Raw genomic sequence first — 57,671 nt, forward strand, 5'->3', positions numbered from 1 at the left:
CACACTGGCTTGCCGAACGGGGTGTCGTTTTTCTTGAGCAGCCCATGCCCAAGGAACAAATCGATGACAATGCCTGGCTTACGGAAAACAGCCCCATTCCTACAATAGGTGATGAGGCTGTCCAGCGATTGGAAGATGTCCGCAGCGCGTTTGGCGTATATACCGGCATCAACATCAAGCTTATGAAATGTACGGGCATGCGCGAAGCGCACCAAATGGCCGAGCTTGCACGGGCACTGCGCATGAAAGTGATGCTGGGCTGCATGACGGAAACATCGTGTGCCATTTCGGCGGCGGCACAGTTATCGCCTATCGTCGATTGGGCGGATCTTGACGGCGCCTTGCTGATTAGCAACGATGTATATCGCGGCATGGAAGTGATGGATGGTAAAGTAGTGTTACCTGCTGGCCCCGGCATTGGAATTTCTCCCCATACCGGTGTGGCAGACGAGTGAACGACGACGGGCAAGACAGGCGTCCGGCCATCGAAATAGAGTGGGGCCGCCTTTTTTTGGACAGCCCCTTACACTTAAGGCGTCACCGTCTGGGCTTCTGCCAAGGCTTTGGTCGTTAAGTAGTATTTTGCAATCATATTGGGTACTTCCCAATCGGGCATGGCTCCGGACTGTAAGAACGAAAGGTATTTTTCGGTTACTTGAGCAAAATGCTCTTCATGTGTGGTCACTAAGGATGGAGGCACAACAATCCGGTAACGCCCTTCGCTCTGTGGCTCAAACGCTATACCGTCATAAGTTTCAGCCAGCTGCCCAATCGCTTTGGCCAATGCGGCCTCAAATGACTTCGCATCCCGCTTACCTGTTGACTCCACATACAGCACAGGCTTATATTGCTCTTCTTCGCCCTGCCGAATCACCAGATTGGCATACGCTCCCCGCATGATGGAATAGTGTGTATCGCCCGTACCCTGAGGCGCTTCAAAGTTCCAGATGACCGATACCTTCGCATGTACACCTTTCAGGATGTAATCAATCTCGCCATTGGCGAAGATGGCTAAGTTGCCGTTATCGTCCACGGTTCCGGATAGGAACTCCGGTACCACATCCAGCCCCGTCGAACGGGAGAATTGTTCGGGAGTGACGCGCGTTGGCCATCGCCGAGCTCCGACAAGCTGGATATCCTTTCGGTAGTCGATGACTTGGTCAGGAAAGCTCTCCCACTGCACCAGATCCACTAAATGTGTGGTCACATCGACCAAACCTTCCCCCTGCTGCTTGGTATCATAAAACCATGCTGGCCGGATGAGCGGATTGCCGGAGACTTCCTTAAAAAAATGGTGTACGCTTTCCTTGGTAATAGCCGGATTGTCGGCACTACCCGGTACCAACCCACCAAAAAATTCCGGCAGCTGCGATAGTGCTTTTTGCAGCATGGTGTTAATCTCATACCGTTCGGTCATGATATCGTAGAGCAAGACACCCTTTTTCGATGCGTTGTCAAATGCGGCCTCCAACTTAGAAAAGCCAGCTTGATTGATAACCATGGGTTTATCGGCCAATACGTTCAGCCCGGCGTTGACAGACTGGCTGATATAGTCGATTTTATACTGGTTGTTCCCGGCCAGGACAACCACATTGCCTTTTCGTTCTGCCAACATTTTCTCAAGGAAATCATCTCCCTGATAAGCTTCTTCCTGCCAATATGTTGGATTATCGGTGCGGGTATTGTATTGGTTTACCAACGCCAGGTGGGCATCCAATTCCGGTCCTTCCGGCGCGTAAACGTGCACAAGGCTATCGACCTGTGGGTACATGGATTTCTGTACCAGCGCCGCGTGGAAATGACCAGGCGCCAATGTGATCAAACGGATATCTTTCTGTTGCATGTTGTCTTGACCCGTGTGGCATGCAACCAGGCAGCCGACAGCAAGGAAACTAATTAATTTTTGTGGTTTATTCATTTAACTTATAATATTTAATAATTAGCAGCATCATCCTGGTTAGCCGCAGCGAACGTTTCCCACAACTGCTCAGCCTCTTCCGGTGATAATACACCGTCAAAAACGACAAGCCGATATCGTAACGTATAGGTTTTTCCGTTGTGCAACACCCAATCCTTATTTTTGGTCGGTGAGAAATTAAAAAATTGATCGCCCCGGCCATCATTGGCATCGGCCGGCCACACCCGTACAGGCTCAGGGAAATTGTAATTTTCGGGATAGGATAAAAATAAAATTCCGCCCTGTTCTTCTCCGAGATTACCCGACACTATTGCCCAGCGTTCCGACGATCCGTCTGCGTCATCGCGGTTTTTCCCGCTGGACGTCAGTACGTCACTGTTGGCATTGGTCCACGCTTCCGTGGCCCTGAATACCAACCCACCATACCGGTACGTTTGCAGCATCACGTCTGCGGCTCCGACAGGCGCAAACGTGGAACGGATATCACATTGATACCGGTTTGCGTCCAATTGGGATATCGCGATGCGCCAGTGTTCCCTGATAATGGGAATTTCGCGGCCATCCTCGAAGACAACATGGTCGTGTACGGCTTCAAAGCCTGCTCCGTGCTCATTTTGAAAGATATCTGCAAATTTTACGAACCGTACAGTTCCCTGTTTGTCGCCAATGTTCCAGAGGTCGTACACCTTACCCTTATACGCTACACGCGTCCAAGGGTTCCAAATACCGTAATGGTGATAGTGATCAGCCGGCTGTATACAAGTAAGCACATGGCCCGAAAGAGTCTTTAAGGGATGAATATAGCCTGATCGGCCATAAACCCCGTCGACACCTGGCGGGGGCGGTTTTACGGTGTACCGGTAAGCAAGCAACGTGTCGCCTGCCGGATTTTTCAATACCAGTTCATCCGCTCCCTTATCGGCAGCGTAGGCCGGCTCCTTTGGCGATACTTGTCCAGAAGCGCCGGACAATGCACCGATGCACAGCAAGAACGTCGTTCGAAATGTCTTCAACACGGGCAAAATAGATTCATAATAACAACCAACACCGGAATGGCACGCATCTTTGCAATAAAGTTATCAAAATCCAATAGCAAAGCGAAGAACCAATCACCATTTACCTGCAAAATCAGCGGGCTTTCGGCGATTTAGGCATCAGTCAACCGTTATACTAAATTTAAGAGATAGCCGGTCACCGTATATAATTCTTAAACTCCACCTGAGGTGTAACCGAGAGATCGATCAGATACCCATTGATAATTGCATAAGCAGGCACACCGTCACGCGCAAGGAAGAAATTAGCTTCCCTGCCCAGATTGGGGCTGGCAGGAACGGGGCTGCGCTGATGGAAAACAACCAAAGGCAAGCCGTGCAAACGCTGTTCGGGCAACCGCGCTACTTGAACCGCATAATAACCTTGGCGCAAATAACCCATTGCCTGCTCCAACGACACCTCTTCTATGCTGCCGAATACGTTCGGATGGATTTTGCCGGCCATAAAATAATACCCATCTGCATCCAATTCAGCATATCCGTAACTTTCTCTTAAGTCGCCCACATCGGTAATCCGCGACTGCACGTAGTAGTCGCTTCCTTCCGTTTGTTCGTCCCGGTTGATCGACAGGTCTACTTTGTAGGAAATTGAATCGCGCGACGCACCCACGTTGCGCAAAAGGACGTCGGAAAGCTTCGAATCGCTAAACGGGATGGCTTCATATTCGTCAATATCATATTGATGGTAGCTTTCCTGCGCGATTTCGATTAACGCATTTAAGATAATGATGAAATTGAGCTTGCGAATAAACTGCTTTTCCGGATCGCCCTTGTACCCACCCGACTCAATCAATACGGTGCTCGCTCCCCAACTTTGGAAATTGTCGCCGAAGCCCCTGGGTGTATAGGTATCATCGTACTTGGCCACACCGCCCGGCACAAAGTCCTGCAAAACACGGTTTATTCCTGCAGCAATCTTCATGGCATCGCCCCGCACCTGATTAATATCCCGTTCGGCATTATAGGCGGGAGCCAATAGGGCGATGGTCACTGGAGTGGGCGTACCAGGCACATTGTAATATATATTCATATCGTGCAGGTTGAAACCATAGCGAGGCTGCACGGCCTTGGCTGCATTAATCAGTATCCGCCCTTCCACCGTGGCGCCGGCCCGCGCATCGCGGTTCAAATCGACATCCATGGCGTTGCGACGAGTAAATACATCGGCACCGTCGGGGTTAAGCATAGGGATAAAATAGAGACTTGTCGCTGTTTTCAGCAGGCTGCGGATACTGTCCATGCCGTCCCCTTCCGCCTCCAAAAAGTTGAACAAATCCATCAACGCCATGGTAGCGGTAGGTTCATTGCCATGCATCTGCGACCAAAGCATCACCTTCTTTGGACCTGCGCCGTATTTCACTTGATAAATGGGTTTTTTAAGCACCGAAACACCCAATTGGGTCACTTCAAAGACCTGTCCTCCCTTACGCTTAAGGATAAGCGGCTCGATGTCTGCATGTTTGAAACGACGATGCGTAATCGTTGGCTCTCGATAAGTTTCGAAGGCCTTGGCCAGCTTTGCCGTGTCGGGCGTGTACATATGCTGACGTTGCCCAACGCCTTGGCAGGCCGCGGATATCAATATGAAGGTAATCAGATAAGCGAAATGCTTCATACTATCGAAATATATTGTCCAATACGGTAATGCTTCCTTTGGCAGCATCTATACGCACCCGTGCACCAACCGGCAGGATAAGTTGCTCATCGATATGCCCGATAAGTGCCCCCTGGTAGGCTGGTATCCCCAATGCTAAAACGTAATCGTTCAATATTTGTTCTAAAGTCAGCGATTTGCTGGGATATCTTGCCTCACAATCCGTGCATTTGCCAAAGATGAACCCTTTGATCTTACCCAGCGCTCCCGACAGCGCCAACTGACTCAGCATACGGTCAATACGATATGGTTCTTCGCCGACATCTTCCAAAAACAGGATGCTGTCTTCAAAGTCCGGAAAATACGTTGAGCCAGCGAGTGTCGTCAGCACGGTGAGGTTTCCTCCCAGCAGCTTGCCTTCTGCTATTCCGGGCGTAATGGTCTGGATGGCACGCTGAAGACGCCCTTTTGCATGCACCTGCATTTCCAGCCGGGCATAGTCCGGTACTTTACCGTAAAAAAAGAGCTGTTCGAATTGCTCAATAACCATCGGCGTCCATACACTATTGGCTACGGCACCGTGGAAGGTAACCAATCCGGTCTGCGTGTGAATGGCCTGGTGGAACGCCGTAATATCGCTATAACCCAAAAATATTTTGGGATTACGGGCAATCAACCCATAGTCCAATTTGTCGAGCAATCTTGTCGAGCCCGAACCACCCCGTAGACACACAATGGCCTTCACGTCGGGATCAGCGAACATCCGGTGTATATCGGCAATCCGGTCCTCATCTTTGCCGGCAAGATGCCCATATTTTTGCCCTACGTGCTGTCCCCATTTGATGCGAAGTCCAAGTTTACTGATGTTCTTATCAGCGATGGCATACCCTTCGTCACTTAACAGCGGTGATGAGGGGGTAATGATACCAACGGTATCGCCCTTACGGATGCGGGGTGGGTAAATAGATGAGACACGGGCTGGCGCAGCACTTAAGTACAGGTTTGATCCGGACAGGGCGGCGATGCCCATACCCAATGTTTTGATGAATGTTCGTTTATTCATAGTACCGTTAGGGACATATTATCGGTTGAACAGCAAACGTTGTCCGTTGCTATTTTCCTGCAAGGCACCTCGATCGTACACCAAGTTGCCTGATACAAGCGTATGCGTGATAGTCGACTGGAAAGTATGCCCCTCAAAAGGCGACCAACCACATTTCGATAAGATGTTTTCCTTGTTGACGGTATGTGGCTCATGCAAATTCACCAAGACCAGATCTGCCCAGTAACCTTCACGGATGAAACCACGTCTATCAATCTGGAAGCAAGTCGCCGTATTGTGAGCCGTTTTTTGCACAAGTTGTTCCAACGTCAGCTTGCCTGCATGATACATGTCCAACAGTGCCTGCAAAGCATACTGGACGAGCGGGCCTCCAGATGGAGCCTGGGAATATGGTTGGGATTTTTCGGCCAGCGTATGGGGAGCATGGTCAGTAGCAATCACATCTATCCGGCCATCCAGCACAGCCTGAAGGATGCCGGCACGGTCTTGGGCCGTTTTCACTGCAGGATTCCACTTAATGAAGTTACCTTTCTCCGCGTAGTCCGCATCACTGAACCAAAGGTGATGTATACATGCCTCTGCGGTAATCCGCTTGGCCGGCAGCGGTATGTCCTTATCGAATAAATCGGTCTCTTGTGCCGTAGAAATGTGCAAGACATGCAAGCGCGTGCCGTGTTTCCTGGCAAGGGTCACAGCCCGGGATGAAGATATATAACAAGCCTCTGCCGAGCGGATAAGCGGATGCATATCAATGGTCAAGTCGTCGCCGTGCAACGCCTTATATCGGGCCAGGTTTTGCCTGATGGTGGCCTCATCTTCGCAATGCGTAGCAATAAGCATCGGCGAATTGGCAAATAAGCCTTCGAGGGTATGTTCGTCATCCACCAGCATATTGCCGGTGGACGAGCCCATAAAGACCTTGATGCCACAAACCTTCCGGGGGTCGGTACGCAGCACCTCATCAAGATTGTCATTCGCCGCCCCCATGTAAAACGAATAATTGGCGAGGGATTGCCGGGCCGCCATATCGTATTTGTCCTGCAGCAACTGCTGGGTAAGCGTGTTGGGTACGGTATTGGGCATTTCCATGAAGGATGTCGTGCCGCCTGCCACCGCTGCGCGGCTCTCATGCCAGATATCAGCCTTATGGGTAAGGCCCGGCTCCCGGAAATGGACTTGGTCATCTATCAGACCGGGCAGTAGGTGCAAGCCTTCGGCATTGATTTCAATAGCCGTAGGGTGTGCGATTCCGGGCGCAATCCGTTCAATTACGCCGTTAACAATTAATACGTCTGAAATGTAGACCCGCCCTTCATTGACGATTGTCGGTGCTTTGATGAGTATCGGTGATGTCTGTTTTGTCATGTAATCGCTGATTCGGTGCCTTTGCCCATGCGCAAAGCCTTGCCCATACAAATGAACGTAAAAAAGTGAAATAAACAAAAGGCTACCGCAACGTGTTCGCGGTAGCCTTTTGTTCAGTACGACCTACCGGATTAGATGGGCAAATTAGCCATGAACTGCACATTTGCAGCACCGAGGTTTATTCCAACCATAAACGAAGGCATAGTCTGAGCAAATACCCATCCGCTGTTTCGCCAGTAGACATACCCCCTACGGTATGGGTCATAATACGTACGGTAGGCTGGGAAGTAGACGTAATCGGACCGCCGGTGAAAACGCCGGTCGTAATACCAGCGATCGTGGTCACGGTAGCGTTTATTTTCCCGTTTTACGTATGCGCGATATGCTTTGTCACGTTCTTTATAGTATTCGCGGTACGACTTGGCGATTTCTTTATCGCGTTTGTAGGCGGCTTTCTGCCGTTTTTCATGGTACTTCGCGTGCTCCTTCCTTGCCTTTTCATGCGCCTTTCCTCTGCCTTGGGCAGTTGCTTCAGAAACGGACACAACACTGAACACTATCGCGGCAACGTAAATCATCAGCTGTTTCATGGCTTTTTCGTTTTATGTTAAACAATATACCAGTTTGCTTTGGTACAAGTTTGACTGCAGCAATTGTGCCAAGGTTTAACGAGACACGGTCATCGGCATAGAAAAAGGGCGCCCTTTATTCAAGGACGCCCTTATTAAGTTGGTGACGTTTTATTGAGGATTTTGGACGACCACACCGTTGGTATTATTGATTTCGTCTTGTGGAATGAGGAATTCCCACCGGATATCCCCAGCCGGCACATCAAATACACCGTTGGTATATGAGCCGTTGTGATTACCACCATTTCGATCCAAGGGACTATTGGTCCGCTTAAGATCATAGAAACGAAAACCTTCACCCCAAAGCTCCGCACGTCGCTGAAACATTATTTCGTCGACGAGCGCCTGACCGCGATTTATAGAAAGCGTGTATTCGGGATCTCTATTACTAGCCAGTTCAAACAAGACCTCAGCAGCATCTGCGTCTTGCCCATTCCTGGCCAATGCCTCGGCCTCCACCAAGATCATTTCGGCGCCACGCATATATGGCACATCGCCGATGCTCATCCCGGGATCAGCTACGCTGAATTTACGGCTGTAATACGGATAACGTGAGCCATTGGGGGGCGTAGGAAACTCTTCTACATTTTCACCCGTCGGGTCCCAAAGCTGTTTACGAATGTCGGTGTCCGCAATTTGATCATATAATACCGAAAAAATAAGCCTTGGATTCGTACGTATAGCAGTGGAATTATAGTTATTAGACATATACGCAAAAAATGAGTAGAAATAGTTTGTCTGATCCGATTGAATATGCGACGCCCACATCCATTCCTGGTTGTTATAATTGTTAAAACCACTTAGGTAATCGGTGTGGCTCATCAGTGTATATCCCTCGCGAGCTTCACGGGCCATCTGTGCTGCTATTGGCCAATTTTGCTGTGCCAAAGCAACACGAGCCTTGATACCCTTCGCCACATTTAGGTCAAAATGTGATTTATTCGCCCTCGAATATCCTTGCAACAATCCCATCGCCTCATCGAGATCTGTATTAATCTGTGCATACACCGCTTCTACTGTTGCACGTGGCGTTATTGCTGTAGTTGGCTCAAGAACCAAGGGCACGCCCAGACCACTGTTATCCCCACCGGCGACATAGCGTTTTCCGTACAATTGTACCATCTGGAAATAACTCCATGCCCGGTAGACCAACGATTGCCCTTTAATGGCCGCTTTATCAGCCTCTGGCCCTTCGGCGCCATCGATATTAGCCAAAATCATATTCACATTGCCAATCACTACATAATAAAACAAATAATTGTACTTAGTAATATCGCTAGTAGAAAGCCGATGCGCGATCCACCGGTAGTCGTCTCGAAACCAAGAGTTAGCACTGCTAGAAAACACGACGTCCTCTCCCAATACGTCCATATACATCATGTTACCACTTTGACCGCCTTGCGCCTGGCGCCCGAATATCTGTGAATATAAAATTCGGTGGACTCCATTCAAAGCCGCCCACGCGTTGTTTGTTGTGCTAAAGGCGTCACCCGTTGCCACTTGATTGGTAGGAGCAGTTTCCAAGAACTCCTTATCGCAAGCGCTCAAGGAACCCAGTACCAGCGTGGCAATAAATCCATATCTAATTATCTTCGTCATTGTTTTTCAATTTTAAACCCTAAACAAACTAGAAACTCAAGTTGATACCAGCCGAAAAAATTCGGCTAAACGTATAATCATTGCCTACTGAGCCATTAAAACTTCCAGATACATCCATTCCTTTCCTTGCTGAAAGTAAGGCCAGATTTTCTCCACTTAAAAACACACTTGCACGTCGCGCATGGATACGATCGAGCCAGCGGCTTGGTACGTTATAAGAAAGAATAACGGAATTCAGCTGTAAATAGGATGCACTTGTTAAGAAACGTGAACTTGCTCCTGTTTGGTTAGTAATATTGCCGTTGTCCAATCGGGGCACATCGGTAATGTCTCCAGGTTGCTGCCACCTATTGAGGATATCGGTATGCAGCGCGGTGCCATAAGTACCACCGTGCATTAGAGAAGCATATGCAAAGTCGTATACCTCGCCGCCTACCTGATAAGTGAATTGGATACCGAGTGAGAAGTTCTTGTATGCAAATGTATGAGTCATTGACCCATAGAAATCGGGAATCGACGAAGTTCCAGTATAGCGGAGATTAGCCTCACTGTATTGATTGGTGACGGTGTCTTGCCCGATGATTTGCGTATTGTCGCTTGTGATATTTGTTTTATAAAGCGCGTCCCCGGTTTCCGGATCCACACCGTAGAACTCACGCATGTAAAAATCATAGATCGAATGGCCTTCGCTGTACCCCTTATTGGTATTGCCACTGCCGGAAGATATTAACAACGGTTGATTATTAGGCATTTTCGTAATTTGGTTTTTGAACGACGTCCAATTGAGCGCTGCCGTATAATTAAAATTATCGGTCTTGACGATATGACCATTCAATTGAACTTCAACGCCCCGGTTGTACAAGCTTCCAATATTCATGTCGATTTCAAAGTTGTGACTGCCGCTTGTAGTTCCACCGTTGGCCAACTGCTGCGGTACCGGGAAAATCAACCCATCGGTCACCTTATTGAAGAATTCGACGGCACCATTCAAGCGCCCTTTTAGCACGCTGAACTCCAACCCTAGATCAAAATTCTTTGCCGTCTCCCACGTTAGGCTGTCATTCGGCAGGGATGCTTGCACGAAACCCGGTTCCCCTGCGTTATTCCTTCCGAGGGTATACAACGCCTGATAAGGGTAATAGCCCAACCCTGCATCATTGCCCACCGTACCATAGGAAGCACGCAGCTTTAAGTAGTCAACCCAGCTTACCTGAAAAAAACGTTCCTTTTCGATGTTCCAGGCTCCGCCAACAGACCAGAATGTCTCCCAGCGGAAATCAGGGTGGAACCTGGAATTTCCGTCTCTCCGCAAACTTGCGCTTACGACATACTTTTGGTCAAAATCATAAGCAACCCTACCCAAGAAACTTTCGATGGTGGCGCGATCCTCAACCGACGATACACCCAATACGTTTGCAAAATTAGGGAGCTCGGTTATCCCGTCGACAATAATACCCGAACGGCTGCCAGCCAACGTGTTATATTTATACGCGTAGACCTCATGCAGCGCGAGTGCGGTTAAATGGTGGTCACCAAATCGCTTATCGTATTCCAACCCATTATTGAACGTGTAACTCGTCCTTCTGTAAAAATTATGATACGAGCGTGCCGATGGTGCACCATCGCCCAATATTGGATTATCATATGTACGGCGATGCCGGTCGTCCAAATCAAAAGCAATATTTGAACGAAATTTCAACGTCGGGTGAAATAATACTTCCGCAAAGGCACGTGCATTAAGTGCGCCAAGAATCTCCAATTGATCATCATTTAAGTTTTCGAAGATCGTGTGTCTGCCGCTGCTGAATGGACGCCCGTCACCGAAGTCGTATTGCCGATTGCCATTTTCATCCAATAGGTATTCTCCTGTTACCGGATCATGCAAATGAACAGGATAGATCGGCGCGATAAACCGGGAAATGTAAAAAGGATTAATAAATGAACTTCCTCCAGCGTTTTCCGGTTTAGTCATCGTATATGTCCCGCTCAGGTTCAACCCTGTATTAAACCAAGAAACCGGTTGAGTAGCGACATTTAAACGACCATTGAACCGTTCTAGCTTCGATTTAATCAAATAGCCCTGTTCATTGGTGTAAGCCAATGAACCAAAGAAGTTACTTTTTTCATTACCACCATCATATGACAACATGTAGTTTTGCCTACTTTTTCCTCCGGTTGCAGCTTGCTCAGACCAATTAAGGTCGTCTGCATACAGCAGCCGCGCATTAGGGTTTAGATTGCCATTAAGGTCCACAACAGCGTCTGATGCAACATTAAACGGGTTATAGCCCAACAAGCTATGAACGCCGGAGTAATTGTTGCCGTTATACTCAGTTGTCAATCCTGAAGCGATGCTATTGGCCACATCCAGAGGAATTCCCGAGCCATAATGCAAGGTGTTCCGTTGTACTTCCCACATCATTGGATAGTATTGAAACGCATCCACGCGATCATATTCTGGCAAACCACGTTCTACGATGCCTGCTGTAGCTTTAAAAGATAACGAATTCCTTCCCGCCTTACCTTTTTTGGTCGTAATCATAATGACGCCGTTTGCTCCCCGTGAGCCATACAAGGCCGTTGTGGCTGCATCTTTTAACACGGATACCGACTCGATGTCATCTGGGTTGAGACTGGTTGTCGTTCCGTCATAAGGAACGCCATCGACCACGTACAGCGGGCTATTAGAAGCGGAGATGGATCCGAATCCTCTAATCCGTACCGTGGGTTCGGATCCAGGGGAGCCTCCTGCAATACTGGTCTGCACGCCGGGGGCAGCCCCAACCAGTGCATTTGTAACGTTTGTAATCGGTCTTTTCTCGATGGCTTCACTTCCAATCTGGGCAACAGAACCCGTATATGTAGCTCTTGTGGCCGTACCATAAGGGATGACCACTACCTCTTCAAGGATACTAACTTGATCAGACAACTCGATAGTGAGGCCTGCCCCAGCAGCTACCTCAACACGCGTATACCCTATCGAACTGATTTCCAACGTGGCACCATTTGGTACATTTGATAAGCTGAACATTCCGTCTTCATTGGTAATGGTTGCCAATTGGCCTCCTTTAACTTTAACGGATACTCCTGCAATTGGATTGCCGTCCTGATCGACCACCCGGCCAGAGGCGGTCTGCTGCCGAGAGGACACCCTCACGCTATTCTCAGATTTACGGCCCGCTGAAGGTTGCTTCCTTATGACGATGGATTCTTTCGTAATGGAATAAGAATAGGGCAAATTGCCCAATATTTTCGTTACAGCTTCTTCCAGTGGTGTGTTTTTTAAATCAACCGTGACCTTCGCTTCGGCTACTTCAGCTCCGCGCCAGAAGAAATGATAACCGGTTTGCTTCTCGACGGCCGTGAAAACAACGGAAAGCGGGACATTGGAAACAGACAGTGTAACAGTTTGCGCAAATGCGTTGGCAGAAACTTGTAAACTCACAACCAACAACAACACGATAAGTTTCACGACCAAGAATATTTTTTGTGTTGCACGCCAAGAATATGACCCGGCATCAACACATGGAGTAATTTTCATACTTTTGTAAAGTTTGGGTAAACGATTAGTAGTTGTTTGTAATCTTCCTTCATACCCCGATCTGATCGGAGTGTGACAAAGGCCCAGACATTTGCCGGGGAGCGATTGGAACCAATCCCCGGCTTTTGTCTTTACCTATTCCGTGCTTTTTTAGGGTATACCTTTTTTCATGCGTTGTGTTTTAAATTGATTATTTTATTAATTATGCGTATTATGGTTCGAAAACCAACAGCTTTCGCCCGTCCGTTGATGGTATGGGGTGTTCTACAATCCTGAAGCGCACATTTCCCAATTCAAGCACTTTCAACGCTTCGGCAAGCGTATACTGACGTGGAATTTTCCCAAAAAACACGTCATTTTTTATTCCCCGCGCATACTTTACTTCTACATTGTACCAACGGGAAAGCTGCCGGACTAACGTGTATAAATCAGTATTATCAAAGTAGAAAAAACCGTCTTTCCAGCCCGTGGCGGTCATTACATCCACCTGCTCGATATTTACACGGCTGCCTCGAAGAGTCGCCTGTTGATGCGGCTCCAATGTTGTCCGCTCTGCGGCGAACGATTCGCTCCCTTGCTTGACCACGATGTCTACACTGCCAGAGACCAGGGTGGTGCTTACGGAGGCTTCATCCGGATACGCATTGACGTTAAATTCCGTTCCCGTAACTTCCACATTATAATCGGGCGTTATTACAACAAAAGGTATCTTTTGGGAGGATTTCGTATGCTTACTAGTTACCGAGAAGTAGGCTTCTCCATCAAGTTCCACTTCCCTGACACCACCAGAAAAACGAGTGGGGTATCGGAGCGAGGAGGACGCGTTCATCCAAACAGTCGTCCCATCAGGTAATACGATGGTATACTGCCCCCCTGAAGGGGTGGTAATGGTATTGTAGACCACCTCTTGGGCAACGAGTTGCCCAGCCTGTTCTGCCTCATGCAGCTCCTGAATTTCGTACAAAATTTGTCCGTCTTCTGATTTCGTTATCCGCATACCATTTTCGACTGCCAAGTAACCACTGCTTGCACTATCCAAGTCAATCTCGGTACCATCACTAAGCATTAGTGTAGCTTTATTTCCCCCTGGCATTGCGTCAACGACTACCTGCTTATCATCGCCTACGGGGGTGAACATTTGCCAGGTATGATAGCCGCCAGCGACTGTTATCAGCAGTAACACGGCGACGGTTACTGTTTTCAACCTAATTTTACGCTCATGTGATGCCTCTGTTTGGTGGCCAAGCTCACGATTTATCCGTGCTAATGTCCTATGAAAACTCTTATCTTTCAATCGCTTCCGCGTTGCTTCATCCAACCCGGCACTATAGGTATCTGCACTTTCAAAAGATGCATACCAAGCTTCCAGCTCTTCAATTTCCTCAGGCAACGCTGTCCCGCTCCTGAATTTGGTAATAAGCTCAACGATACGATCTTGGCGTTCTTCCATTGTCTACTAGTTAATGTTATAGTCACATTAGTGGAGCCAAGGTGCTACTCCTATCAAAAAAAATATCCGGTATGAGCCGCCAAAGCACGCTAAATAATCGGGCATATGCGCACTTCACTATACCGAATATCAATATTTTTTGGAAAAAAGATGGGATTATAGGTTACAGAGTTGGATAAACAGCGTAGCGAAAAACATGTCGTGTCTGTAGCTGTACAGTTCAGACCGTAGGATGCGAAGCGCCTTTGTGAGATGCTTCTTTACGGTGCTCAAGGTGATACCCAAACGCGAGGCAATGTCCTGCTGGGTAAGGTACTCATATCGGCTTAGGCAAAATACTTCCCTACATTTCTCAGGCATAAGCATTGTGGCTGTTTCAATCCGCTCGCTCAATTCCTTGTTCTGGAGGTTTTCATATGGACTCTGGTAATCGGCATATACTTCATTTACAACCGTAGACATATATTTATGGTGAATCTGCTCTGCACGGTATAAATTAAATATTTTATATTTCAATGCGGTTTTCAAATAGGCCGCTAAAGAAGACTCCAGACGAATGGCTTTTCGCCGGACATAAAGATTAACAAAAACTTCCTGTACCACCTCTTCGGCGGCTTCTACAGATTTCAAACGTTGGAAGGCCATATCCAACAGGCATTCCCAATACCGGTTATAGAGCTCCGCGAAGGCATTTTGGTCATCCCGAAGTTGGATAAGCTCAAATAGGGATTCATCTGAATAGGTAGCCGAATCTGAATACATATGAAAAATCAAGATGAGGTATTTAACGTGTGTTTGTTCACTGCTAAATTACCGCATTTTTTGAAAAGACACCCTTTTTTTTACTTTTTTTTCAAAAAAAGCAGCAAGATATTAACAAATACCACAAAAAAACCTCAATTCTTCAACAATCGCTGTATCTCGTCCAGTTTCATCAGCGCCTCGACGGGCGTAAGGGTATTGACATCAAGATTATTGAGCATATCGCGGATTTTTACCAGGATGGGATCATCGATAGAAAACATTTGCAATTGGTAAGCCTGCTTTTGGATTTTTTTAATGCTATCCTTAATGCGCTCCCCTCCGGTACGCTCTTGTTCCAACCGTTTGAGGATCTCGTTGGCCCGTTGCAGCAGCTTGGGTGGCATCCCGGCCAATTTGGCCACATGAAGGCCAAAGCTATGCTCGCTTCCTCCCGGCACCAATTTGCGCAAGAAAATAACCTTATTGTTCACTTCCTTTACCGAAACATTATAGTTCTTAATCCGGGGGAAGGAAGCTGCCAGTTCGTTTAATTCATGATAATGGGTAGCAAACAGCGTCTTAGCCCTCACGGTAGGATGATTATGCAGAAACTCCGCGATTGCCCAGGCGATGGATATCCCGTCATAGGTGCTGGTGCCGCGTCCAATTTCATCGAGGAGGATAAGGCTTCGCTCGGACAGGTTGTTCATGATGCTGGCGGTTTCGTTCATCTCCACCATAAACGTTGATTCACCGGACGAAAGGTTGTCCGAGGCGCCCACACGGGTAAATATTTTATCGACCAGCCCGATGCGAGCTTCCGTCGCCGGCACGAAACAGCCTATCTGGGCCATGAGCACAATCAATCCCGTCTGGCGCAGCAATGCTGACTTACCGGCCATATTCGGCCCGGTGATGATGATGATCTGCTGGGTTTCCGTATCCAAAAAAACATCGTTGGTGATGTAATCTTCGCCAATGGGTAAATTCCGCTCAATAACCGGGTGACGCCCCCCTTTGATGTCGATGGCCGTTCCATCGTTTACCTCCGGCTTTACGTAATGATTTTTTTCAGAAATCACCGCAAAATTGACCAACACATCCAGTTGCGCCACCAAAAGTGCGTTGTGCTGGACAGGCTTGATATACTCGGCAACGGCGGCTATCAATTCGGCGTACAGCCGGGTTTCCAAGGCTTGGATTTTTTCTTCAGCGCCCAGTATCTGCTCTTCATACTCCTTGAGCTCCTCGGTAATGTAACGTTCGGCATTGACCAACGTCTGCTTACGTACCCACTCGCTCGGAACCTTATCTTTATGTGCATTGGTCACTTCAAGATAGTACCCAAACACGTTGTTAAAAGCAATCTTCAACGACGGGATGCCCGTCGCATCAGACTCCCGCTTCTGAATCTCCAGTAAATAATCCTTACCACCGTAAGCCACCTTACGCAATTTGTCCAGCTCTTCATCGACACCGGCTGCGATAACATTACCTTTGTTTACCGCCACCGGTGGCTCCGGATTGAGGTGTGTGGCAATGCGTTCACTGATGGGTATGCACGGATCCAGCTGCTCACCGATGATACGCAGTGCTTCCACATCTGTGCTGCCTGTCAATGTTTGCAGCTTTTCGATTGCCTGCAAGGCGCGTCTGAGCTGAACAACCTCACGTGGATTGGCTTTCTGAAGCCCGATTTTACTAATCAGCCGCTCCAAATCACCGATTTGCTTGATTTCGCGCACCAACTCTTCCCGAAGCTCCCGGTGGTGGTATAAGTAATCAACGACATCAAGCCGTTCGACAATGGCCACCCGCTCTTTTAGTGGCATGACCATCCAGCGCTTGAGCAACCGCGCACCCATCGGTGACGAAGTTTGATCCAACACGTCGACAAGTGTTATGGCATGCTCATTGGCCGATCCCACCAATTCCAGATTCCGGACGGTAAAGCGGTCGAGCCACATGTAACGGTCTTCCTCAATGCGTGAAATGCTGGAGATATGCTGGAGATTGCGATGCTCGGTTTCATTGAGGTAATGCAGCGCCACGCCCGCCGCCATGACAGCCGATGACAGCCTATCAATGCCAAAGCCCTTTAGCGATTTTACTTCAAAATGTTTAAGCAGGGTTTCCTGAGCATAATCGCCGCTGTACGGCCATTCATCAAGCGCATAGGTATAAAAATTACTTCCAAACGTCTCTACAAATGTTTTGTATTGGCGCTTGCCCATAATGACTTCTGTTGGCTTAAACCCTTGCAACAACTTATCGATATATGCAGCGTTGCCTTGGGCCACTAAAAACTCGCCCGTGGAAATATCGAGAAAAGCTATACCTATTGCATTTTTATCAAAAAAAACGGAGGCGAGGTAGTTGTTTGCTTTTTGCTGAAGAATGTTGTCATTGTACGACACACCCGGCGTCACCAGTTCGGTCACTCCCCGTTTTACGATGGTCTTGGTCGTCTTGGGATCCTCCAACTGATCGCATATGGCCACCCGTTGCCCGGCCCGGACCAACTTGGGCAGGTATGTTTCCAGCGAATGATGAGGGAAACCCGCCAAGGCCGTCTCCGCTTCACTGCCATTGCCCCGTTTGGTCAGCACAATACCCAGGATGCCTGCAGCTTTGACCGCATCTTCGCCGAACGTTTCATAAAAATCGCCCACACGAAACAGCAATAACGCGCCAGGATATTTCACCTTGATGCTGTTGTATTGCTGCATCAGTGGAGTCTCTTTCTTTGCTGCTTTTGCCAACGTAGGTTATTTTTTGCGTGGGCGTAAAAATAGGATTATTGCAGGGATTTGACAAGTTTCTATTTGTATATTCGCGTTACGAAACTATGGCAGCCAAACAAAAACGCCGCAAAAAAACGAAAAGGAAAACCCGGCTCATACCTGCTATCCGGAATGTATACCTCCGTTGGACATTGCGGGTAATCGTCTACTTCTTTGCCATTACCATCAGTTGGGTGCTGCTATTGCGCTTTATCAACCCGCCCATTACCTGGTTAATGGTACAGCGGGGCTTCGAACGAAAAAGTGACGGCAAGGACTGGAAAATCACGAAGCAATGGGTACGCTATGAAGATCTCTCCGACAACTTAAAGCGAGCCACGATTTCAGGTGAAGATGCGCGCTTCATGGAACACTGGGGCTTCGACCGCAAAGCCATTGCCGAGGCTTATCGACGCAATCAAGACGGTCGCACACTCCGCGGCGGGAGCACCATCAGCCAACAGACGGCCAAGAATGTGTTCCTCTGGCCCAGACGGTCCTGGATACGTAAAGGATTTGAAACGTATTTCACAATTTTGATAGAGTTGTTTTGGAGTAAAAAGCGCATCCTCGAAGTCTACCTCAATGTCATTGAAACGGGAGACGGCCTGTATGGCGCCGAAGCCGCTACGCAACATTATTACGGCAAATCAGCCCATAGCCTGACCAAACGACAGGCTGCACTCCTGGTAGCGGTATTGCCTAACCCAAGACGCTGGTCGCCCGCAAAGCCTACCGCATACATCAATAGAAAAGCGAACGCCATCGTCCGCTATATGAGTTACAGCCAGATACCCTGACACCGATCAACCACCTGTCACTAAAAAAACACCTTCGCATGCCAGCTTTCGCGCAACGGAACTTCCCATTTGTCTGCTAAGTCTGGATAGGAGGCCACAAGATTATTGAATACCGGCGTATCATCCGTCACCTCACCGGTGGCAATAAGACGCTCAAACTCGGCGCGCGGCACCACCTTGATACCATCCGGGTGACGGTATGCCACCCGCATGCGATCAAAGAGGCTGATTCCGATTTCCTGTTCGATTTCTTTAAGGAGGTGTACGGATTTGTCAATTGAACAGCCGGTTGGCGGCGCTACCGTGTCATCAACCATGATAATGACAAACCAATCATGCCGGATTTCGGCATGAGCGGCCAATGCTTTGCCGTGGGCCTTCCATTGTGAGGTGAATGCCTCCAGTTTCTCCAATATATAAGCTTTTTCGCGCTCCAATATTTGCCGATCGGCCTGATATATCCAAATACGTTCCATTGTTGGCAAAGATACGGAATTATGGCTATGGTTTTATGCAGGTATATGGAGACGGGTGCCCGGCAAATGTTAGATCTGAGCCTTCGTGATGTCTTCAATCGGAAACTTGCCCTGTTGCTGAAACGCGGACGTTCAATCATCCGTAATAGGGCGATATCATCAGGTAGACCACCACGCCGGTCACCGCTACATACAGCCAGAGGGGGAATGTAACCTTTGCCAATTTGCGGTGCTTCGCAAAATTACCGGAAAGGCCCCGGACATAGGTAACCAGCACAAAAGGAATGATAATGATGGATAATAAAATATGGGTAATCAAGATAAAAAAATACACATAGCGAATAGTGCCTTGCCCGCCATATGGCGTAGACTCAGCCGTCATGTGGTAAGCCACATACATGACCAAAAATGCCACCGAGCATCCAATGCAAATTTTCACCAAGGTTTCGTGCAATCTGCGGTTGCCCCGGCGGATGGCAGCGACGGCCCACACGAGCAGTACCGCTGTCACGCCATTAATTGTCGCATAAATGGGCGGCAGGAATGTGAGCGGCTTTACGTCATAGCCCAAATCACGCAAATTGACACCAAACAGGATGGCTACAACCACCGGGATAGCCACTGATAAAACAACTATCCATTTATTATATCTTTTTTCAAGCGCCTGTTCCATAACTACAAAATCGTAAATCTAAAAGCGTAACCTAAATCACTTAAACGGACTTTTTTCGCGAATCTCTTCTACCAGCAACAGTTTGATCTCGTCTATCAACCGATCCACTTCCTTTTTCTGAGTCGCATCATAGTAGCCCCGAATACGCCGTTCGGAATCAACCAGAACCAACGACGCACTGTGGATGAAATGGACAGACTTGGTCGTGTCCTGCACGGCATCCACCAGAAACCCCTGTTGTGCAATATCGAAGACATTATCATCCCCGGATGTAAGGAAATGCCATTTCTTTGTCTCCGGTCGGTATGCCGCTGCGTACTCCCGCAACACTTCGGGTGTGTCGTACAGCGTATCCACGGTGATGGTATAGAAATTGACCAACTCGTTATTGATAAACCGCTCGGCGACCCGATTCATCTCGTTGTTCATCTGTTCGCAAAACGACGTACAACGGCTGTAAAAAAAGTTGACGACTGCCAATGTAGAATCGTTGGCCAATACGTGAATAGGTTCGCCCTGCTGGTTCACCAACGAAAACGGCTTAATATGGTGAAATAGCGTGTCAGGGACTTTCTTTCCCATCCGGTTGCTAAACGTACCTGTCAGCACCTTTTCGCCATAAATCGGCAGTGTCTTATACCGATTCTCACCTTTCCTCTCCAGCAAATAATATAAAAATCCCGGCAGTATCAAAATAGCTGCCAGGATTATGATTTTCTTCAAGCCACCGCTCCCTTGCTTGACGATACCCATTAATTATTCGGCCAAAAGGGGAACGGATTGAAATGCCCTTTCATATAAGTTCCTTCTGTAAGCATCAATGCGATGAAATAGATAATAAATAGGAACACGATGGTGACGGACATGATAAATCCAAATGTCTCAAACTTGAGGTGCATGAAATAAGCGACGATATAATATGCTTTGAACAGCGTAAGGACGATATAAACGATGTTTACACCAAGACCTTTGGAAATAACGCCACCATGCACCAACACGAGGGCTATAAAAAATTCCAACGCCGTAAGGGCCAGCAGGTAGAAAAATACACGCCAAATCTTACCCTTGGACATACCTTCGTGGTGTTGTCCATCTTCGTGTCCTACCGTATGATCGTGATGTTGAGAAGCCATAGCGTAATATTGCGTTAATTATTGATTATACCAAATAAAAGAATGTAAATACAAACACCCATACCAAATCTACAAAGTGCCAGTAAAGCCCCACTTTTTCGACCATGAGGTAAGAACCACGGCGTTCAAACGTATTGGCCAAGACCATGCCGAGAACGATGATATTCAATAGTATCCCTACAGAGACGTGAAATCCGTGAAATCCTGTTATGGTAAAGAACAGGTTCGCAAACTGAAGCGCCGACACTTCCGAAATTTCACGGGAAAAATACGGCTCGAGTGTCACCTCGGGAGATACCCCTTCCTGAAAAGGAATGCTTCCCCACCAGAAGCCCTGGTGGTGCAAGTGCGTCCATTCCAGCGCCTGGCATCCGATAAACATAAGACCACCGATAATCGTCGCGATCATCCAATTGACCACTTCCTTTTTCGAGTTGCGGTGCCCGGCCTCCACGGCAAGCACCATTGTCACCGAACTCATGATGAGAATAAACGTCATGATCCCCACAAACACCAACGGATAGCCGTGGTCTGCGATGAACGGTATAGACTGAAATACCTTATCCGGATCCGGCCAAGTAAGATGGGCAAAACGCTGTGTCCCATAATAAATCAGGAACGCGGAAAACGTAAAAGCATCCGAAGTAAGGAAAAACCACATCATGATCTTGCCATACTCCACATTGAAAGGCGACCTACCCCCGTTCCAGCGTCCGGTTTTTACCTTATCCAATTCCGTTACAGTTGTACTCATTGTTCAGTGTTATTGATTCAAAAGTAAAAAAACATAAATATAAATCCATAAAAAGCCCAGAAAATGCCAGAATAGTGCGGCCAGATCCATTCGGAAGACATTATTCACTTGGGGAATATTATTGATACGCCCCGCTAAAGCTCTTATCAAAACCAGAATACCGGCCACAATATGTGCCAGGTGCATACCGGTGAACACGTAAATAAACGATTGTGATGCATTGCTATTGACAAACACGACGCCCCTGGCGCTTAAGACCCCCCATGCATACACTTGGATAATAAAAAAACCAATACCCAATAAAATGGTGGCTACCAGCAACATTTTCTGCCTACTAAATAATGTCTTTTTCGCCGCATTGTAAGCCAACTGCATCGTGACACTGCTCAACACGATTAAAGCCGTGCTATAGATGAATGCGTCAGGCAATAAGGTCTTGATCCCCCGGTCCATTCCGCCGGCAGTGTAAACGATAAATCCGCTTGAAAGCGCGGCAAACATCATAAACATCCCTATCATCCCCAGCCACAGGTTGAATTTCTTCGCCTTCTGCTGAGTCAGCTCTTCCTTATCTTGCGTGTATTTAGCCATAGCTATCATAGGGCATTAAAATCAAACAGTAATATCAGCTGGATGAGTGGCAAATAAAAAAAAGAGGTAAACATTACCCGACGTGCCGAAGCCAGATCCCGCTTCAAAAAAAGCTTCAGCCCGTACCAGCTAAACAGCAATGCACCAAGGGCCGAGGCAATCGAAACCACAACGCCGCCAAACCCGAAATAATACGGCAACAAACTTACAGGCAACATGAGGAGCGTTGAAACCAACACCATCAATGCAGACAGCCTGTCACGCTTTGTCGTGGGCAACAACCGGAAGCCTGCCCGCTTGTAATCTTCATCAAGCACCCAGGCAATACCCCAAAAATGAGGAAACTGCCATACAAACTGGATGATAAACAACACCAGCGGTATGACGACGATAGCGGCGACATTATGTTGGCTATAGGCCGCCAAATCATTCTGGCTAAAGGCTGCATAATAGCCGATAAGCGGCGGCAATGCGCCAGGAAACGCACCAACAAACACCGCTATCGGCGATTTTCGCTTCAGCGGTGTATAAATAAATGCGTAAAGGACTATAGAAAAGACCGACAAAAGCCCGGCAATAAAGTTTAGCGAAACCAACGTGTACGTACCGGCAATGCCCATGAGCAAGCTTAATACAAGGGCCTGCCCTGTTGTCATGCGGCCGGACGGGATAGGCCGATCAGCCGTCCGCTTCATCAGTTTATCCAAATCACGCTCAATAATCTCATTGAACCCGTTGGCGGAGCCTGTGACCAAAAAGCCCCCCAGCGTAAGAATCAGCCAATTAACCCAATTAATGTCTCCCTGCTGCTTGCTGCCGATTAGAAAAGCAATGGAAGCCGAGAAGACAACGGTCATCGTCAAGCGGATTTTGACCAATTGCTTGAAGTCCGCCGCAAATTGCGCGACTTCAGCAAATTCCCCCTTGCCACGCTTCTGCATGGCTACCCCGCCACTAGCCATCCGCTTGGCCTGTATATCACGCTCAGATATCTTCATCAACTAATTTTTCAATATATCAAAAATCACTTCCATGCCACTTTACCAAGCAACAGCATCAAATAATACTGGTTGCCGAATAACAAGCTCGCCAACACGAGATGAGCTGTTTGCGCAAAAGGCGGAATATCAACATATGCCAGTAACGCCGCTGTCACAAACTGCAACACCATCAATAGCAAAAGCAAGTTTGTAAACTTACTTTGGTAGCTACTTGGAGCAAAACGCGAGCGCACGACAAAAAACAAAAGTACGATCACTATTGCGGATACCACCGCCAAGCTCCGATGTACGTCGAGCACCTGCCCGACCTGCTCCAGCCATTCGCTCCGGTCTGGCATACTACTTGAAGCCGAAATCAAGTCTATCTCTTCCCTTACACCGGTACCGACCGCTACCTGGACGATAATCAGGAAAAGCGAAAATGCCGCCAAAACCTTTATCCCACCGGACGTATGATTGATGAGCAAATCCTTATCCCGCAGCGACCGGGCCTTGAAATACGTATAAATACTAATTCCGACAATGACCAAAGCGAGCAGCATATGCACCGTAATAATCCAGGGCATCAGGTTGGTAGACACAACGATCGAGCCCAACCAAGCCTGGTAGCCAACGGCTATTACATTAATCACACTCCAAATGAAAATGGACTTTTTCGTTTTAAAGAACGTAAATGAAAAAATGGCGCAAAGTAAAAGCAAAAATCCAGTAATCGCTCCAACCAACCGGTTGATATACTCTGTCCACGTTTTCGCGGCATTGAATGGTTCATGCTGCAAGATGCTCTCATCGTTGCGTATGCGTTCGGCCAGCTCCTTGTTGCCAAACCGCTCCAGCATCTTCGCAAACCGTTCGTTTTTCTTTTGCCTCCCCGCAATATACTTTTCCTCATATCCTTCGGGCAATTGCGAGGCGGCTGTAGGCGGTACCAACCGGTCAAAACACTTCGGCCAATCGGGACATCCCATTCCGGAGCCTGTGCTCCTTACCACACCACCCGCGAGAATCAACACAAACAACGATATAATCGTGATCTTGTTGACCCATAAGAATCTTTTTTCAGCAGGTGGAAGCATGTTTTATCACTCGGTCTCCTTCTCCGGCTGCGGATTATTGGCCAACTCCCACTCGCGCTGAATACGCTCAGCCTCCGCATTTCCTTCAAAGTCATGTGGCAAATTCGAACTCATCGTCTCTGAAAAAGGAACCGTCTGCGGAATAAAATCTTCATGGTGCCCTGGTTTGCTATAATCATATGGCCAACGGTAAACCGTAGGAATTTCTCCTGGCCAGTTGCCATGGATATGCTCCACAGGAGTCGTCCACTCCAGCGTATTTGAGCCCCATGGATTCTGGGTAGCACGCTTGCCAAACCAAATAGACGAAAAGAAGTTCCAGATAAACGCAATTTGTCCTAATGCGGCGATGATAGCCGCCCAGGTAACAAATACGTTTACGGAAATCCATTTTTCCATAAACGGAAACTCCGTGAATGCGTAATACCGACGCGGAACACCGTCTATACCCATAAAGTGCATAGGGAAGAACACCAAATACGCACCGATGAACGTAAGCCAAAAATGCAAATATCCTAATTTCTCATTCATCATACGGCCGAAGAGCTTTGGAAACCAGTGATAAACCCCACACAACATACCAAAGATGGACGCTGACCCCATTACCAAGTGGAAGTGGGCCACCACGAAGTACGTGTCATGTAAGTTGATGTCCAACGCAGAGTTACCCAAATAAATACCGGTAAGACCACCCGAAATGAAGAATGATACCATGCCGATAGCAAAAAGCATCGCCGGTGTAAACCGGATGTTGCCCCGCCAAAGCGTAGCCAGGTAATTAAATACTTTCACGGCAGAAGGCACGGCAATGATCAACGTCGTAATCATAAACACTCCGCCCAAAAACGGGTTCATCCCCGTGACGAACATATGGTGTCCCCAAACGATGAACGACAGGATAGTAATACCGATCAACGAGTAGACCATCGCATGATAGCCAAAGATGGGTTTACGTGAGTTCGTAGAAATAACTTCGGATGTCAGACCAAGAGCCGGCATCAATACAATGTAAACCTCCGGGTGTCCCAGGAACCAAAACAAGTGCTGGAACAGGATGGGGCTACCGCCTTCGTTGGGCAAAATTTGGCCTTGGACGACCAAGTCCGATAAATAGAAACTTGTACCAAAGCTCCGATCGAAGATAAGTAACACCACAGCAGACACCAATACCGGGAACGACAACAGCCCGACAATCGCGGTCAGGAATAACGCCCATATAGTGAGTGGCATCTTCCAAAGGTCCATCCCCTTCGTGCGCATGTTCAATACCGTACTGATATAATTCGTGCCACCGAGTACCTGGGACACAATGAAAAGCGTCATGCTGATCAGCCATAAAGTCATCCCCGTAGCCGAACCACTAATCGCTTTAGGCACAGCGGAAAGCGGCGGGTAGATGGTCCATCCTGCACTTGCCGGGCCGCTCTCTACGAAGAATGACGCGATCATCACAATACAAGCCACAAAGAAGAACCAATACGAAAGCATGTTCATAAACGGCGACGCCATATCCCTTGCTCCCAACTGATAAGGTATCAACAGGTTGGCAAACGTACCGCTAAGCCCAGCTGTAAGCACGAAAAAGACCATGATGGTTCCGTGTATGGTCACCAACGCCAGGAAAAATTCAGGGTGAATACGCCCACCGGCGGCCCACTTACTGCCAAGGAAAACCTCCAAAATCGGGAATTCCTTATCCGGCCAGGCCAATTGAATCCTGAACAAAATCGACAACAGCATGGCTACCACAGCCATAATAATACCGGTAATCAAAAATTGCTTAGCAATCATTTTGTGGTCTTGGCTAAATACATATTTAGTCCAAAACGTTTCATGGTGATGCCCATGATCACCGTGATGGTCCACGCTATGAGTGCCTGCGTTTGCTATAGTTGACATATCTGTGTATTAATACGTTTTTTTTTCAATATTAGTTGGCGTTAGCCAACAGCTTCTTCGCTTCTACTTCTTCTTCTGATGCCTGTGACACCTGAAACTCTTTCCTCAAATCTTCCGTGAAAAAATAGGGTTGCTCGTTGAGCCAAGCTTGGTACTCCTCCTCGGTGACTACCCGTACCCGCTTCTGCATGTTATAGTGCCCGCCACCACATATCTTGGCACACAACATAACAAAGTCGTAATTGTAATCGCCCAATTTGTCGCGCATCTCCTCCGTTGTCACGGTCGGTGTAAACTGGAAGTAAGTCTTCATCCCCGGCACAGCATTCATTTGAACGCGGAAGTCCGGAATATAAAAGCTGTGCAGAATATCCTTTGAAGTGATCTGTACGCGGACAGGCCTGTTTACGGGTAGCACAATTTCAGCGCCCAACTGGTCATCCCAACTGCTCTTATCTGTAAAGTCAATACCAAGGCTATTCAATGGCGTAGTCAGCCGATAATTACGCTCGCCAATTTGTCCGTCCCGTCCCGGATAACGTACCGTCCAGGCGAACTGCTCACCAATGACTTCAATGTGAAGTGCGTTCTTTTGTTCCTCCTCGGGAACATTGGTAATACTCCGCCAGGTAAAGAAGCCAAACAATACCAGCACAGTCAACACCACGGCCGGCACAATGGTCCAGACTTTCTCAATCGTGTTGTTATGCGGGTAAAAATAAGCTTTCCTTGAGGGCGTTGCACGGTATTTGAAAGCGAAACCAAACAAACCGATATGCGTGAGCACCAAAACGATGGTTGTAATGACCGTCGTAATCATAAACATCGCGTCTATCCGCTCGCCATGCTCTGTGGCAGCATCCCGCAGGGATTGCGCACCATGATTTGCGTAAGACCAATAAACGCCATAAAGACCCACCACCAAACACACCAAAAACAAATTTGCATGTACATTATACATATAATAGGTGGTATCCCGGCCATTCATACGGCGGGTCAACTCATATATCTGCAGAATCTTACCCACTACCGCCACCAGCACGCAAACCAAGAAGACAACCAGCAGGTAATAAAAGAAATTGGTGTATACCTGCGGGTCGAGGCTCACTTTGCCGGCCTCCTCGGTTGTTGCCGTCGGGGTAGCTCCTTTTACAGCAGCTGCGGAGTCCATGGCAGCCGTATCTGAAGTCAACGAGGTGTCAGCCGATACGGTAGCGTTCGGGTCAGCGATTGCTCCAGTTGTATCGGTAGCATGAATGGAAGTATCTTCCACCTGTTGACGTGCGGATACCGTAGCCGACAATGACACGCCTATCGCGAGCGCCAGCAAAAAAACTATCTTAAAATTACTATTCTTTAAAAAGCCCATCTCTATTTATAACGATTGTCCGTGTTCTTATATTTTAACGTCGGCCTGCTCCATTCAGCCTTCAAATCTCGTATATCAAATCTGGTGATGCAAACTTTCTTCCAAAAAAGGATGCTTGGCTGGCGCTAATGCATGCCGGCTCAACTTGTTTAAGACCAAGAAAGAAAATAGCCCCACAAATCCCAATGCTGTTCCGATCTCTATCCATCCGAAACCACGGTGTACTTCCACCGTACCGGGCATAATCATGATGTAGTAATCCAGCCAGTGGCCCAGCAGCAGCACGATGCAAACGATCATCAGTATATTCATTTTCCGCTTGGCATCCCTATCCATCAATGCCAAGATCGGCACTACAAAATTGATAAACAGATTGACCCAAAACCATAGCTTGTACTCCGGCTCCCAACGCTTGTAGAAGTACACGGTTTCTTCAGGAATGTTGGCATACCAAATCAGCATAAACTGTGCAAACCAAACATAAGTCCAGAAAATGGAGAACCCAAAAATCAGCTTACCCAAATCATGCAGATGGTTTTCATTTACCCAAGCCAAGTAACCCGATTTTTTAAGTAAAATCAAGATCAGGGTAATCACGCACAACCCGCTAACCCACATGGCGGCAAAATTATACCAACCAAACATCGTCGAAAACCAGTGTGCTTCCAGTGACATGACTGTATCAAATGACCAGATAGGTGTTGTAAAGCCAAAAATCACTAAAAACAACGCCGAAAGTTTGAAACTCTTTTTATAGGAATTAAGGCCGCCCTGCAAATCTTCGTTATACGAATATTTGGCCAGCAACCAAGAGCAGATGCTGTAGGATCCCATGAACACGACCTGGCGTAGTAAAAAGCCAGGAGCGTTCAAAAATGCGGACTTCCCGGCCACCAATGCATCATAATTGGGGCTTTCGGGGTCTGTAAGTCCTTCTGCATACCAGTGATGGTACAAATTGTGCGAAAATAACCCTGTAGCGGTGATTATCAACAGAATAACGGATGCAATAGGTAACACGCTGGCCATCGCTTGCGGAATCCGAATCAAGCCTGAAGACCATCCGGCCTGCGTAACAAACTGCAAAGCCAAAAAGAATCCCCCGGCAGCACATACACACGTAAAATAATACCCCATCAGCAGCAAATTGGCGTATGTACGTTCCACGATGATGTGTTCACTGGAGAGCAAGCCAATGGCTACTGCCACTATGCCTACCGCAAGCGCGACCAAACTCAGTCCCCTCGCCTTCGCCGTAAACGTAAATTGCTCGCTAAAGTTATAATCGTGATGATGACTATGAGTTCCCATTTAATATAGCTGATATAATATTATTTTTTCTGTAATTCTCTGACGTACATAACTACCTTCCAACGCTCTTCGGGGGACAGTTGGGAAGCGTGCGATCCCATCATGTTCAGTCCGTACGTGATTGTATGATAGATTTTACCGTCGGTCAATTCTGCCATCAACCCGCCTCTTGAGGAGTTGATTCCATCAGATTTCGCGTATGATGGCGGCGGAGGATAGTTTTCCAACTGCCGGGATTCGGACTTGGACTCCAGTCTCCTGTCCTTCGTAATCGGCCCATCGCCACGTCCTTCGGGTCCATGGCAAACCGCGCAATATACCTGATACAATGCTTCTCCCTGAGCGAGCGTTTCCTGGGTCCGTTGGAGGGGGTTGACCAGCTCTTCGCCCGCGCGTTCATAATCTTCTGTACTTGCCGAATAAGGGAACCGTTCGAATCCCACCGGCGTAGTACCCGGCGGCGGAATCTGAGCCGTTTTGCCATCCTTAAAGTTGGGGTTCGGCTGATCAGGATTATACCCTAACGGGTCGTACATATTTCGCGAAAATTCCCAGCCCGTGCTGCGTGTGGTATTGTCACCACAAGCTACCGCAGCCGCAATCGCAACGGCTGCGCCTACAGCGCTAAGAAATCTCATCTTATTCATAGCTAACATATTTGCGTTCATTGTACTTCACTTCTACGGCTCCGGCCTCTTTCAACAGCCCTTCAATCTTTTCATGGTCTACATTATCATTGGCATCAATAGCAATGATAAACCGATCATCCGTGGCACGCAAATCCATTACCCGCGGAGCCCTGCCCGGAAACAGGTGGTTGCGGTAGAAAAACGTTGCAACCATACCCAAGGCGGTAATTAAAATCGTGCACTCAAACGTCACCGGCACGAAGTCAGGCAACGGTAAAGCAGGCTTGCCACCGATGTTCATGGGCCAATCGTAGGTCATCGTGTAATATAACAGACTGAAACCCAGTGTTCCGCCCAACAAGCCAAAGCAGAATGCCGCGATAGGTAGGCGCGATGGCTTCACGCCCAACTTCGCCTCGATGCCATGGATTGGCATCGGTGTGAAGCAATCGTAAATGCTGATGTTGTTGGCCTGCAGCTTGTCAATCCCGTCCATCAGCTCGTCCGGGTCTGCAAAACTTCCGATGATATATTTGATATTGCTCATTGCTACTTGGTTTCTAACTCCTTAATGTCTTCTTCACTGACTGAATCATACTTTGACAGTGAATCTCTGAAAAACGCTACCTGCTCGGGATCGAGGTGGCCTTCCTTAACCAGTTTGGTCTTCTGTTGCAAGCTCGCGCTCTTCAACAGCAATTTCACCTCCGCGATAGCAATACCTGGCAGGAACCGCAGGAACAGCAGGAACAGGGTAAAGAATACACCTATGGATCCCACGAACACACCGACATCCGTCCAGGTTGGGTAAAACATCGCCCAACTTGAAGGAATGTAATCGCGGTGCAAGGACGTAACGATAATCACGAAACGTTCAAACCACATTCCGATATTCACTACGATGGAAAGTACCCAGGAAATGGGAATACTTGTCCGTATCTTTTTGAACCAGAAAAGTTGCGGCGAAATCACGTTACAGGTCATCATCGCCCAATAAGCCCACGCATAAGGCCCCGCAATCCGGTTGGCAAATGCATACATCTCGTATTCGGAGCCGGAATACCATGCGATGAACAACTCAGTCAGGTAAGCGATACCTACGATAGAGCCCGTCACCATGATGATTTTGTTCATCGACTCGATGTGGAACATCGTAATATAGTTCTCAAAGTTGAGCACCTTACGCATCACCAACAGCAGGGTCTGCACCATGGCAAATCCGGAAAAGATTGCCCCAGCGACGAAGTATGGCGGAAAGATGGTCGTGTGCCAACCCGGGATGACTGAGGTTGCAAAGTCCATGGAAACTATCGTATGTACGGAAAGTACCAGCGGGGTAGAGATACCAGCGAGTATAAGTGATACGATTTCGAAACGTTGCCACGTCTTTACAGAGCCATTCCAGCCAAACGACAGGATGGAATAAATCCTCCTTTTTAAGCCCGCAGCACGGTCACGTACAGAGGCGATATCCGGCAATAGACCACAATACCAAAACACCAAGGATACTGTGAAATAAGTAGAGATTGCGAACGCATCCCATACCAATGGTGAGTTGAAGTTTACCCAAAGCGATCCAAACTGATTGGGTAGCGGAAAAATCCAGTATGCCAGCCAGGGGCGGCCCATGTGCGCTACCACATACGTAGCGGCACATATCACCGCAAAAATTGTCATCGCTTCTGCTGAGCGGTTGATGGAGTTGCGCCAGTTTTGCCGGAATAACAACAACACCGCGGAGATAAGTGTACCGGCGTGACCGATACCTACCCACCAGACGAAATCAGTGATATCCCACGCCCAGCCAACGGTCTTATTCAATCCCCATGCACCGATACCAGTCCAAAACGTATAGCCGACGCTCACCACCCACAGCAAGGCACCCAATGCGGCCATGATAAACCCTATCCACCAAGCCTTGTTGGGTTTATTTTCCACCGGCAGCAAGATATCATCCGTCACCTTTGCATAGGTGATATCCTTTCCGGTAACTAATGGTTCTCTTAATATTGATTCGTTATGCGATGACATAGTCTATTATTTCATTCGTAAATTATCTTTTCTCATTTGGCCTTATGGAACCTGCTATGACACTTGCCTGTTGCGAAAGGCGCTGTCATGGCCGGTTTCAAAATGATTAAGCCTCATACGTATTTCTTACCTTCGTCATGTAGCCGATGCCGGGTTGCACATTGATCTCCTCCAGCACATAGTAAACCCGCTCGTTTCTCAATGCTTTCGAAACTTCCGAATTGGGATCATTGGCATCACCGAAAATAATGGCATTTGCTGAACATGCTGAAGAACAAGCCAACTTGATGTCACCATCCCGCAACTGCCGTTTTTCCATTTTGGCCTTCAGCTTGCCTGCTTGGATACGCTGGATACACATCGAGCATTTTTCCATCACCCCACGTGAGCGGGAAACAACATCCGGATTCAACACCAATTGGGTAAACTCATTATTCAGGTAATTGTCAAACCGAGAATCGTTCCAGTAGTTGAACCAGTTGAAACGGCGTACTTTGTACGGGCAGTTGTTTGCGCAGTAACGCGTACCGAAACAACGGTTGTATGCCATGTGGTTTAACCCCTCTGAAGAGTGCATGGTGGCAATTACCGGGCAGACCGTCTCACAAGGAGCGTGTTCACAGTGCTGGCACATCATCGGTTGGTGCACCACCGACACATTTTCCATGTCATCCAAATCGCGGATATCATCCTCCTTGGTATACGACTTACCATCCTGCTCGATAGCGTAGTAGCGGTCTATACGCAACCAGTGCATTTCGCGGCGGCGGCGCACTTCATCGCGCCCTACTACCGGGATATTGTTTTCGATATTACAAGCGACAATACACGAACCGCACCCTGTACATGCGTTGAGGTCGATAGCCATCACCCATTTATGACCGGGCTGTTCGTATTTATCCCACAAATCATAGGTTTTGTGCTTATCCGTCCATCTTCCGGCATTATGGCCTGGATTTTCCTTGTACTGAGTGAAGGTGGTTTCCCGGATAACGTTCCGGCCCTCGATCGTGTGATGCGTCTGCGTCTGAGCTAATTCATAGGTTCCGCGGGCTTTGGTCAGCTTAGCTGTTGTGTTAAAATGCAGCGTACCATTTACTAGCTTCGCAAAAGGATAGGCATTTTGCCCTACATTATTTCCTGCTTTACCGGCTTTGGTGCGCCCATACCCCACAGCGATGGAAACGGTACCCATTGCCTGACCAGGTTGCATCAGCACGGGCAATGTCACCTTATAACCGTTTTCTCCTTCTACGGTCACCAAGCTGTTTTCGCCCAATCCTAATGATTCGGCGAATTTAGGATTGATGGCGGCATAGTTGTCCCACGTCACTTTGGATACCGGATCGGGCAATTCCTGCAGGTAGGCGTTATTTGCCTGTTTACCGTCTTTAAGCGCAACGCTTTGATATAATTGTACTTCTATATCTTTTGCTAACGCTTTACTGTTGGTCGCGATGGTATTAGCCACCGCGGCAAGTGATGCCGTATCGACGTTGTAAGTCGATGCAGGCTGGTCACCTTTATGCTCAAAACCAGTCTGCAAAACGTCTTTCCAAGACTTACTGCTGCCCGCTAAGATATTCTGCTCCCAATTGTTCCTGACAAAGGTATAATATTCAGTCTTTTCGCCTGCCCATAGTAAGAGGCTTTGTTCGGCTTGGCGTGTGTTGTATACCGGATTGATCGTAGGCTGCACGATCGTATAATAACCGCCGCGCGGGTTTGCATCGCCCCAAGACTCCAAGAAATTATGGTTTGGTGCAATGGCATCCGATTCGGAAGCTGTTTCATCTTCGCGGTCGGCAAACGACAATTTGAATTTAATCTTGGCAAGCGCTTCTTTTACGGCACCGGCATTCGGATAATCGTATAACGGATTACTATCTAAAAAGAACACCACATCCACGTCACCCCGATTTGCTTCGGCCAAAAATGCGGCAAAAGCCTCATCATCGCCCTTATACTGATAGGACGGGTTATCAAGATCAATCGTGCTGCCATAACTTTGCAACGCCACGTTGATGGCATTGGTCAGCGTTTGTATTGCTACGTCGTTTGATCCTGCAACCACGACGGCGCGGCCGCGTGCCTGCAGAAGCTCTTGGGCCACCAGTTTTAATGCCGTTTGGGCCTTTTGGTTTGTGCTCAACGCACCCGGTAAATTGCCACCGGTAATGACGTTATAAAGTGCGATCAGCAAGGGGCCTTCCTCTGAAGGCTTGATAGCGACACGCACGTCTGCATTGGTACCGGTAAGACTCATACCGCCTTCAAACTGAATATGGCGGGACATTCTGCCGTTTTGCAAACTCTTGTAATCCCGGTTGGAAACATATTGTTGCGTATGTTCTTCCCCACTTAACCAAGTACCGAGAAAATCAGCAGCCACACTAACAATCACATCTGCATTGTCAAAGCGGTAATGAGGCACCACAGCCTTTCCAAAACTACGTTGATTGGCTTTTATAATACCACTATACGATACAGCATCCACTTCCACTAACCGGGCGGTGGGATACCTGTCGGTAAACCGAGCCACCGTTGCTAGGGTTGACGGGCTATTTATTGTTGATGATATGATACGAATTTGCTTACCGGCTGCACTGGCAGCATCCAATGCCGTAACCACATGGGTATCCAATTCGTCCCAAGAAATATCTGCTCCATTGAACTTAGGCCCTTTTAGCTTGGACATATCATATAAATCCAATACCGAAGCCTGTGCCGAAGCATCCGTGCCGCAGTTGAGTCCAACTGCTGCGGGGTTCGCTTCGAGTAAGATAGGCCGTCCTTCCCGCGTCCTTACCAACACGCTCTGCCCCTTGAAGCTGGAAGCATAGAAGTTGGGAATTCCGGGGGTTATCTCCTCGGGTTTTATCAGATAGGGAACGGCTTTATGTACGGGTGTACGTTCGCAAGCGGCCAACGTAACGGCCCCCAGTCCAAATCCCAATGCCTTCAGAAAATCGCGACGGGGAGTTTTTGTGCTTAAGCCAGCTTCATTCAATACGTCTTCTACAGGAACCGGTTCGGCAAATTCACCTTTGCTTTTCGACACGAAAGCCGGCGTCTGATGCAATTCTTCCAAACCTTTCCAATATTTCTTGTTGCTATCCATTTAAGCTATATCTAAGATTGCGTATGTCTAAATATGTATCTATTATTAATAATGGCATTTGCCACATTCCAAGCCGCCCAGCATTGCTGCAGTCACCTTTTCACCTTTTTTCAATTTTTCATGTGCGGCAATCAACTGATCATAGTAGGCGTTGCCTTCATGATTAACTTCAGTCTCTTGGTGACAATTCACACACCACTTCATGGTAAGTGGAGAATATTGGTATACCTCCTCCATCGTTTCAATCGGGCCATGGCATGTTTGGCACTCAACACCGGCTACCACCACGTGTTGCGAGTGATTGAAATAAGCAAAATCAGGCAGGTTATGGATGCGCACCCATTCGATGGGACGTTGGTTGGGGCCATATTCCATCGTTTCTGGGTTATAATCCAATGCGCGGTATATCTTGGCAATTTCCGGAGACAACTCACCATCGTATTTGTCACTTGCTGTTATGGCTTTATGACAGTTCATACACACATTTGCCGATGGAATGGAAGCATTCTTTGATTTATAGGCACCGCCATGGCAGTATTGGCATTCAATCTGGTTGACGCCTGCATGCAATTGGTGCGAAAATTTAATAGGCTGTACCGGCTGGTAACCTTCATGTACACCGACGTTCCACAGTGTTTTCCAGCCAGCGGATCCAAGAAAAACAATCAGCATAAGTACGGCAAAAAATACCAGCTTCTTATTCTTGGCCAGCTTCTTTAGCTTGCCAACGTAATCCGTTTTTGGCCCTTCAACCAAGGCAGGCTCAGGAATCAAATCTTTATTGCTTGCAATGACACGCTCCAGTGTACGGATAACCTTGTTGAGGACTAAAATGACTACAAACGCCAAGATTACTACCGCTACTAACCCGATGATCATGAAGCTGCTGGCATCACCACTTGCCGCTGCACCACCTGCACCACCGCCCGAAGCGCCTCCGCCTGCAGCATCGGAAGCCGCTTTCTTTTCCTCTTCAGACGTAATGTAGACAAGAATACTCTTTATCTGGTCTTCAGAAAGCTGAGGGAAGGCGGTCATAGCCGCCGAAGGATACTGCGCATCCAACTCCAATGCGATGGGATCGCCTGCCGCAATCATCGAAGGTGCATTGTGGATCCATTTCAACAACCAAGCCTCGTCACGCCGCTCATTCACTCCAGCCAACTCTGGGCCCAAAAACTTACCAAATACCTTGTGACAAGAAGAACAATTGGCCTTGAAAATCGTCTCGCCTTCCTTTGCATCCTGAGCCTGCAATGACGAAACCGAAAACAACAACACCAACGCAACGGATATCGGCTTGGCAATTCTTTCAAAAACTAATGAGATATTTCTCATATTGAGCACTTTATACAGATTATGATGAATGTAAAAATTTGGGTTATCTGAATCAATGGAACTACACCCTCTTAATAATGCCACAAAAGTATAACTTATTGGCGTATCGGTGACAATTGGATGACCGAATTTAATAATTTATAATCGTTCTAAATTGCCTAAAATAGGCGATTAAAGGACATATAGCGTATTTTGGTAGAACTTTCGAGTAGCTACTGAGCATAAGAACAATTTTATGAATTTTGTTTTTTTATTATAATTTTTTATACTCTTCTACGGGTGTACGGCGGACACCTTGCTGGCGATATGGCGTTGGAAATTTAACAAACGATTATGAAAACCTTTTGTTATAAATTATGTATATTCGCATGGGTGGATAAGTTAATTATCCCAAGAAAGTGAATGACGTGATGCGCTATATTTGGCTTGTTTTGACATCTTCGTTCTTTTATATTGCATGTGGGCAAACCGTTGCGCAACGGGATATCGAGCACCGGTCCAATCAATCCAAGGATACTTCAATTAAAAATAAAATGGATACCGCGAAATATAACGAACTGACGCCTGAGGAAGAATATGTCATCATCCACAAAGGTACCGAACGGCCGTTTACCGGAGAGTTGCTGCACAACAAAACCGAGGGAATTTACGCATGCAAACGCTGTGATGCCCCCTTGTACCGGTCGGCGGACAAATTTGAATCGCATTGCGGTTGGCCGAGTTTCGATGATGAAATCGAGGGTGCCGTAAAACGCCTACCTGATGCAGACGGAAGGCGCACGGAGATCATATGCGCAAACTGCGGCGGGCATTTAGGCCATGTCTTTCTCGGCGAACGTTTTACCGCAAAAAATACGCGTCATTGCGTCAACTCGTTGTCGATGAAATTCGTCCCCGCGAAGACTCCCTGACGATCAGCTCCGACGGCAATACGATCTGCTTCACCTCTTTGATTTTTCCGTCAAGTTGATTGAGCAGCACATTGATTAATTCGTCTGCAATCGCTTCAATCGGCTGCGAAACGGCCGTAATCGTGGGCGTAAACAACTTGAAGAGCGTATGATCGTCATAGGATACAACCCCCGGTAAGGGGGTTTGATAGTGCTTCAGGGCTTTCAGCCCGGTAATCGCCAGATAATTGGTGGCAAAAAAGATAGCATCCGGCTGCTGGTCCTGCAAAAATGCGTGAAAATCACGAACGGTCGTCTCTTCATCATCCCCCATATTGACTTTCTTGACGTAAGGTTGCAGCTTGTAGGAATCAATTGCCCGCATATAGCCATTCATCCGATCCTGCATCTGCGTCTGGGAAGAATATAACGTAACCAGCGCAATACGCCGATAACCTTGCTGTGCAAGATGGGCTGTCGCGTCATATGCCCCTCTTACATTATCGGAGACGACATAATTGGTTGCCAGACCGGGAATATACCGATCGAACAAGACCAAAGGAAGCTGGCTGTTAATCAACGATTGAATGGTATCGTCGACCCCTTCAGAGGGCGTAATGATGTAACCATCCACATGGCGATCCCTAAAAAGCTGAATCAGTTCGATTGTTTTATCCGGCTGGTTATCCGTACTGCAATAAATAATCCGATACCCCTTGCTATAAGCCCTGGTTTCGATAAGGCGAGCGATGTTTGCAAAGAAAGGATTTGAGATATCTTCAATAACAAGGCCGATGATTTTTGTCTTACCCGTCCGTAGGCTTTTGGCTAATTCATTGGGTTTATACCCGACTTTCTGTACATGCGCTAACACCCGTTTGGTCAGCCCTTCGCTGATGCGCTTCTCTTTTGCTTTGCCGTTAAGGATAAAAGATACGGTCGTAACCGACACGCCTAAATCTTTTGCAATGTCGCTGATAAGTATTTTTTTCTTCATAATAACTATTCGCTCCAGGCTGTAAGCTGTGGGCTATATGCTGTGTAGGTATTAAAAGTTTTAGCAAAAAAGCTTAATGTTTAGCTTCCGGACAAACGTATGGAATTTTTAATGAAGAATACAAAATAATTTATAAAAATAGTTCCTGTTTTAGAATAAAAAATTAGCTTTACAGCGAATTAAAATGGTAATTTTTTCTGAAACAGACATGCTAAGGCGTTTAAGCACTTCGCTACTATTTGCGACGATAAGTACCCTGTCATGGGCTCAGGACTCTTTAATCTCTTACGTCGATCCGTTTATCGGCACCGGTGGCCATGGACACACCTTTCCGGGAGCGGCCGTTCCCTTTGGGATGGTGCAATTAAGTCCGGATAATGGCCGGAGCGGTTGGGACTGGTGCAGTGGATATCATTACAGCGACAGCTTAATAGCAGGCTTCAGCCATATGCATTTAAGCGGTACGGGCATCGGCGATTGGCTGGACATATCGGTGATGCCATTGGAAGCACCACTTGATGACACCACAAAGGGCGTGAAGGTACCTTTCAGCCATGACAACGAGCGGGCTTCTCCGGGGTATTACCAGGTAACGCTGGACAATGGTATCCAAGCCGAGCTTACCGCGTCGGAGCGCATTGGCTACCACCGGTATACGTATCCTCAAATTGACACTCCGGTGGTACGTTTTGATCTTGCATTTCGCCAAAATTGGGATACGCCGACCGAAACCCACATCAGCATCCTGAACGACAGCACATTGGTCGGCTACCGTTATTCTACTGGCTGGGCCAAAATCCAACGCGTGTATTTTGCTGCAAGAACCTCAGCCCCATTCGTCAAAACTATCCTCCATGACGGACAATCGGCTTCAACCATGACCGATATGGCCGAAACCTATGAGCGAGGCAAAGGCGTATCCGCTCAACTCCTTTTTGACGGAAGCCGGCATAAAACGATTGAATTGAAAGTTGCCCTATCGATGACCGGTTATGAGAAGGCCCTAAATGAATTGAATCTTGCTAAAAAAGACCGGTTCAACGCCGCGCGCCAGGCCGCCAAAGACAAATGGGAAGCCGAACTGCAAAAAATCAAAATCCGTTCGGAAAGCGACGAGCTGAAACGCGTCTTTTACACGGCGTTATACCATACGGCCCTGTCGCCAACGTTGTATGCTGACGCTGACGGCGAATACCGAAATGCACATGGTGATATCCATACGATGCCCAACGGTGCCAGTCGTTATACGCTTTTTTCACTTTGGGATACGTTTCGTGCATTAAAACCGCTGTTCACGCTGACGCAACCCGATAAATACACGGACATGCTTAATAGCATGCTTGCTTTCCATGACGAAAATGGGTTGCTCCCTGTGTGGGATCTCAGTACTTGGGAAACGAACACCATGACCGGATATCATGCCATCCCCGTGTTGGCCGATGCGATCCTCAAAGACTGGCCGGGGCTGGATGCCGAACGGGCGTATCAGGCCATGCTGAAAAGTGCTCATCAGGCTATTCGCGGCGTGCCGGATTACATAGCATACGGCTATCTACCACAAGACAAAGCCGGAGGAAGCGTGACCATCACGCTGGAATATGCATTTGACGATTGGTGCATTGCCCAAGTTGCCAAAAAGCTTGGCAAAACAGCAGATTATGCCACATTCATGAACCGTGCTAAATCGTATGCCAATCTCTTCGATAAACAGACCGGCTTTATGCGCGCCAAAAACAGCGACGGACTATTTATCGAACCGTTCGATCCGTTTTGGTCTGAGCATGACTTTGACAAAAGCCAATACATCGAAGGCAACGCTTGGCAGCACTCGTTTTTTGTACCTCACGATGTACGCGGATTGGCCAATCTATACGGCGGCAACGAAGGGCTGAGTGCCAAATTGGACGAATTATTTTCAGCTCCTTCGGAGATGCACGGAGATAACATCTCACCTGATGCAAGTGGCTTTATCGGCCAGTATGCACATGGCAATGAACCAAGCCACCACATCGCTTATATGTACAGCTATATCGGCGAACCCTGGAAAACACAAGACCGCGTACGCCAAATTGTGGACTCGATGTACCATGACGGCCCTGACGGCTATGCAGGCAATGAAGATGCCGGACAGATGAGTGCGTGGGCTGTATGGAGCATTGCGGGGCTCTACCCTGCCAACCCCGCCAGCGGGGAGTATGTATTTGGCAGTCCTATCGCCGATGAGACCATCTTCACCTTACCAAACGGCAAACAGTTCACAATACGTGCACTCGACAATAGCGAGAAAAACAGCTATATCCAATCAGCCACACTGAATGGCAAGCCCTACGAAAACATTTATTTACGACATCAAGATATGCTCAATGGGGGCGAATTGGTCTTCAAAATGGGCCCAAAGCCAAGCAAACGTTTTGGCCGCAAGCCTGAGACGTGGCCCGGCGCGACGGGTGATCGGTAATGGGTGGCCGGGGGTTGGCACTCGGTGAACAGTGAACCAAAGCAAAAAGCCGGATATGCTTGTGCATATCCGGCTTTTTATATGAAAAGGATGAAGCGCTGATCCCTTATGCTTCTTTCTTTTCAGGTTTTGGCAATAGTGCTTTGCGCGAAAGCTTCAACTTGCCCTGTTTATCGATATCCAGCAGTTTGACAGTGACCATATCGCCTACATTGAAGATGCCGTCCATCGTTTCAAACCGCTTCCAGTCGATTTCCGAAATATGGAGCAACCCGTCTTTCCCTGGCAAAATCTCGATAAACGCACCAAACGGCATGATAGATTTTACCTTTCCCTCATAGATTTCGCCTACTTCGGGCTTAGCAGCGATGGCCTTGATTCGGCGCACAGCATCATCGATGGAGGCTTTGTTTTCAGCAAACACCTGTACCACTCCTTTATTATCGATCTCCTCGATCGCAATGGTGGCCCCGGTTTCACGCTGCATCTCCTGAATGATTTTTCCACCTGGCCCAATAACAGCGCCAATAAACTCCTTATCGATGGTAAAGCTGACGATGCGCGGCGCATGCGGCTTGTAGTCGGCACGGGGTGCGGCAAGCGTTTTCTCCATTTCGTTCAGAATATGCAGCCGGGCTTCCTTCGCCTGCTCCAATGCTTGGATGAGCACTTCCCATTTCAGCCCATGAATCTTTAAGTCCATCTGGCAACCTACAATACCTCTGGCCGTGCCCGTCACTTTAAAGTCCATATCACCTAAATGATCTTCATCTCCCAGGATATCACTTAGGATAGCGTATTTGCCGGTCTTTTCATCGGTAATCAGCCCCATGGCGATGCCCGAGACGGGAGCCTTGATTTTGACCCCGGCGTCCATAAGCGCCAACGTACCGGCACATACGGTAGCCATGGACGATGAGCCGTTTGACTCCAGAATATCAGACACGACACGAATTGTATAAGGGTTCTCATCGCCGGTGGGCAATACCTGCTTCAATGAACGCATGGCCAAGTTGCCATGCCCTACTTCGCGACGGCCTGGCCCCCGGTTAGGACGCACTTCTCCGGTTGAGAACGCCGGAAAATTGTAATGCAAAATGAACTTATTGTACCCATGAATAAAGGCCCCGTCAATCAACTGCTCGTCGTCCTTGGCACCCAATGTTACCGAAGTAAGCGACTGGGTCTCGCCGCGCGTAAAGATGGCCGATCCATGGGCAGCTGGGAGATAATCCACCTCGCTCCATATAGGACGTACTGTGCGTACATCACGGCCGTCAAGGCGAATACCTTCGTCCAATATCAGGTTGCGCACCGCCTCATATTGAACATCGTGATAATATTTTTTAATCAGAAACGCGGTTTCTTCATCGATTTCCTCTTCACCGAAAGCCGTTTCGATGAAGGCCTCTCCAATTTGTTTGAACTGTTCGCTGCGCTCATGCTTAGCTGACGCGGATTTCGCTACGGCATATACGTTGTCGTAGGTAGCTGCAAAAATCTGTTCGCGCAGTTCAGGGTTACTCGGCTCGTGGTTGTACTCACGCTTAACGGTTTTCCCCACTTTCTCGGCAAGCTCTACCTGTGCCTGCACTTGTTTCTGGATGGCCTTATGTGCAAACTCGATAGCCTCCACCATTTCAGCCTCAGATATCTCCTTTGCTTCTCCTTCAACCATCACAATGTCATTCGCGGAACCTGCAACGATAAATTCAAGTGTGGCCCGGTCCAATTCGCTCAACAGCGGGTTGATCACCAATTGGCCATCAATCTTAGCCACCCGCACTTCAGAAATAGGGCCGTTAAACGGTATATCCGATACCGCGATTGCCGCTGAAGCGGCCAATCCGGCCAATGCGTCCGGCATGATATCCTTATCCGCCGATATCAGCGAAATCATCACTTGGGTATCCGCGTGATAATCTTCCGGGAACAAAGGCCGCAGGGCCCGATCCACCAATCTGGAAATAAGAATTTCATAATCCGACAAGCGTGCCTCGCGACGTAAAAAACCACCGGGAATGCGCCCGGTAGCGGCATACTTTTCCTGATAATCTACCGAAAGCGGCAAGAAATCAGTTCCAGGTTTGGCTTCCTGTGCGGAAACCACGGTAGCAAGCAGCATGGTTTTCCCTTGCTTAACGACCACAGAACCATCGGCCTGTTTGGCCAATTTTCCAGTTGAAATCTCGATTTGGCGATCTCCGCCCATATCGATTGTTGTTTTGATTTCGTTGTAACTCATTTGTTGTTTCCATTCGATGTGCCGTTCGTCTTTTAGAAGCACATCACTTTATATATTAGACCTTTTAATTTTGCACAAACTTAGCTAAAATGCGCAGTATTCACGAATAAAAAAAAGCCATCTCCATATCGTGTATGGGATGGCTTCATAGAAAATTTTACCTGAAAGCTATTTGATAATATCACGCAAGCCCAGTGCTTTGATAATGGACCGGTAACGTTCGATATCCTTGTTGTAAAGGTATTTCAACAAAGAACGGCGTTTACCTACCAGCTTTTGCAAAGAACGTTGGGTAGCAAAGTCTTTCCTGTTCGTTTTCAAATGCTCTGTCAAATGAGCAATCCGTTTGGTGAATAAAGCCACCTGGCCTTCGGCAGAACCTGTGTTGGTTGCACCTCCGGCAAATTCAGCGAAAATATCCGCTTTGTACTCTTTACTTAAATACATTACTTGAATAATATTAAAGCGTTAAAAAATATAGGCTGCAAAGGTACGTTATTTTTGATTAGGCTCCAAATGTTTTTGGCAGCGCACCCGTATTATCAACGGTCGGTAATTTACCAATATATAACCGGCTTTTATAGGACAGCCGAACCTCGCCCCCCTCTTGATAGGCGTTGAATAGCCCAGCCAGCGCGTCCAGCATTTCACCGACTACCGGTGATTTTTCATCGGGCATGTATGAATAGGAAAGCGTGCGTCCTTGTAATTGTTCAAAGGTCAAACGATCGGTATGGACAAATTCCTGGTATGTCGGCACCTCGGGCGCAAAGAACGCCAACACGTCCGGCGGCCCCATTTTGCGTTGGCTGACCTGCAGATAATCCACGGAATAGTGATGAATAAGCGCTTCGTACTCCGCCTCAAACTTGCTTTCTGAATTGCGGGTATTCCAGACTATCGCGATATAGGTACCATCCTTGCCAATACGTAAAAACTCTATCTTGGTCTTTCTCAAGTCGAACCAATGGAAGGCCTGCGCTGCCACAATGAGATCCACGGACCCGGCGTTTAGCCCTGTTGATTCGGCGGAGCCATCAACAAATACGCAATTATCAAATGCCGCCAGTCGCCGACGCGCGAATCGGCGCATGAACGAGTTGGGCTCCACCACATAAATAGGATTGCCCCAAACCGCTATCTGTTCGGTAAATATCCCTGTACCCGCCGCGATATCCGCGATGGTATGTGTGGCTGCTAACCCGATATGGTCACGCAGAAAACCGACCAGTTCGGCCGGATAGTTCGGTCTAAACCTGTCGTAGTTTTGTGCCCTGCTAGAAAATCGATCGATACTGTTCCGTGCCATAGCGATTACCTGTGTAAAAATAACTGAATTTCCTTAAATTAACCGATTCGGCACCGTTTAATTCACTAAATTTGCCTAGTTCATTCTTATGAAACCTTCAATTTGTTACCCACTGATTCAGCTGCTTACAGCAGCGCCGGTTACACCGACTGCTTGCAACCTGTATGCTATCGCGTCACTGACGGCCTATTTACTCAAACCCTTCAAATTATGGCCTAGATTTTTTCAGGATGACTGGAGAGTCGCTTCGCATTGATAAAGGGAATTATGGCATCAGCATCAAATTATAGGCGATCACATGAATAACAAATCCGTGAAGGAAAAACGAGAGAAACCGCTTCGAACGTCCATCTTAAAATTGCTCTATTACCGAGGGGCGCTTTCGTTAGCGGAGCTGAGCACCTATACGCAAAAAAGCATACCGATTGTTACCAATGCGATTGCCAGCCTGGCAAAGGAAGGAATCGTTATTGAAAGCGGATTGGCCCCATCAACGGGCGGACGGCGAGCAGTGAAATACCGGCTCAACAAGAAAACGAAGAAATACATCGTTGCCGTAGCAATGGACCAATTTATCACCCGTATCGCGCTATATAATTTGCTAAACGAAACCGTGTACCCCCAAGCGACGTTGTCCCTGCCTTTGCGTGACAACCCTAACGCTTTCCAGCAGTTGTGCTTCGCCATCGAACGGTATATCAATGCCTCTGATATAAAAAGAGCGCACCTGATCGGGATAGGTATCGGCATGCCTGGCTTCATCGATGTCGAAAACGGGATAAATGCCACTTTCCTCACCGATGATGGTGAGTTCGGGTTGCGCGACAGGCTTAGCCAGCGGTTGGGGATGCCCGTTTTTATCGAAAACGATTCGAGCACCATCGCCATTGCAGAATTACATTTCGGGGCTGCCAAAGACATGGAAGACGTCATGGTCGTCAATATCGGATGGGGCATTGGCCTAGGCATGATCGTCAAGGGCAGTTTATTCCGCGGCCATAACGGGTATGCCGGAGAATTCAGCCACATACCCTTGTCCCAAACCAATAAGATTTGCTCCTGTGGTAAACGGGGGTGCCTCGAAGTTGACGCTTCCCTCTTGGTTGCTGTTGAGAAAGCAAAAGAGGCGCTCGCTGAAGGGACTTCATCCCGATTGGCTACGCTTTTTGAAGACCGCACCAAAACTGAGGGCGACCACCTTATCGACGCAGCACGCAGCGGCGACCAACTCGCGGTATCATCGCTGTCTGACGCCGCTTTTATGATCGGTAAAGGAGTAGCCACACTTATCCATATCATGAATCCCGAACGAGTTGTTCTGAGCGGCAGAGGTGCAGCTGCGGGTAAGATCTTACTCGATCCGGTTCAACGCGCCATCAACGAGCTCTGCATTCCAAAACTGGTGGAGCATACGGATGTAGTGGTATCACAGTTTGGCTATGAAGCAGAACTGCTGGGCGCGGCAAGCCTTGTAATCGAAAATGGGCACTTAGAAACGCCGCAACAATAGCTTAGTGACAGCCCCCCATATAAATAAGTGATCCGCTATAGTAGACCAATGCATTGGCACGGCTAGTAGCCGGATTCCTGAAATCACACCCTAGGCAGAGCCGAACAACCAAACGTAAACTTCATAAAAAATCAAAAGAAAATACTTTTTAAATTTTTTTATTAAGTCACCTAAAACATCAGGTTTACAGACAACATACAATTATAAAAATTTGATACTGACACGTTTAATCAAACAATTTAACATTTTTTAACGATAAATATTTAATTTTTGTCGTATGTTTGTCTCAACGGTCAACCGATAAAGAGAGGTTTCCCATCACAGACCCTGAAATTTCAGCACATCCTTGATGGAAACCATGTGCGATACAAGAAATCGATATTTTTGATACGAGATAGACCGGCAATTTATCATTAATTTGGTCGGTCGATAAGGATTTTGGTTTGTTTTAATAGGTAGGAAGACGCCGATTACCGCCCTGGTAATCGGCCTTCCATTTTTAAGCCCCTACGAGATCGCTGCTGTCTTTCCGGCCAGCCAATGTCGCGTTTCTTGATCTAAGTAAGGAGCGAGTTTCTCGTACACCGTTTTGTGATAGGCATTCAACCAGTCAATGTGTTTAGCGTCAAGTAATGACCTATCAATAAGGCGGGTATCGATGTAGCAATATGACAACGTTTCAAAGGCCATAAACGACCCGAATGCGGTGTCTGTATGATCAACGCTCAATACGAGGTTCTCAATGCGAATGCCGTATGATCCTTCGCGGTATAAGCCCGGCTCGATAGACGTGATCATTCCCCGTTCAACGGGCACATCGATAGCGGCCCCGTTGAACGTATGCGGCCCCTCATGTACATTGAGGAAAAAACCGACTCCGTGTCCTGTACCATGCCCATAATTGCGCAAGTGGTCCCAAAGTGGTTTACGCGTGATGGCGTCGATTTGATAGCCACGGACGCCTGCAGGGAAGACCGCTGTACTTCCCTCAATCATTCCTTTGAGCACCAAGGTATAGTCTGCTCGCTCAGCTGCCGTGATATTACCTAACGATATTACCCGGGTAATATCGGTGGTCCCGGTACGGTATTGGCCACCGGAGTCGACCAACAATAATCCATCTGGCCGCAATACACTGTCGCTCGCTGGATTAGCCTTGTAATGAGGTAATGCACCATGTGCCTTGTACCCGGCTATTGTATCAAAACTTTCGCCCACGAACCCATCTTGCTCCGCACGAAACTGACGGAGTTGCTCAGCTAACGAGATTTCGGTGATGGAGCCACCATCGATAGCCTCTTCAAGCCATTTGAAAAACTTTGTGAGCGCCACGCCATCCTTAATCATCGTTTGCCGGGTGTGCGCGATTTCTACATCATTTTTTACAGCCTTAAAACGCGTGGTAGGATTCGTTTGTTCGACAACAAAAGCCGTTGCCGGAATCATGTTGTAAAGGGCAAAGCATGTACGCCTGGGGTCTAACAGCATAACACTGTCTTTACTTAAACCGCGTAACGCATCGGCGGCATGCCCATAGTCATCCACGGCCACTCCTGATGCTGCTAACGATGCCCGGTCGGTATCTGTCAGCTTTCGGCCATCGACAAATAGCGTGGCTGTATCGGCTGTCACAAGAGCAAACGCCAACACCACCGGATTACAGGCTACATCACTGCCTCGGATATTAAAAAGCCAAGCAATATCATCAAGAGACGAGATAAAATGGGTTCCTACACGGTGCCGTTCCATTTCGTCACGTAATCGTTGAAGTTTCGCCGAGGTCGATTCGCCAGTAATGGCTGCATCCAACAGATATGCCGGAGCACTTGGTAACGCCGGCCGGTCTGCCCATAGCGGGGTAAGCAGATCCATATTCGAGCGCACCTCCATCCCTCCGGATAGCAGCTTGTCCTGCACCGTTTTAGCCAACGATACCGATGTCAGCATGCCATCAAATGCCACCACAGCGCCGGCGGGAAGGTGCCCGGCCAGCCAGTCGGCATATTCAGGGGCATGCTGTACTTTAAGCCTCATCAACTCATATCCGCTGCCCGCCAGCTGCTCACTGGCTTGTACAAAATACCTGGAGTCCGTCCACAGCCCGGCAAACGCGGAAGTAATCGCCAACGTACCGGCCGAGCCCGTAAAGCCTGAAGCCCAAGCCATACACTTGTAATGCTCCGGTAGATACTCACTGATGTGAGGATCAGAAGAAGGGATAATATATGCGTCGATACCTTGTGCTTTCATTAGGCCGCGGATAGCAGCCAACTTTTCATTAGGGGTCATGTTTGAACTATATTTTGAGGCACAAATTAGGAAATATTCAGCAATTACCCGAAGGATCATTTAAAGCGGGTCAGGACGCAACAAACCTTTTTGTAGCAAAACTGTTGATAATCACATGAGGTTTTTACTTTTTGCGTTACTCACACCCCATGTCGCCCAACAAGAACCACCCCTCCAAGAGCTTCTTGGCTATCGCAACAACAAGGTGATTCCAGTTGTTATCGAAAAACAGGTCTTGACCGCGTTGGCTCACTATCCGGAATTAAAAGACACACGTATCCGCTTTATTTTCACCCGGAAACTGAAAAGTTCGGTCATGGCTGCTCGTCCCGTGATTGGCTCGTTGTTTAAAAAGCGTAAAAAACGTACATATGACATCCTCATCAATCCGGTTTTTAAACTTGAACACAGCTTTGAAACCATCCGACAGATTCCGGATAGTGTCCTGATTGGTTGGATTGGCCATGAATTAGGCCATATTATGGATTATGAAGGTAGGAGCACCTGGGGCCTTATGGGCTTTGGAATTTCCTATTGGCTATCAAAAAAATATATACGTAAAGCCGAACGTGTAGCCGATTCCTTTGCCGTAAACCGCGGAATGGGTGACTACCTTTTGGCAACCAAGTCGTTCATTCTGGATCATACTGACCTGCCGCAGGCTTATAAAGACAAAATTGCCGCCTTATACCTCTCCCCTGATGACATCGTTGAACTGGTTGCCGAACTGGAAAAGGAGGATGAAGGCAAAAAGGATGAAATTCTAGCAGAAGAGGAAGAAGTGGTACGGGAAGCAGAGGCGGAGCTAAAAGAACACCCCCCTACCTCTTAGACGTTCCCTTAACTGGATGTTTAAGAGACTAACGTACTGATAAATGCTTCGAACTCGCGGAATTCTTCTTCCTTCATGACGCGGGGTATTTTGGTCTGCCCACCCATTTTCTTGGTTACTTTGCTCCATTGATAGAAATGGTCTACCGGTACGATCTCGACCTCTACGCTTTTCAGGGCCTTACTCCGTGCTACTTTATAATTTTTATTGTTTTCCGCTAATTCGCGGTCTAAAAATGAAGCGACGGCGGTGGCCTCGATAGCCTTGTTCGTTCCGAGATACCATTTGTTTACATAGCTTTCTCCGGTTCGGACAGCGGCTACGGTAAATTCCAGCACCTCCGCGTCGAACTGTTCGCCCAGCTTTTTCATGGCGGCGTTCATTTGATGTACCGAGAGCTGTTCGCCTACGACATTCAGGAAGTGCTTTGTTCTACCTGTAATGATAATTTCTGCCCTTTCGGTATCCGTGATCATCACCGTATCGCCTATCATGTACCGCCATGCTCCCGCCACTGTTGAAATCAACAGCACGTATTGTACGTTGGGCTGCGCATTTTCGAGCGTCAGTACCTCTGCGTCTTGTCGTACACATCCGTGCTCATCCATGCTTTCTTCCGTAAAAGGGACAAACTCAAAGAATACGCCGTTATCTACAATCAAAGCCATGGATTGCGTATCGGGCCGCTTCTGGGTAGCCAGATACCCTTCAGAAGCAAGATAGGTATCAATGTAGATAAGCGGCTTGGCTGTCAATGTCTCGAAACTCTTTTTATAAGGTTCAAATGCCACCCCACCTGATGTATACACCAGCAGGTTGGGCCAGATGTCATGTATGGTGTCGGCTCCGTTGTAACGAATGATCTCCTTGAGCAGCAACTCTGACCACGAAGGAATACCAGTCATGCTGCCAATATCCCACCGCGGGGCATACTTTGCAATCTTATGTACCCGATCTTCCCAGTTTGGCGTGGCCGCAATCCGTGCACCTGGTTTATAAAACTGTCTGAACCACAACGGTATATTCGCGGCACTGATACCACTGATTTCGCCTTCGAGAAATTCGCCATTAGGCGTCAATGACGTGCTGCTGCCCAGCATCATAATTTGCTTCTCAAAGAAATCGCCAGGAAGGTGAAAATTCTTTAGACTCATAATCTGTTGTATGCCGGAGCGTTTAATCGCCTCCAGCATATCGTCCGTTACAGGGATAGCTTTGCTATTGGTCGTCGTGCCACTGCTCAATGCAAAATAACGCTGCCCTCCGGGCCATGTTACATTCTGGTACCCTTCGCGTAGGTAATGCCACCATTCTGCGTATAACCTGTCATAGTCATAAATGGGTACGGCTTGCTGGAAGGCCTTGACCAGATCGGTGTCTGCAAGAATGGCTTCGAAACGATACTTTTTCCCGAATGCGGTATATTTCGCTTTTTCAAGCAAATCTCGCAGCACTTTCTGTTGCGCTTTTGCAGGCGACGGATGGCCACTGATATAACCGGTTACGTCTATTGCTCTTTTAATAATTTCACCAATGATAGCCATTGTATTTTCCTCTCTTGTGTTAGGAAACAGCTCAGCCGCCTTTTTGTTGGCTCGCATTTGGTTACCGCATATGGAGTTTTGGTTAGCAAAATGTATTGATGATCGGTCACTGGTATAATTTTTGGCTATTTTAGCCCTGTAAATAATTGCCACTGATGAAACACACATTACTTACGCTGCTTATCGCCTTTATCACGACACTTCACACCGCCGGTCAAACGCTGCCGCAAAAAATTGCCGCTGCTTTCCGTTCGTTTGAAGCCCATGAAAGTTTAGCGAATGGCGTAGCTTCGCTTACGGTCATCAATGCCAATACAGGCCAAGTGATTTTTGCAAAAAACGAAAAGCTGGGCATGGCCCCTGCGTCTACACTTAAAACCGCTACGGCTGCCGCAGCATACCAAACGCTTGGTGCTACATATACATTCGAAACAACCTTATCGTATACCGGGCAAATCGATGCCTCCGGAACATTAAAAGGCAATATTATCATCCATGGTAGTGGCGACCCTTCACTGGGTAGTGACCGTTTCCCGCAGACCTCCGATACACTGTTGCTATCGGCATGGCTGCGGGCCATTAAGGCGGCAGGCATCCGCTCCATCGATGGCCAGATCATCGCGGATGATCGGTCATATAATGGCCAAACGGCCCCTGGTGGGTGGACGTGGCAGGATATGGGTAATTACTACGGTGCGGGAGTATCTGCACTCAATTGGCGTGAAAACGCAGTGGGTGTCAATTTCATTGCCGGTACCGCTACCGGGTCGCTCACCCGTATTGCTGGCACTACCGCAGATATTTCTTACCTGCAGCTCGTCAACGAAACCACCACCGGGGGCCGGGGGACAGGCGACCATGTATATGCGTTTTCGGCCCCATATGCTTCCCGGATATACCTTCGAGGCACCTATGGCATTGACTTAAAAAAGACAATTTATATTGCCCTGCCCGATGGCGCCTACGACGCGGCCTACCAGCTGCACCGCAAATTGGAGGAAGCAGGCATCCGCCAAACCAGCACGCCGACTACCGCCCACATTTTGTTATTAGGAGGGAACAACGTGCCCAGCGGCGGTTCTATCCTGCACACCCACCGGTCGCCCACATTGGGGGAACTGGTATATTGGTTCAATCAGAAAAGCATCAACCTCTACGGTGAAGCGTTATTGAAAGCAGTTGCCGCTCGAACGGACGGCAAAATCGATACACGAGATGCCGCCGAATCGCTGCAAAAATTCTGGGCCAATAAACTGGGCATCCCTGCGGGGGAACTTCGGATAAAGGATGGCAGCGGCCTATCTCCTGAAAACCGTGTGACAACGCATGCGTTGGCCCGCATTCTGACATCGGCTAAGCAAGAACCCTGGTTTGCAAGCTTTTTTGAAAGTCTTCCTGTGTATAATGGCATGAAAATGAAAAGCGGTACCATTGGCGGCGTATTGGGCTATGTGGGCTATCAAACATCCGGAGACGGCACCCCCTTGGTGTTCGCGCTCCTGGTCAATAACTACCAGGGTACGGCCACGCCAATGCGCCAACGGATGTTTAGGCTTCTGGATGCACTTAAATGAGCCGGATATTTTCGTTCTTTTTTCTTTTCATCCTTGTTCTTCCATAAAATATTACCTTTGCACAGGATTGCTGCTGCATAAACCAAAGTAAAATATGAGCAAAACAAATCGAAAGCAAGATGCCCTGGACTACCACGCAAAAGGAAGGCCGGGTAAAATCGCCGTTGTACCAACGAAACCTACGCAATCACAACGTGATCTATCATTAGCTTATTCTCCCGGCGTAGCGGAACCCTGTCTGCGAATTGCAGAAAATAAAGAAGACGCTTATAAATACACAGCAAAAGGCAATCTGGTGGCCGTCATCAGTAACGGCACTGCCGTATTGGGGTTGGGTGATATCGGCCCCGAGGCTGGAAAGCCGGTAATGGAGGGCAAAGGATTGCTCTTTAAGATATTCGCCGACATCGACGTGTTTGACATTGAGCTCGACACCAAAGATGTGGATGAATTTATACGCATCGTCAAATGCCTCGAACCCACTTTCGGCGGTATCAACCTGGAAGACATCAAAGCCCCTGAATGCTTCGAAATAGAGCGCCGGCTTAAAGCGGAGATGAATATCCCCGTCATGCACGACGACCAACATGGCACCGCGATTATTTCAGGCGCAGCGCTTATCAACGCATGTGCCTTGCAGAAAAAGAAACTCGAAAAAATAAAAATTGTAGTCAACGGTGCTGGTGCAGCTGCTATTTCGTGTACACGCATGTACGTGGCGCTGGGTGCCCGCAAGGAAAATATCGTAATGCTCGACAGTAAGGGCTGTATCCGCCAAGATCGCCCAAACCTGGATGTCACGAAAGCTGAGTTTGCCACCTCACAAAGCATTGATACGCTGGAAGAAGCCCTGAAAGGCGCCGATGTATTCATCGGCCTGTCGGTTGCTGACGTAGTGACGCCGGAAATGCTCAAAAGCATGGCTAAAAATCCCATCGTATTTGCCATGGCAAATCCTGACCCTGAAATCGCCTATCCCCTTGCCATAGAGACACGCAAGGATGTCATCATGGCCACGGGCCGTTCCGACTATCCGAATCAGGTAAATAATGTCCTTGGATTTCCCTATATTTTCCGGGGCGCATTGGATGTACGGGCAACGATCATCAACGAGGAAATGAAAGTCGCAGCGGTAAAGGCTATCGCCGAATTGGCTAAAAAACCGGTTCCGGAGGCAGTAAACCAAGCATACAATACGCAAAATCTGAAGTTCGGGCCGGAGTACATCATTCCCAAGCCCACCGATCCCCGATTGATTACCGAGGTGGCGCCGGCCGTCGCAAAGGCGGCCATCGACTCCGGCGTGGCACGGAATCCAATAGCCGACTGGGACAAATATGCCGAAGAATTACGCCAACGCTTAGGCCAGGATGATCGCATCATGCGCAACCTCAGTGAAGCCGCTAAGCGCAACCCCAAGCGAGTGGTGTTTGCGGAGGCCGACAACTATAAGACGCTCCGCGCTGCCCAGATTGTAAAAGATGAGGGGATTGCGATTCCCATCTTGTTGGGCAACAGGCAGAAAATCCAGCAGCTAATCAATGAAAACCTCTTGGAACTGGGCGATGTGGTCATTATCGACCCATTGGAGGAGAAAGGTAACCCACGATTCCTTAAATATGTGGATTTTCTATACACGAAACGTCAGCGTAGGGGCATCTCTTACCTCGATGCGCAGAAGCTCATGCTGGATCGGAATTATTTTGGCGCCAGCATGGTACAATTCGGAGAGGCTGACACCCTCATATCCGGACTTACTAAAAACTATGCGAATACGATAAGGCCTGCGTTACACGTCATTGGCACGCAGCCGGATAGCAAGATTGCGGGAATGTATATGATGCTAACACCCAAGGGCCCTGTATTCTTCGGGGATACCACCATCAATGCGAACCCTTCGGCGGAAGAACTGGTAGACATCACGCTGCTCCTTCATGACGCCGTCAAAAAGATGAATATATCGCCACGCATCGCCCTGCTCTCCTATTCCAACTTCGGTTCGAATGATGGAGATGTGCCAATCAAGGTAAGGGAAGCGGTACGCATCCTCCATGAACGGCATCCGGACATCTTGGTTGATGGCGAAATGCAGGCCAACTTTGCGATGAACAGCGACCTGCTTGCTTCCAATTTCCCGTTCAGTAATTTGAAGGGAAGCCCAGCTAATACCTTGGTATTTCCGAACCTGGAATCCGGCAACATCGCGTATAAGTTACTGCAGGAAATTGGCAATGCGGAGGCTGTGGGCCCCATTTTGCTGGGCATGAACAAGCCCGTGCATGTATTACAATTGGATAGCTCTGTACGCGAAATTGTCAATATGGTGACCATCGCGGTGGTTGATGTGCAGTCTCGCGAACCCGTCACTCTGAAAAAGAAATAGCATGCAATCATGTACGAATACCTAAACGGGAAATTAGCTTACAAAGCGCCTACGCACGTGATACTCGATGTAGGCGGAATCGGGTATCACGTGCACATATCCCTACATACGTACGCGCAAATCAAAGATAGCGAACAGTGCAAATTGTATATCAGTTTTCAGGTACGCGAAGATGCACACACCCTTTTTGGATTTGCCGAAGAGGGTGAACGGCGGCTGTTTGAGCATCTTATCTCGGTGTCAGGTATAGGCCCCAATACGGGTCGGATGATTCTTTCGTCCATTACTCCGGAAGAGATTCAGGCGGCCATCATCCAAGGCAACGTGCCATTGATTCAACGTATTAAGGGAATTGGACCAAAAACGGCCCAACGTATGGTGCTGGAACTGCAGGACAAACTTAAAAAGCAGGGGCCGGACGCGCTGATAGCAACGTATAAACAACAGAGCATACCCGAAGAAGCGCTCAGCGCGTTAGTCATGCTCGGATTTGTACGTGCGCAAGCTGAAAAGGTATTGGCAAACATTTTGCGGGGAGCCCCCGGCCTGACGGTAGAAGCACTTATCAAAGAAGCGCTTAAAAAACTATAAGGAATTTTACATAAATTGGCTGCCGAAAAAACATCATCTTAGCTATTTAAAGGAACCTTACTTGAAAAGAACGATACGGCCTCGCTTGTCTTTGACACTCTTGCTGTTTTTGTGTATCGGGGTATCTGCCGCCGCGCAGACGCCTATTGCCCCATCTAAGCAGGATAGTGCCAAACTCCGGTATCCGTTCAGAGACCTTCCATTCCTCAATCTGTATCAAAGAAAGGCTGGGATTGACCTTGGCCTGCCGTCCAATATCGACCGGGAGATAGTATTCGATCCGGTAACCCGCCAATACATTATCCGTGAGAAGCTCGGCAGCCGGCTTTACCGACCTCCCCAATACCTTACCATAGATGAATACCAACAGTATGAGAGCCAACTACTGAAACGCAATTACTGGCGTGAGCTCTCCGACAAACAACTGACCGACTATCGGCAAGACCGGCTTATCCCTACCATCTATGTAGAAAGTGAGGCCTTTGAAAAGATTTTCGGCGGAAATACCATTGACATTATTCCACGTGGCAGTGCCGACATCAGCATCATGGCGCAGCATAATAAAAATGCAAATCCAATGTTCAACGAGCGGCAACGCCGGCAATGGGGATTTGATTTTGACCAACGTATCCAAATGAACTTGACGGGTCAAATTGGCGACCGCCTGAAACTGACCACAAATTACAATACGGAAGCGCAATTTGATTTCGAAAATCAGATTCGTCTGGACTACACGGGAAAGGACGATGACATCATCAAACGGATTGAATTGGGGAATGTAAGCATGCCACTCAACACGACCCTCATCAGTGGCACACAGGCCTTATTCGGTCTTAAAACGCAACTGCAGTTCGGGCGGTTGAATGTGACGGGTATTTTCTCCCAACAACGGTCGCAACAACGGGAAATAACCATTAAAAACGGTGCACAGGAAAGTGAGTTCGCCCTAAAAGCAGATGAGTATGAGGATAACCAACACTATTTCTTAGCACATTATTTCAGAGACAACTTTAACCGGGCTATGGCGCTAGCCCCCATTCTTACCACAGATGTAAACATCACACAAATCGAAGTCTGGATAAGCAACCGCAGCAATTCGGTGGATGATTCACGGGATGTACTGGCGCTGATGGATTTGGGCGAGTATCAGCCTTATAACACCATGCTCATAAGCCCGGGGAATACCCGCTATCCATCCACCGGTATCCCGGGCGAACCTGTGCAATTTTATTCCAACACATTGCTACAGGCACTACCTGACGACGCACGCTATACGCAATCAAACGGGGCGCAGCAGTTTTTCCAGGGCAGCGGCGCAAACGACAACTATGCCAAGATGACTTATGCGCGTAAGCTACGCGAAGGCACGGAATATACGGTAAACCGGCGACTGGGTTTCATCTCCCTTAACATGCCGCTAAACAACGACCAAATACTGGCAGTCGCATACCGCTATACAGCAGGCGGCCGTGAATACCAAGTAGGGGAATTTTCAACGGATGTACCGGTAACTCCGTCACAACCGCGGATGCTTGTGGCAAAGCTGTTGAAAAACGAAATCCTCAAAACCAACCTGCCCATATGGGATCTGATGATGAAAAACATTTATTCTATCGGAGCCTATGGCGTAGGCCAAACAAATTTTAGATTCAATATTTTCCGCATCGAAGACGAAAGCGGCGTGGAGCGCCCCGCCATGTATGAAGGGCAAAACACCCAGAATAAGCTATGGATACAGCTCACCGGACTGGATAGGCTTAATCCACAGAACGCGCAACAACCCGATGGCTTTTTTGACTTTCTCCCGGGCATTACCATCGATCCCGAGCGGGGCCGCGTCATGTTTCCCTTGGTAGAACCGTTTGGTAGCGACCTGGCGAACCAATTTGTGCCTGGTGCCGAACAGGCGCTGATAGACAAGTATACTTTTCAGGCACTATACGACTCTACCAAAGTGCTTGCCCAACAGTATTTCCCCAACCAAAACCGATACCTCATCAAGGGCTCATATGAGTCAGAGGTCGGCACGGAATTCCAACTCGGCGCAATCAATGTGCCGCGCGGATCTGTGCAGGTATTTGCTGGTCCGGCACCGCTTCAGGAAGGGGTAGACTTCATGGTCGACTATGACATCGGCCGTGTTCGTATCCTCAACCAAGCCTTGTTGCAATCCGGCCAGCCCATCCGCATCAAGATGGAAAACAATCAGCTGTTTGGACTACAGCAACGTACCATGGTTGGTGGCCGGCTAGATTATTTGGTGAACGACAAGTTGCAATTGGGCGGGACCATCATGAACCTGACCGAACGGCCCCTTACCCAAAAGGTCAACATCGGCGAGGAACCTATCTCCAATACGATGTGGGGATTCGACGTCACGTACAATTCACCTTCACGCTGGCTCACCAGAATGGTCGATAAAATCCCATTTTTGGATACGAAAGAACCTTCATCGGTCTCGTTCTACGGCGAATTTGCCCAGTTGCTACCCGGACATCCACGGGCGTTGAATTTTGCAGGTACACAGCGCGGTATCACCTATATCGATGACTTTGAAAACAGCCGCTCGTTTATTGACCTTAAAGGGGCGTATAACTGGCAACTTTCCGGTACCCCACAGCTTTTTCCCGAATCGCAATTGATGGATGATTTGCAATACGGCTTTAACCGCGCACGACTGGCCTTTTATAATATTGATCCGATCTTTTACCGTAATATCAACCTCACACCCAGCAACATTAATAGCGCGGAGCTGTCACAGCATCGTGTACGCGAAGTACTCGAACAGGAAGTATTCCCTTACCGTGAGTCAACTACCGGTCTGCCACTGTTTCTTTCTACACTGGATCTGGCCTTCTATCCCACCATACGGGGTCCCTATAACTATACGACCACGGGCGTCAACCCAGACGGTACGCTGACCAACCCACGGGGTCGCTGGGGCGGAATGTTCCGTAAGATTGATGCCCCTGACTTCGAGGCCCAGAATATTGAGTTCATTGAACTATGGATGATGGATCCCTTTCTCACCAACCCCGGGTCAAGGGGCGGAGAATTATATTTCAATCTCGGTAACATCTCAGAGGATATCTTGAAAGACGGCCGGAAG

General features: G+C 48.1%; 43 protein-coding genes (2 of these 43 running past the window's edge). 10 read left to right on the top strand and 33 right to left on the bottom strand.

The genetic code is table 11. From position 1 onward, the window contains the following. Positions 1-455, top strand: partial view of a dipeptide epimerase gene (locus JHJ32_RS12640; RefSeq protein WP_079717604.1) — the final stretch only. 613 nt of this gene lie to the left of the window's left edge; the window shows 455 of its 1,068 coding nt (coding positions 614-1,068); its start codon lies off the left edge, out of view; it ends in the stop codon at positions 453-455. 74 nt (positions 456-529) lie between these two features. On the opposite strand, the gene JHJ32_RS12645 is transcribed toward JHJ32_RS12640, so the two are convergent. From JHJ32_RS12645 to mutS, 11 genes are all read right to left on the bottom strand, one after another. Continuing rightward, a complete protein-coding gene (locus JHJ32_RS12645; protein ID WP_200121194.1) occupies positions 530-1,918 on the bottom strand; it encodes a putative oxidoreductase C-terminal domain-containing protein in 1,389 nt (462 codons plus the stop codon). A gap of 14 nt (positions 1,919-1,932) precedes the next feature. After that, positions 1,933-2,931: a PmoA family protein gene (locus JHJ32_RS12650; protein WP_200121195.1), complete on the bottom strand. Its 999-nt coding sequence runs from the start codon at positions 2,929-2,931 to the stop codon at positions 1,933-1,935. Positions 2,932-3,109: 178 nt separating this feature from the next. Beyond that, the gene (locus tag JHJ32_RS12655; RefSeq protein ID WP_200121196.1) at positions 3,110-4,585 is read right to left on the bottom strand and encodes a M14 family zinc carboxypeptidase; all 1,476 of its coding nucleotides are present in this window, start codon (positions 4,583-4,585) and stop codon (positions 3,110-3,112) included. A gap of 1 nt (position 4,586) precedes the next feature. Then, positions 4,587-5,627, bottom strand: a complete 1,041-nt coding sequence (locus tag JHJ32_RS12660; RefSeq protein ID WP_079717600.1) for an LD-carboxypeptidase — start codon at positions 5,625-5,627, stop codon at positions 4,587-4,589. 18 nt (positions 5,628-5,645) lie between these two features. Continuing rightward, on the bottom strand, positions 5,646-6,992 hold the full coding sequence (locus JHJ32_RS12665) for a dihydroorotase (RefSeq protein ID WP_200121197.1): 1,347 nt from the start codon (positions 6,990-6,992) through the stop codon (positions 5,646-5,648). 131 nt (positions 6,993-7,123) lie between these two features. After that, positions 7,124-7,582 (bottom strand): hypothetical protein, encoded by a 459-nt coding sequence (locus tag JHJ32_RS12670; RefSeq protein WP_079717599.1) that lies wholly within the window; start codon positions 7,580-7,582, stop codon positions 7,124-7,126. Positions 7,583-7,732: 150 nt separating this feature from the next. Next, positions 7,733-9,220 (bottom strand): RagB/SusD family nutrient uptake outer membrane protein, encoded by a 1,488-nt coding sequence (locus JHJ32_RS12675; RefSeq protein ID WP_200121198.1) that lies wholly within the window; start codon positions 9,218-9,220, stop codon positions 7,733-7,735. A gap of 28 nt (positions 9,221-9,248) precedes the next feature. Further along, complete coding sequence (locus tag JHJ32_RS12680) at positions 9,249-12,692, bottom strand: SusC/RagA family TonB-linked outer membrane protein (protein WP_200121199.1); 3,444 nt, start codon at positions 12,690-12,692, stop codon at positions 9,249-9,251. Positions 12,693-12,972: 280 nt separating this feature from the next. Next, the gene (locus JHJ32_RS12685; RefSeq protein ID WP_200121200.1) at positions 12,973-14,211 is read right to left on the bottom strand and encodes a FecR family protein; all 1,239 of its coding nucleotides are present in this window, start codon (positions 14,209-14,211) and stop codon (positions 12,973-12,975) included. 156 nt (positions 14,212-14,367) lie between these two features. Then, positions 14,368-14,985, bottom strand: a complete 618-nt coding sequence (locus JHJ32_RS12690; protein ID WP_200121201.1) for an RNA polymerase sigma factor — start codon at positions 14,983-14,985, stop codon at positions 14,368-14,370. A 122-nt stretch (positions 14,986-15,107) separates the two neighbouring features. Beyond that, the gene (gene mutS / locus JHJ32_RS12695; protein ID WP_233632639.1) at positions 15,108-17,717 is read right to left on the bottom strand and encodes a DNA mismatch repair protein MutS; all 2,610 of its coding nucleotides are present in this window, start codon (positions 17,715-17,717) and stop codon (positions 15,108-15,110) included. A gap of 86 nt (positions 17,718-17,803) precedes the next feature. Here mutS and mtgA point away from each other — a divergent pair, with 86 nt between their 5' ends. Further along, the gene (gene mtgA, locus JHJ32_RS12700; RefSeq protein WP_079717690.1) at positions 17,804-18,538 is read left to right on the top strand and encodes a monofunctional biosynthetic peptidoglycan transglycosylase; all 735 of its coding nucleotides are present in this window, start codon (positions 17,804-17,806) and stop codon (positions 18,536-18,538) included. Between the two features lie 20 nt (positions 18,539-18,558). Here the strand turns inward: mtgA and JHJ32_RS12705 are convergent, their stop codons facing one another. The 16 genes from JHJ32_RS12705 to JHJ32_RS12780 form a co-directional block, all read right to left on the bottom strand. Then, positions 18,559-19,014, bottom strand: a complete 456-nt coding sequence (locus tag JHJ32_RS12705) for an ABC transporter ATPase (protein ID WP_079717594.1) — start codon at positions 19,012-19,014, stop codon at positions 18,559-18,561. A 136-nt stretch (positions 19,015-19,150) separates the two neighbouring features. Beyond that, on the bottom strand, positions 19,151-19,687 hold the full coding sequence (locus JHJ32_RS12710) for a DUF420 domain-containing protein (RefSeq protein ID WP_200121202.1): 537 nt from the start codon (positions 19,685-19,687) through the stop codon (positions 19,151-19,153). A 36-nt stretch (positions 19,688-19,723) separates the two neighbouring features. Then, entirely contained in the window at positions 19,724-20,440 is a 717-nt protein-coding gene (locus tag JHJ32_RS12715) for an SCO family protein (RefSeq protein ID WP_200121203.1), read from the bottom strand. After that, positions 20,440-20,820, bottom strand: coding sequence for a cytochrome C oxidase subunit IV family protein (locus JHJ32_RS12720; RefSeq protein WP_079717591.1), 381 nt, complete (start codon positions 20,818-20,820; stop codon positions 20,440-20,442). The genes JHJ32_RS12715 and JHJ32_RS12720 overlap by 1 nt, the downstream gene beginning before the upstream one ends. A gap of 25 nt (positions 20,821-20,845) precedes the next feature. Further along, positions 20,846-21,574, bottom strand: a complete 729-nt coding sequence (locus JHJ32_RS12725) for a cytochrome c oxidase subunit 3 (RefSeq protein ID WP_079717590.1) — start codon at positions 21,572-21,574, stop codon at positions 20,846-20,848. A gap of 9 nt (positions 21,575-21,583) precedes the next feature. Next, complete coding sequence (locus tag JHJ32_RS12730; RefSeq protein WP_079717689.1) at positions 21,584-22,165, bottom strand: cytochrome c oxidase subunit 3; 582 nt, start codon at positions 22,163-22,165, stop codon at positions 21,584-21,586. 5 nt (positions 22,166-22,170) lie between these two features. Beyond that, positions 22,171-23,106 carry a heme o synthase gene (gene cyoE / locus JHJ32_RS12735; RefSeq protein ID WP_079717688.1) on the bottom strand — a complete coding sequence of 312 codons (936 nt, stop codon included), beginning with the start codon at positions 23,104-23,106 and terminating at the stop codon, positions 22,171-22,173. An 83-nt stretch (positions 23,107-23,189) separates the two neighbouring features. After that, positions 23,190-24,242: a heme A synthase gene (locus JHJ32_RS12740; protein ID WP_200121204.1), complete on the bottom strand. Its 1,053-nt coding sequence runs from the start codon at positions 24,240-24,242 to the stop codon at positions 23,190-23,192. 6 nt (positions 24,243-24,248) lie between these two features. Next, positions 24,249-26,141: a cbb3-type cytochrome c oxidase subunit I gene (locus JHJ32_RS12745; RefSeq protein ID WP_200121205.1), complete on the bottom strand. Its 1,893-nt coding sequence runs from the start codon at positions 26,139-26,141 to the stop codon at positions 24,249-24,251. Between the two features lie 31 nt (positions 26,142-26,172). After that, positions 26,173-27,510: a cytochrome c oxidase subunit II gene (locus tag JHJ32_RS12750; RefSeq protein ID WP_079717587.1), complete on the bottom strand. Its 1,338-nt coding sequence runs from the start codon at positions 27,508-27,510 to the stop codon at positions 26,173-26,175. A gap of 75 nt (positions 27,511-27,585) precedes the next feature. Further along, positions 27,586-28,821, bottom strand: coding sequence for a quinol:cytochrome C oxidoreductase (locus JHJ32_RS12755; protein ID WP_079717586.1), 1,236 nt, complete (start codon positions 28,819-28,821; stop codon positions 27,586-27,588). Positions 28,822-28,841: 20 nt separating this feature from the next. After that, a complete protein-coding gene (locus JHJ32_RS12760; RefSeq protein WP_370584518.1) occupies positions 28,842-29,468 on the bottom strand; it encodes a cytochrome c in 627 nt (208 codons plus the stop codon). Further along, positions 29,461-29,997 carry a DUF3341 domain-containing protein gene (locus JHJ32_RS12765; protein ID WP_079717584.1) on the bottom strand — a complete coding sequence of 179 codons (537 nt, stop codon included), beginning with the start codon at positions 29,995-29,997 and terminating at the stop codon, positions 29,461-29,463. Before JHJ32_RS12765 ends, JHJ32_RS12760 begins: the two co-directional genes overlap by 8 nt. A gap of 2 nt (positions 29,998-29,999) precedes the next feature. Next, positions 30,000-31,481 (bottom strand): NrfD/PsrC family molybdoenzyme membrane anchor subunit, encoded by a 1,482-nt coding sequence (gene nrfD / locus JHJ32_RS12770; protein ID WP_079717583.1) that lies wholly within the window; start codon positions 31,479-31,481, stop codon positions 30,000-30,002. A gap of 106 nt (positions 31,482-31,587) precedes the next feature. Beyond that, the gene (locus tag JHJ32_RS12775; protein ID WP_079717582.1) at positions 31,588-34,602 is read right to left on the bottom strand and encodes a TAT-variant-translocated molybdopterin oxidoreductase; all 3,015 of its coding nucleotides are present in this window, start codon (positions 34,600-34,602) and stop codon (positions 31,588-31,590) included. Positions 34,603-34,647: 45 nt separating this feature from the next. Continuing rightward, positions 34,648-35,940, bottom strand: a complete 1,293-nt coding sequence (locus tag JHJ32_RS12780; RefSeq protein ID WP_079717581.1) for a c-type cytochrome — start codon at positions 35,938-35,940, stop codon at positions 34,648-34,650. Positions 35,941-36,350: 410 nt separating this feature from the next. Here JHJ32_RS12780 and JHJ32_RS12785 point away from each other — a divergent pair, with 410 nt between their 5' ends. Next, positions 36,351-36,851, top strand: coding sequence for a methionine-R-sulfoxide reductase (locus JHJ32_RS12785; RefSeq protein ID WP_200121207.1), 501 nt, complete (start codon positions 36,351-36,353; stop codon positions 36,849-36,851). Here JHJ32_RS12785 and JHJ32_RS12790 read toward each other — a convergent pair. Then, complete coding sequence (locus JHJ32_RS12790; protein WP_079717579.1) at positions 36,808-37,827, bottom strand: LacI family DNA-binding transcriptional regulator; 1,020 nt, start codon at positions 37,825-37,827, stop codon at positions 36,808-36,810. The genes JHJ32_RS12785 and JHJ32_RS12790 overlap by 44 nt on opposite strands. 208 nt (positions 37,828-38,035) lie before the next feature. Between JHJ32_RS12790 and JHJ32_RS12795 the strand changes: the two genes are divergently transcribed. After that, on the top strand, positions 38,036-40,285 hold the full coding sequence (locus JHJ32_RS12795; protein ID WP_200121208.1) for a GH92 family glycosyl hydrolase: 2,250 nt from the start codon (positions 38,036-38,038) through the stop codon (positions 40,283-40,285). Positions 40,286-40,391: 106 nt separating this feature from the next. Here JHJ32_RS12795 and pnp read toward each other — a convergent pair whose 3' ends face one another. The 3 genes from pnp to JHJ32_RS12810 all read right to left on the bottom strand — a co-directional run bounded on the left by pnp (position 40,392) and on the right by JHJ32_RS12810 (position 43,839). After that, entirely contained in the window at positions 40,392-42,530 is a 2,139-nt protein-coding gene (pnp, locus tag JHJ32_RS12800; protein ID WP_200121257.1) for a polyribonucleotide nucleotidyltransferase, read from the bottom strand. A 168-nt stretch (positions 42,531-42,698) separates the two neighbouring features. Next, positions 42,699-42,977, bottom strand: a complete 279-nt coding sequence (rpsO, locus tag JHJ32_RS12805; RefSeq protein ID WP_079717577.1) for a 30S ribosomal protein S15 — start codon at positions 42,975-42,977, stop codon at positions 42,699-42,701. 58 nt (positions 42,978-43,035) lie between these two features. Then, positions 43,036-43,839, bottom strand: a complete 804-nt coding sequence (locus JHJ32_RS12810; RefSeq protein ID WP_200121209.1) for a class I SAM-dependent methyltransferase — start codon at positions 43,837-43,839, stop codon at positions 43,036-43,038. A 298-nt stretch (positions 43,840-44,137) separates the two neighbouring features. On the opposite strand from JHJ32_RS12810, the gene JHJ32_RS12815 reads away from it, so the two are divergent. Further along, positions 44,138-45,349: an ROK family transcriptional regulator gene (locus JHJ32_RS12815; RefSeq protein WP_079717575.1), complete on the top strand. Its 1,212-nt coding sequence runs from the start codon at positions 44,138-44,140 to the stop codon at positions 45,347-45,349. A gap of 507 nt (positions 45,350-45,856) precedes the next feature. Here JHJ32_RS12815 and JHJ32_RS12820 read toward each other — a convergent pair. Next, complete coding sequence (locus tag JHJ32_RS12820; RefSeq protein ID WP_200121210.1) at positions 45,857-47,638, bottom strand: aminopeptidase P family protein; 1,782 nt, start codon at positions 47,636-47,638, stop codon at positions 45,857-45,859. A gap of 115 nt (positions 47,639-47,753) precedes the next feature. Between JHJ32_RS12820 and JHJ32_RS12825 the strand changes: the two genes are divergently transcribed. After that, positions 47,754-48,470: a hypothetical protein gene (locus tag JHJ32_RS12825; RefSeq protein ID WP_176146215.1), complete on the top strand. Its 717-nt coding sequence runs from the start codon at positions 47,754-47,756 to the stop codon at positions 48,468-48,470. 20 nt (positions 48,471-48,490) lie between these two features. Here JHJ32_RS12825 and JHJ32_RS12830 read toward each other — a convergent pair whose 3' ends face one another. Continuing rightward, positions 48,491-50,071, bottom strand: coding sequence for a GH3 auxin-responsive promoter family protein (locus JHJ32_RS12830; RefSeq protein ID WP_233632641.1), 1,581 nt, complete (start codon positions 50,069-50,071; stop codon positions 48,491-48,493). A gap of 98 nt (positions 50,072-50,169) precedes the next feature. Between JHJ32_RS12830 and dacB the strand changes: the two genes are divergently transcribed. The 4 genes from dacB to sprA all read left to right on the top strand — a co-directional run. Then, on the top strand, positions 50,170-51,588 hold the full coding sequence (gene dacB, locus JHJ32_RS12835) for a D-alanyl-D-alanine carboxypeptidase/D-alanyl-D-alanine-endopeptidase (protein ID WP_200121211.1): 1,419 nt from the start codon (positions 50,170-50,172) through the stop codon (positions 51,586-51,588). A gap of 94 nt (positions 51,589-51,682) precedes the next feature. Further along, positions 51,683-53,971, top strand: coding sequence for an NADP-dependent malic enzyme (locus tag JHJ32_RS12840; RefSeq protein ID WP_200121212.1), 2,289 nt, complete (start codon positions 51,683-51,685; stop codon positions 53,969-53,971). Between the two features lie 9 nt (positions 53,972-53,980). Beyond that, positions 53,981-54,562, top strand: coding sequence for a Holliday junction branch migration protein RuvA (ruvA, locus tag JHJ32_RS12845; RefSeq protein WP_079717571.1), 582 nt, complete (start codon positions 53,981-53,983; stop codon positions 54,560-54,562). A 61-nt stretch (positions 54,563-54,623) separates the two neighbouring features. Continuing rightward, positions 54,624-57,671, top strand: partial view of a cell surface protein SprA gene (sprA, locus tag JHJ32_RS12850; RefSeq protein ID WP_233632642.1) — the beginning only. 3,984 nt of this gene lie beyond the right edge of the window; the window shows 3,048 of its 7,032 coding nt (coding positions 1-3,048); it begins with the start codon at positions 54,624-54,626; the stop codon falls past the right edge of the window.

This window comes from Parapedobacter sp. ISTM3 (genome assembly GCF_016533505.1).
In the GTDB taxonomy this organism is placed as follows: domain Bacteria; phylum Bacteroidota; class Bacteroidia; order Sphingobacteriales; family Sphingobacteriaceae; genus Parapedobacter; species Parapedobacter luteus.

Bases quoted from the DNA above. Each gene is read 5' to 3' on its own strand.
- rpsO (WP_079717577.1), bottom strand. From the start codon at position 42,977: ATGTATTTAAGTAAAGAGTACAAAGCGGATATTTTCGCTGAATTTGCC.
- JHJ32_RS12780 (WP_079717581.1), bottom strand. From the start codon at position 35,940: ATGAGAAATATCTCATTAGTTTTTGAAAGAATTGCCAAGCCGATATCC.
- JHJ32_RS12720 (WP_079717591.1), bottom strand. From the start codon at position 20,820: ATGGCTTCTCAACATCACGATCATACGGTAGGACACGAAGATGGACAA.
- JHJ32_RS12745 (WP_200121205.1), bottom strand. From the start codon at position 26,141: ATGTCAACTATAGCAAACGCAGGCACTCATAGCGTGGACCATCACGGT.
- JHJ32_RS12785 (WP_200121207.1), top strand. From the start codon at position 36,351: ATGCGCTATATTTGGCTTGTTTTGACATCTTCGTTCTTTTATATTGCA.
- dacB (WP_200121211.1), top strand. From the start codon at position 50,170: ATGAAACACACATTACTTACGCTGCTTATCGCCTTTATCACGACACTT.
- JHJ32_RS12755 (WP_079717586.1), bottom strand. From the start codon at position 28,821: ATGGGAACTCATAGTCATCATCACGATTATAACTTTAGCGAGCAATTT.
- JHJ32_RS12830 (WP_233632641.1), bottom strand. From the start codon at position 50,071: ATGCGAGCCAACAAAAAGGCGGCTGAGCTGTTTCCTAACACAAGAGAG.
- JHJ32_RS12760 (WP_370584518.1), bottom strand. From the start codon at position 29,468: ATGAATAAGATGAGATTTCTTAGCGCTGTAGGCGCAGCCGTTGCGATT.
- JHJ32_RS12750 (WP_079717587.1), bottom strand. From the start codon at position 27,510: ATGGGCTTTTTAAAGAATAGTAATTTTAAGATAGTTTTTTTGCTGGCG.
- nrfD (WP_079717583.1), bottom strand. From the start codon at position 31,481: ATGTCATCGCATAACGAATCAATATTAAGAGAACCATTAGTTACCGGA.
- JHJ32_RS12815 (WP_079717575.1), top strand. From the start codon at position 44,138: ATGAATAACAAATCCGTGAAGGAAAAACGAGAGAAACCGCTTCGAACG.
- JHJ32_RS12820 (WP_200121210.1), bottom strand. From the start codon at position 47,638: ATGACCCCTAATGAAAAGTTGGCTGCTATCCGCGGCCTAATGAAAGCA.
- pnp (WP_200121257.1), bottom strand. From the start codon at position 42,530: ATGAGTTACAACGAAATCAAAACAACAATCGATATGGGCGGAGATCGC.
- JHJ32_RS12685 (WP_200121200.1), bottom strand. From the start codon at position 14,211: ATGGAAGAACGCCAAGATCGTATCGTTGAGCTTATTACCAAATTCAGG.
- JHJ32_RS12670 (WP_079717599.1), bottom strand. From the start codon at position 7,582: ATGAAACAGCTGATGATTTACGTTGCCGCGATAGTGTTCAGTGTTGTG.
- JHJ32_RS12710 (WP_200121202.1), bottom strand. From the start codon at position 19,687: ATGGAACAGGCGCTTGAAAAAAGATATAATAAATGGATAGTTGTTTTA.
- JHJ32_RS12740 (WP_200121204.1), bottom strand. From the start codon at position 24,242: ATGCTTCCACCTGCTGAAAAAAGATTCTTATGGGTCAACAAGATCACG.
- JHJ32_RS12655 (WP_200121196.1), bottom strand. From the start codon at position 4,585: ATGAAGCATTTCGCTTATCTGATTACCTTCATATTGATATCCGCGGCC.
- JHJ32_RS12810 (WP_200121209.1), bottom strand. From the start codon at position 43,839: ATGGCACGGAACAGTATCGATCGATTTTCTAGCAGGGCACAAAACTAC.
- JHJ32_RS12765 (WP_079717584.1), bottom strand. From the start codon at position 29,997: ATGAGCAATATCAAATATATCATCGGAAGTTTTGCAGACCCGGACGAG.
- JHJ32_RS12730 (WP_079717689.1), bottom strand. From the start codon at position 22,165: ATGGCTAAATACACGCAAGATAAGGAAGAGCTGACTCAGCAGAAGGCG.
- JHJ32_RS12660 (WP_079717600.1), bottom strand. From the start codon at position 5,627: ATGAATAAACGAACATTCATCAAAACATTGGGTATGGGCATCGCCGCC.
- JHJ32_RS12790 (WP_079717579.1), bottom strand. From the start codon at position 37,827: ATGAAGAAAAAAATACTTATCAGCGACATTGCAAAAGATTTAGGCGTG.
- JHJ32_RS12775 (WP_079717582.1), bottom strand. From the start codon at position 34,602: ATGGATAGCAACAAGAAATATTGGAAAGGTTTGGAAGAATTGCATCAG.
- JHJ32_RS12705 (WP_079717594.1), bottom strand. From the start codon at position 19,014: ATGGAACGTATTTGGATATATCAGGCCGATCGGCAAATATTGGAGCGC.
- ruvA (WP_079717571.1), top strand. From the start codon at position 53,981: ATGTACGAATACCTAAACGGGAAATTAGCTTACAAAGCGCCTACGCAC.
- JHJ32_RS12645 (WP_200121194.1), bottom strand. From the start codon at position 1,918: ATGAATAAACCACAAAAATTAATTAGTTTCCTTGCTGTCGGCTGCCTG.
- JHJ32_RS12675 (WP_200121198.1), bottom strand. From the start codon at position 9,220: ATGACGAAGATAATTAGATATGGATTTATTGCCACGCTGGTACTGGGT.
- JHJ32_RS12665 (WP_200121197.1), bottom strand. From the start codon at position 6,992: ATGACAAAACAGACATCACCGATACTCATCAAAGCACCGACAATCGTC.
- JHJ32_RS12795 (WP_200121208.1), top strand. From the start codon at position 38,036: ATGCTAAGGCGTTTAAGCACTTCGCTACTATTTGCGACGATAAGTACC.
- JHJ32_RS12840 (WP_200121212.1), top strand. From the start codon at position 51,683: ATGAGCAAAACAAATCGAAAGCAAGATGCCCTGGACTACCACGCAAAA.
- JHJ32_RS12715 (WP_200121203.1), bottom strand. From the start codon at position 20,440: ATGGGTATCGTCAAGCAAGGGAGCGGTGGCTTGAAGAAAATCATAATC.
- JHJ32_RS12725 (WP_079717590.1), bottom strand. From the start codon at position 21,574: ATGAGTACAACTGTAACGGAATTGGATAAGGTAAAAACCGGACGCTGG.
- mtgA (WP_079717690.1), top strand. From the start codon at position 17,804: ATGGCAGCCAAACAAAAACGCCGCAAAAAAACGAAAAGGAAAACCCGG.
- cyoE (WP_079717688.1), bottom strand. From the start codon at position 23,106: ATGCAGAAGCGTGGCAAGGGGGAATTTGCTGAAGTCGCGCAATTTGCG.
- JHJ32_RS12825 (WP_176146215.1), top strand. From the start codon at position 47,754: ATGAGGTTTTTACTTTTTGCGTTACTCACACCCCATGTCGCCCAACAA.